Source organism: Ideonella alba (genome assembly GCF_018069845.1).
GTDB lineage: Bacteria > Pseudomonadota > Gammaproteobacteria > Burkholderiales > Burkholderiaceae_C > Ideonella > Ideonella alba.
On sequence record NZ_JAGQDD010000002.1, the window covers coordinates 221,861 to 276,749 of the forward strand.

At 71.7% G+C, this 54,889-nt stretch carries 55 protein-coding genes (2 of these 55 cut by a window edge); 10 read left to right on the top strand and 45 right to left on the bottom strand.

The features are described from left to right. The 38 genes from KAK03_RS04720 to KAK03_RS04905 all read right to left on the bottom strand — a co-directional run. On the bottom strand, positions 1-4,112 hold the 5' portion of the coding sequence (locus tag KAK03_RS04720; RefSeq protein WP_210852031.1) for an autotransporter-associated beta strand repeat-containing protein. The gene continues 2,932 nt to the left of window position 1, outside the view; 4,112 of the gene's 7,044 nt are visible here — the first part of the coding sequence; it begins with the start codon at positions 4,110-4,112; its stop codon lies off the left edge, out of view. Positions 4,113-4,215: 103 nt separating this feature from the next. Beyond that, positions 4,216-5,379, bottom strand: a complete 1,164-nt coding sequence (locus KAK03_RS04725) for an MFS transporter (RefSeq protein ID WP_210852032.1) — start codon at positions 5,377-5,379, stop codon at positions 4,216-4,218. Between the two features lie 12 nt (positions 5,380-5,391). Then, positions 5,392-6,114 carry an alpha/beta fold hydrolase gene (locus KAK03_RS04730; RefSeq protein ID WP_210852033.1) on the bottom strand — a complete coding sequence of 241 codons (723 nt, stop codon included), beginning with the start codon at positions 6,112-6,114 and terminating at the stop codon, positions 5,392-5,394. 55 nt (positions 6,115-6,169) lie between these two features. After that, positions 6,170-7,720, bottom strand: a complete 1,551-nt coding sequence (locus KAK03_RS04735) for a methyl-accepting chemotaxis protein (protein ID WP_210852034.1) — start codon at positions 7,718-7,720, stop codon at positions 6,170-6,172. Between the two features lie 166 nt (positions 7,721-7,886). After that, entirely contained in the window at positions 7,887-8,246 is a 360-nt protein-coding gene (locus tag KAK03_RS04740) for a CZB domain-containing protein (protein ID WP_210852035.1), read from the bottom strand. A gap of 64 nt (positions 8,247-8,310) precedes the next feature. Continuing rightward, complete coding sequence (locus tag KAK03_RS04745; protein WP_210852036.1) at positions 8,311-9,624, bottom strand: sensor histidine kinase; 1,314 nt, start codon at positions 9,622-9,624, stop codon at positions 8,311-8,313. After that, complete coding sequence (locus KAK03_RS04750) at positions 9,621-10,301, bottom strand: response regulator transcription factor (RefSeq protein ID WP_210852037.1); 681 nt, start codon at positions 10,299-10,301, stop codon at positions 9,621-9,623. Before KAK03_RS04750 ends, KAK03_RS04745 begins: the two co-directional genes overlap by 4 nt. Next, entirely contained in the window at positions 10,279-10,566 is a 288-nt protein-coding gene (locus tag KAK03_RS04755) for a hypothetical protein (RefSeq protein ID WP_210852038.1), read from the bottom strand. Before KAK03_RS04755 ends, KAK03_RS04750 begins: the two co-directional genes overlap by 23 nt. After that, positions 10,559-11,023: a Spy/CpxP family protein refolding chaperone gene (locus KAK03_RS04760; RefSeq protein WP_210852039.1), complete on the bottom strand. Its 465-nt coding sequence runs from the start codon at positions 11,021-11,023 to the stop codon at positions 10,559-10,561. Before KAK03_RS04760 ends, KAK03_RS04755 begins: the two co-directional genes overlap by 8 nt. A gap of 114 nt (positions 11,024-11,137) precedes the next feature. Then, positions 11,138-11,821, bottom strand: coding sequence for a hypothetical protein (locus tag KAK03_RS04765; protein ID WP_210852040.1), 684 nt, complete (start codon positions 11,819-11,821; stop codon positions 11,138-11,140). 138 nt (positions 11,822-11,959) lie between these two features. Next, a complete protein-coding gene (locus tag KAK03_RS04770) occupies positions 11,960-14,908 on the bottom strand; it encodes a serine/threonine-protein kinase (protein WP_210852041.1) in 2,949 nt (982 codons plus the stop codon). A gap of 39 nt (positions 14,909-14,947) precedes the next feature. Then, positions 14,948-15,901 (bottom strand): Bug family tripartite tricarboxylate transporter substrate binding protein, encoded by a 954-nt coding sequence (locus KAK03_RS04775; RefSeq protein ID WP_210852042.1) that lies wholly within the window; start codon positions 15,899-15,901, stop codon positions 14,948-14,950. Positions 15,902-15,922: 21 nt separating this feature from the next. Continuing rightward, on the bottom strand, positions 15,923-17,218 hold the full coding sequence (gene fahA / locus KAK03_RS04780) for a fumarylacetoacetase (RefSeq protein WP_210852043.1): 1,296 nt from the start codon (positions 17,216-17,218) through the stop codon (positions 15,923-15,925). Positions 17,219-17,232: 14 nt separating this feature from the next. Then, positions 17,233-18,351, bottom strand: a complete 1,119-nt coding sequence (locus KAK03_RS04785; RefSeq protein WP_210852044.1) for a porin — start codon at positions 18,349-18,351, stop codon at positions 17,233-17,235. Between the two features lie 96 nt (positions 18,352-18,447). After that, a complete protein-coding gene (locus KAK03_RS04790; protein ID WP_210852045.1) occupies positions 18,448-19,257 on the bottom strand; it encodes a cyclase family protein in 810 nt (269 codons plus the stop codon). Positions 19,258-19,270: 13 nt separating this feature from the next. Further along, positions 19,271-20,038, bottom strand: coding sequence for an ABC transporter permease (locus tag KAK03_RS04795; protein WP_210852046.1), 768 nt, complete (start codon positions 20,036-20,038; stop codon positions 19,271-19,273). Then, the gene (locus KAK03_RS04800; RefSeq protein ID WP_247660929.1) at positions 20,035-20,805 is read right to left on the bottom strand and encodes an ABC transporter permease; all 771 of its coding nucleotides are present in this window, start codon (positions 20,803-20,805) and stop codon (positions 20,035-20,037) included. The genes KAK03_RS04795 and KAK03_RS04800 overlap by 4 nt, the downstream gene beginning before the upstream one ends. Beyond that, entirely contained in the window at positions 20,792-21,616 is an 825-nt protein-coding gene (locus KAK03_RS04805) for an ABC transporter ATP-binding protein (protein WP_210852047.1), read from the bottom strand. The genes KAK03_RS04800 and KAK03_RS04805 overlap by 14 nt, the downstream gene beginning before the upstream one ends. Positions 21,617-21,629: 13 nt before the next feature. Continuing rightward, positions 21,630-22,577 carry an ABC transporter substrate-binding protein gene (locus KAK03_RS04810; protein WP_210852048.1) on the bottom strand — a complete coding sequence of 316 codons (948 nt, stop codon included), beginning with the start codon at positions 22,575-22,577 and terminating at the stop codon, positions 21,630-21,632. A gap of 146 nt (positions 22,578-22,723) precedes the next feature. Then, the gene (locus tag KAK03_RS04815; protein WP_210852049.1) at positions 22,724-23,455 is read right to left on the bottom strand and encodes a TetR/AcrR family transcriptional regulator; all 732 of its coding nucleotides are present in this window, start codon (positions 23,453-23,455) and stop codon (positions 22,724-22,726) included. A gap of 67 nt (positions 23,456-23,522) precedes the next feature. Continuing rightward, positions 23,523-24,524, bottom strand: coding sequence for an aldo/keto reductase (locus KAK03_RS04820; protein ID WP_210852050.1), 1,002 nt, complete (start codon positions 24,522-24,524; stop codon positions 23,523-23,525). An 8-nt stretch (positions 24,525-24,532) separates the two neighbouring features. Beyond that, on the bottom strand, positions 24,533-25,204 hold the full coding sequence (locus KAK03_RS04825; RefSeq protein WP_210852051.1) for an HAD family hydrolase: 672 nt from the start codon (positions 25,202-25,204) through the stop codon (positions 24,533-24,535). A gap of 7 nt (positions 25,205-25,211) precedes the next feature. Next, positions 25,212-26,168, bottom strand: coding sequence for a Gfo/Idh/MocA family oxidoreductase (locus tag KAK03_RS04830; protein WP_210852052.1), 957 nt, complete (start codon positions 26,166-26,168; stop codon positions 25,212-25,214). A 19-nt stretch (positions 26,169-26,187) separates the two neighbouring features. Continuing rightward, a complete protein-coding gene (locus tag KAK03_RS04835; protein ID WP_210852053.1) occupies positions 26,188-27,057 on the bottom strand; it encodes a class III extradiol dioxygenase subunit beta in 870 nt (289 codons plus the stop codon). Between the two features lie 4 nt (positions 27,058-27,061). Continuing rightward, entirely contained in the window at positions 27,062-27,451 is a 390-nt protein-coding gene (gene ligA / locus KAK03_RS04840; RefSeq protein ID WP_210852054.1) for a protocatechuate 4,5-dioxygenase subunit alpha, read from the bottom strand. 178 nt (positions 27,452-27,629) lie between these two features. Further along, on the bottom strand, positions 27,630-29,291 hold the full coding sequence (locus tag KAK03_RS04845; RefSeq protein WP_210852055.1) for a tannase/feruloyl esterase family alpha/beta hydrolase: 1,662 nt from the start codon (positions 29,289-29,291) through the stop codon (positions 27,630-27,632). A gap of 36 nt (positions 29,292-29,327) precedes the next feature. Further along, the gene (locus KAK03_RS04850; protein WP_310738477.1) at positions 29,328-30,260 is read right to left on the bottom strand and encodes an amidohydrolase family protein; all 933 of its coding nucleotides are present in this window, start codon (positions 30,258-30,260) and stop codon (positions 29,328-29,330) included. After that, a complete protein-coding gene (locus KAK03_RS04855) occupies positions 30,257-31,189 on the bottom strand; it encodes an NAD(P)-dependent oxidoreductase (protein WP_210852056.1) in 933 nt (310 codons plus the stop codon). Before KAK03_RS04855 ends, KAK03_RS04850 begins: the two co-directional genes overlap by 4 nt. Before the next feature lie 9 nt (positions 31,190-31,198). Continuing rightward, on the bottom strand, positions 31,199-31,882 hold the full coding sequence (gene ligK, locus KAK03_RS04860) for a 4-carboxy-4-hydroxy-2-oxoadipate aldolase/oxaloacetate decarboxylase (protein WP_210852057.1): 684 nt from the start codon (positions 31,880-31,882) through the stop codon (positions 31,199-31,201). 17 nt (positions 31,883-31,899) lie between these two features. Next, positions 31,900-32,928, bottom strand: coding sequence for an amidohydrolase family protein (locus KAK03_RS04865; protein ID WP_210852248.1), 1,029 nt, complete (start codon positions 32,926-32,928; stop codon positions 31,900-31,902). Between the two features lie 46 nt (positions 32,929-32,974). Beyond that, entirely contained in the window at positions 32,975-33,634 is a 660-nt protein-coding gene (locus tag KAK03_RS04870; RefSeq protein WP_210852250.1) for a substrate-binding domain-containing protein, read from the bottom strand. A 98-nt stretch (positions 33,635-33,732) separates the two neighbouring features. After that, positions 33,733-34,695, bottom strand: coding sequence for a vWA domain-containing protein (locus KAK03_RS04875; protein WP_210852058.1), 963 nt, complete (start codon positions 34,693-34,695; stop codon positions 33,733-33,735). Continuing rightward, entirely contained in the window at positions 34,692-35,255 is a 564-nt protein-coding gene (locus KAK03_RS04880; protein WP_210852059.1) for an MxaK protein, read from the bottom strand. The genes KAK03_RS04875 and KAK03_RS04880 overlap by 4 nt, the downstream gene beginning before the upstream one ends. Then, positions 35,246-36,301 (bottom strand): vWA domain-containing protein, encoded by a 1,056-nt coding sequence (locus KAK03_RS04885; RefSeq protein ID WP_210852060.1) that lies wholly within the window; start codon positions 36,299-36,301, stop codon positions 35,246-35,248. The genes KAK03_RS04880 and KAK03_RS04885 overlap by 10 nt, the downstream gene beginning before the upstream one ends. Next, positions 36,298-37,173: a hypothetical protein gene (locus KAK03_RS04890; protein WP_210852061.1), complete on the bottom strand. Its 876-nt coding sequence runs from the start codon at positions 37,171-37,173 to the stop codon at positions 36,298-36,300. The genes KAK03_RS04885 and KAK03_RS04890 overlap by 4 nt, the downstream gene beginning before the upstream one ends. A gap of 16 nt (positions 37,174-37,189) precedes the next feature. Next, positions 37,190-38,047, bottom strand: a complete 858-nt coding sequence (locus KAK03_RS04895; RefSeq protein WP_210852062.1) for a DUF58 domain-containing protein — start codon at positions 38,045-38,047, stop codon at positions 37,190-37,192. Then, entirely contained in the window at positions 38,047-39,069 is a 1,023-nt protein-coding gene (locus tag KAK03_RS04900; RefSeq protein WP_210852253.1) for an AAA family ATPase, read from the bottom strand. Before KAK03_RS04900 ends, KAK03_RS04895 begins: the two co-directional genes overlap by 1 nt. A gap of 235 nt (positions 39,070-39,304) precedes the next feature. Beyond that, entirely contained in the window at positions 39,305-39,853 is a 549-nt protein-coding gene (locus KAK03_RS04905) for a pyridoxamine 5'-phosphate oxidase family protein (protein ID WP_210852063.1), read from the bottom strand. A gap of 307 nt (positions 39,854-40,160) precedes the next feature. Between KAK03_RS04905 and plsY the strand changes: the two genes are divergently transcribed. The 3 genes from plsY (at position 40,161) to KAK03_RS25360 (ending at position 41,617) form a co-directional block, all read left to right on the top strand. Continuing rightward, the gene (plsY, locus tag KAK03_RS04910) at positions 40,161-40,853 is read left to right on the top strand and encodes a glycerol-3-phosphate 1-O-acyltransferase PlsY (protein WP_210852064.1); all 693 of its coding nucleotides are present in this window, start codon (positions 40,161-40,163) and stop codon (positions 40,851-40,853) included. Positions 40,854-40,855: 2 nt separating this feature from the next. Further along, positions 40,856-41,200, top strand: coding sequence for a RidA family protein (locus KAK03_RS04915; RefSeq protein ID WP_210852065.1), 345 nt, complete (start codon positions 40,856-40,858; stop codon positions 41,198-41,200). 69 nt (positions 41,201-41,269) lie between these two features. After that, the gene (locus KAK03_RS25360; protein WP_210852066.1) at positions 41,270-41,617 is read left to right on the top strand and encodes a glutaredoxin family protein; all 348 of its coding nucleotides are present in this window, start codon (positions 41,270-41,272) and stop codon (positions 41,615-41,617) included. Here the strand turns inward: KAK03_RS25360 and KAK03_RS04925 are convergent, their stop codons facing one another. The 4 genes from KAK03_RS04925 to KAK03_RS04940 form a co-directional block, all read right to left on the bottom strand. Beyond that, a complete protein-coding gene (locus KAK03_RS04925; RefSeq protein WP_210852067.1) occupies positions 41,618-42,319 on the bottom strand; it encodes a DUF3592 domain-containing protein in 702 nt (233 codons plus the stop codon). A gap of 9 nt (positions 42,320-42,328) precedes the next feature. Further along, positions 42,329-42,952, bottom strand: a complete 624-nt coding sequence (locus KAK03_RS04930) for an L-threonylcarbamoyladenylate synthase (RefSeq protein ID WP_210852068.1) — start codon at positions 42,950-42,952, stop codon at positions 42,329-42,331. 33 nt (positions 42,953-42,985) lie between these two features. Then, entirely contained in the window at positions 42,986-43,141 is a 156-nt protein-coding gene (locus KAK03_RS04935; protein WP_210852069.1) for a hypothetical protein, read from the bottom strand. A gap of 102 nt (positions 43,142-43,243) precedes the next feature. Further along, positions 43,244-44,131, bottom strand: a complete 888-nt coding sequence (locus tag KAK03_RS04940) for a PHP domain-containing protein (protein WP_210852070.1) — start codon at positions 44,129-44,131, stop codon at positions 43,244-43,246. Positions 44,132-44,235: 104 nt separating this feature from the next. Here KAK03_RS04940 and KAK03_RS04945 point away from each other — a divergent pair, with 104 nt between their 5' ends. Beyond that, complete coding sequence (locus KAK03_RS04945) at positions 44,236-45,600, top strand: type I glutamate--ammonia ligase (protein ID WP_210852071.1); 1,365 nt, start codon at positions 44,236-44,238, stop codon at positions 45,598-45,600. Between the two features lie 208 nt (positions 45,601-45,808). Here the strand turns inward: KAK03_RS04945 and KAK03_RS04950 are convergent, their stop codons facing one another. Further along, positions 45,809-46,930, bottom strand: coding sequence for an aromatic ring-hydroxylating oxygenase subunit alpha (locus tag KAK03_RS04950; protein ID WP_210852072.1), 1,122 nt, complete (start codon positions 46,928-46,930; stop codon positions 45,809-45,811). 231 nt (positions 46,931-47,161) lie between these two features. Between KAK03_RS04950 and xseB the strand changes: the two genes are divergently transcribed. The 6 genes from xseB to KAK03_RS04980 all read left to right on the top strand — a co-directional run bounded on the left by xseB (position 47,162) and on the right by KAK03_RS04980 (position 53,128). Then, positions 47,162-47,404, top strand: coding sequence for an exodeoxyribonuclease VII small subunit (gene xseB, locus KAK03_RS04955; protein WP_210852073.1), 243 nt, complete (start codon positions 47,162-47,164; stop codon positions 47,402-47,404). Further along, the gene (locus KAK03_RS04960) at positions 47,401-48,288 is read left to right on the top strand and encodes a polyprenyl synthetase family protein (RefSeq protein ID WP_210852074.1); all 888 of its coding nucleotides are present in this window, start codon (positions 47,401-47,403) and stop codon (positions 48,286-48,288) included. Before xseB ends, KAK03_RS04960 begins: the two co-directional genes overlap by 4 nt. 8 nt (positions 48,289-48,296) lie before the next feature. After that, the gene (gene dxs / locus KAK03_RS04965; protein WP_210852075.1) at positions 48,297-50,222 is read left to right on the top strand and encodes a 1-deoxy-D-xylulose-5-phosphate synthase; all 1,926 of its coding nucleotides are present in this window, start codon (positions 48,297-48,299) and stop codon (positions 50,220-50,222) included. Between the two features lie 89 nt (positions 50,223-50,311). Further along, a complete protein-coding gene (folE2, locus tag KAK03_RS04970) occupies positions 50,312-51,112 on the top strand; it encodes a GTP cyclohydrolase FolE2 (RefSeq protein ID WP_210852076.1) in 801 nt (266 codons plus the stop codon). 93 nt (positions 51,113-51,205) lie between these two features. Next, a complete protein-coding gene (locus tag KAK03_RS04975) occupies positions 51,206-52,069 on the top strand; it encodes an intradiol ring-cleavage dioxygenase (RefSeq protein WP_210852077.1) in 864 nt (287 codons plus the stop codon). A 27-nt stretch (positions 52,070-52,096) separates the two neighbouring features. Further along, entirely contained in the window at positions 52,097-53,128 is a 1,032-nt protein-coding gene (locus KAK03_RS04980) for an NAD(P)H-dependent flavin oxidoreductase (RefSeq protein ID WP_210852078.1), read from the top strand. On the opposite strand, the gene KAK03_RS04985 is transcribed toward KAK03_RS04980, so the two are convergent. Beyond that, on the bottom strand, positions 53,129-54,310 hold the full coding sequence (locus KAK03_RS04985; protein WP_210852079.1) for a CaiB/BaiF CoA transferase family protein: 1,182 nt from the start codon (positions 54,308-54,310) through the stop codon (positions 53,129-53,131). After that, positions 54,307-54,889: the 3' portion of a hydroxymethylglutaryl-CoA lyase gene (locus KAK03_RS04990; RefSeq protein WP_210852080.1), read on the bottom strand. Its footprint extends 368 nt past the window's final position; the window shows 583 of its 951 coding nt (coding positions 369-951); its start codon lies off the right edge, out of view — the gene reads right to left on this strand; the stop codon is at positions 54,307-54,309. The genes KAK03_RS04985 and KAK03_RS04990 overlap by 4 nt, the downstream gene beginning before the upstream one ends.

The following is a 54,889-nucleotide window of genomic DNA, read 5'->3' on the forward strand; positions in this document are numbered from 1 at the left end:
GCCAGCGTGCCGCCGTTGAAGGTGATGCCGTTGGTCAGGTGGATGGTGGCACCCGGGTTGTAGAGCGTGCCGCCGGCATTCAGCGTGACCACCGTGGTGGCCGAGGCGTCGCTCTGGTAGCCCAGGAAGCTGTTGTTGCCGCCTGCCAGTGTGACGTAGCCACCGATGTTGACCGCCGACGCATAGCCCAGGCCGGCCTTGGCCAGGTTCGAAGCGCCGCTGATCACGGTCGGCCCGTTCAGGTTGTAGATGCCCGTGAAGCTGGGTGTGCCCGACAGGGTCAGCGTGCCGGAACCGCTATGGGTCAGCGTGCCGGCGCCGCTGATCGAAGACAGCGTCTGCGCTGCGCTGGAGGCGAACTCGAAGAGGCTGCCGCCGGCCACCGACAGGCCGCTGTAACTGCCGGCGCCCAATCGGCCTGAGCCGGTGAGCCGCAGCGTGCCCTGGGTGACGGTGGTGGACCCGCTGTAGCTGCTGGCGCCCGACAGCGACAGCGTGCCGCTGCCGGCCTGCGTCAGGCTGCCGCTGCCGCTGATCGCGCCCGCCACACTCATCGCGTCCGAGCGGTTGAAGACCAGCGCACCGCTGTTGGCCACCGCGCCGCTGCCCAGCGTGCCTGCGGTGCCACCCTGGCCCACCTGCAGCGTGCCGGCGTTGATCGTGGTGGTGCCAGCGTAGGTATTGGTGCCGGTCAGCGTGAGCGTGCCGGCGCCCGATTTGGTCAGCGTGCCGCTGCCGCCGATATCGGCCCCCACCGTCAGCGCGTCGGAGCGGTTGAACACCAGCGCCGCGTCATTGCTGACGCTGCCCGTGCCCAGCGTGCCGCTCGTGCCCCCAGAACCGACCTGCAGCGTGCCGGCACTGATGGTGGTGGTGCCGGTGTAGCTGTTGCTGCCAGCCAGCGTGATGGTGTTGCTGTTGTTCTTGACGAGGCTGCCGGTGCCGCTGATCGCGTTGGACACGGTCAACGAGACCGTGCGGTCGAAGGCCAGCACGCTGTTGTTGAGCACATTGCCGCTGCCCAGCTTGCCAAAGGAGCCGCCGTCGCCAAACTGCAGGGTGCCGCCGCTGATCGTGGTCAGACCGGTGAAGGTGTTGGTGCCCGACAGCGCCAGCGTGCCACTGCCGGTCTTGGCCAGCGCGAAGGCGGCGCTGCCATCCTGCATCACGCCGGCAAAGGTGGTGCTGGCGTTGTTGCCGCCCATCGTCAGCGTGGCCACCGCTGCGCCGTTGTTGGTGAGCGTGCCCGAGCCGCTCAGCGAGCCCATGCTGTTGTCGTAGCCCGCCAGATCCACCACCACGCCGGACGAGGTGGTGAACGCCGAGGCGGCGCTGAAGGCGCCGGTCGAGCCGGCCTTCACGGTGCCCGAGGTCACCGCGGTGGCGCCGCTGTAGGTGTTGGCGCCGGTCAGCGTCAGCGTGCCGGCGCCTGATTTGGTCAGCGCGCCGGTGCCGCTGATCGCATTGGCCACGGTCAGCGCATTGGAGCGGTTGACGCTCAATGTGCCGTGGTTGATCACGGACCCACTGCCCAGCGTGCCGGTGGTGCTGCCCGCACCCACCTGCAGCGTGCCAGCGTTGATGGTGGTGGTGCCGCTGTAGGTGTTGCTGCCCGTCAGCGTCAGCGTGCCACTGCCCGACTGGGTCAGGCTGCCGCTGCCGGAGATCGCGTTGCCGATCGACACGTTGTCCGATCGGTTGTAGACCAGGGCGGCGTTGTTGACGATGCTGCTGCCGTTCAAGGCGCCGCTGGTTCCGCCAGCGCCCACTTGCAAGGTGCCGGCGCTGATGGTGGTGCTGCCGGTGTAGGTCTGGGCGCCAGTGAGGGTCCAGGTGCCTGTGCCCAGTTTCTTCACCGACGTGGAGTCGCAGCAGTTGCCGATGTTGCCGGAGAAGGTCGTGGACTGGCCGTTGGCGCCGATCTCCAACACCGTGTTGGTCGTGCCGCCGCCTTGGCTGACCGTGCCCGAACCGGCCAAGGAGCCGAGCTGGTACGTGGCCCCGGTCGTCTGTGTCGCGAGAAGCCCGTTGACCACGAAGGCGGCCGTCGCGCTGCCCAGGTTCGTGCTCTCCAGGTTGGCTCGCGCGCCGGTGTCGACCTGGAGGGTGCCGGTCAGCCCGCTCAGGCTGCCGGACATCCGCACCAGTTGCGTGGCCGCAGCGCCGGCCACCTGCAGCGTGCCCGCCCCCGAGATGCTGTTGGACAGCAGGGTGCCGCTGTTGTTGTGGGCGCTGGTGTTGAACAGCAGCGTGGCTCCCGACGACAGGTTGATGCTGCCGCTGCCCAGCTTGCCCGTCCCGGACAGCTGCAGCGTGCCTTCACTGACGCTCGTCAGACCGCTGTAGCTGTTCGTCCCGGTGAGCGACAGGATCCCCGAGCCCGCCTTGGTGACGCTGCCCGTGCCCGAGATCGCCCCTGCGTAGCTGCTGTTGGCCGCGGCGTTGTGCTGGTTGAAGCTCAGCGATCCGCTGTTGGCCAGCGCGCCCGTGCCCGTGATGCCCGCGCTGCCGGCGGCCTGCAGGGTCAGGCCGCTGCCGGCCCCCGTGTTGGTGATGGCGGCGTTGACCGCCACGCCGGCGGCGGCGTCCAGCGTCAGCGTGGTGTTGGCGCTCCAGTTCAGCGCGCTGGCCACGGTGATCTGGCCGCTTTGCGTGCCGCCGCTGCCGGTGCTGACGGTGACGTTGGCGGTGGCCAGCGCGTTCTGCAGCGTGGTGGTGTTGATGACCGTGTCGTTGGCCGAGGCGCTGAAGCCCGCGCCGCTGTCGGCGGCTGAGGAAATGGTGACGTCGTAGGGGTCCAGCAGCAGCGTGCCGGTGCGGCCACTGCGGGCATCGTCGGCGGCGCGCAGGTCGGTCTGGCCGACGTAGCGCAGCTGGGTGCGGCCGGAGACCTCGGCGTCGCCGCCGTGGCCGCTGGCACCTGCGCCGCGCGCGCTGATGCGGCCGGCGAAGTCGGTGCGGCCGTCCGCCCAGACCACCACCTCGCCGCCGTTGCCCTGGGTGCGCGCATCGGCGTTCAGGGTGGTGGCGGAATCCACCGTGGTGTTCTGCGCCCGTGGCAGCGTGCCCCCGCCCTGGCGTTCGCCGCCCACCCGGATGCGGCCGCCGCCGTGGGCGCCCGACGCGTCGAGCGTGGCGCCCTGCAGCGCGATCTCGCGCCCGGTGACGGTGATCTGGCCACCCTGCTGGCTGGGGCCGCTGGCATCCAGGCGACCGCCCACCCAGACCGCGCCGTCGCCGCCGCCCAGCTCGATCGCGCCGGCGCGGCCCGAGACCGTGCGCGCCTCGACCACGCCGCTGAGGTTCACCGCCTGCCGTGCGGCCTCGCGCGCCGCGGCCGCCTGCATCTGGACCAGGCCGCCGTCGGCGCTGATCTGTCCGCTGTGCTCGATCAAGGCGGCACCCAGCGCCGAGCGGCTGGGCACCGCCACCTGCAGGAAGCCATTGCCGCCCAGGTCCAGCGTGAGGTGCTCGCCCGCGCCCAGGCCGACGCGGCCCATCGGCACCTGGATCTGGCCGCTGTTGCTGACACGCCCGCCCAGCAGCGCCGCGAAGCCGCCGGGGGCGACCTGGATCTGGCCCGCCTGGGTCACCGTGGCCGAGTCGCCCAGGCCGCGGAAGACCAGCCGGTTGGCCAGGAAATCGGTGTCGCTGATGTCCAGTGTCGACAGCACCAGGCCAGTGGCCTGCAGCCGGCCGCCCGGGCTGACACTGATCCCGTTGGGGTTGACCAGGAAGACCTGGCCATCGGCCTGCAGCCGGCCCGCCAGCGTGCTGGGGGTGTCGCCGGTGACCCGGTTGAGCAGCGCGGCGCCCGCGCCGGGCTGAACGATGCGCACTTGCTGATCGGCGCCGATGTCGAACTGCAACCAGTTGACGATCGCGCGGTCGCTGGTCTGCTGAAGGGTCAGCGTGCCGGCCTGTGCCGTGCCCACCTGCACCTGACCCGCCACGACCCGGGCCCCGGTGGGCAGCGGCGCCGCCTGCGCGGGCTGCAGCGCGCCGGCCAGCAGCCAGGCGGCGGCCCAGGCCGTCGGCCGCAGTCGCGGGGTGGTGCCTGCCGAGCCGTGGCTGGCTCGGGCAGCAGAAGCAGGGCGGTGGTGGTGGCGCATGGCGTCATCCGTCGGGGCAGGGACCCTCGGGTCTTCGGCATGTGCGCAGGCGGCTTGAGGGCAGCCGGTGCGCGCGCCGGCCGCATCCTCCGCAAAGGGTGGCTTACGGGCTCACCCCGCGCCCCGGGTGGGTGCGCGCGATCAGCAGCGCCGCCAGCGCCCACAGACCGGCGGGCAGCCAGGGCAGCCAGGCCTGTACCGTGGGTTGCTGCGGCCATTGCGCGGCGACCGCGGCGATGCGCAGCAAGGCGGCCAGCGCCAGCAGGGCCGACAGGGCGGCGCTGCTGAGCCCCTCCCGCCCGCTGCGGCCGACCTGCACCGCCGCTGTCCAGGCGCTGACCAGCACCGCGCCCCAGGCCGCACCACTGAGGGCCTGACCGATGGCCAGCAGCGGCAAGCCGGTGGCCAGCGCCGCCAGCGCCGACCCCAGCGCGGCCAGCGCGGCGCCGGCGGCCAGCACGGGCACCGCCCCGACGCGCCGCGTGGCCTCGCCAGCCGGCCACAGCGCCAGCCCCACGGCCACCCAGAACAGGGACAGCCAGGCCGGCAGCTCGGCCGCTGCGGCGAAGCGCAGGTATTGGGGTGCGGCGTTGAGCTGTGCGTGGCCCTGAAAGCCCAGGCCCAGCGCCACCGCCGCCAGCAGGAACCACGCCAGCGGCCGGCTCCACCGGGCCGCTTCAGCGGGGTAGGTGGGGACCGGCGGCGGCCACTGGCGCTCCACCCGCAGCAGCGCCGCCGTGGCCGCCAGCAGCGCCAGGCTGGCGAGCACGAAGGGCAGACGCGCATCGCTGCCGCGCAGCTGCACCGTCAGCCATGGGCCCAGCGCCCCGGCCAGCGCCAGCCCCAGCGTCCACCAGGCCACCCAGCGCGGCAGCGTGGGCCTGGCCGCACGCCGGCCCAGCAGCGCCGCCACCGGGGCACGCAGCGCTGCTGAGCTGATCGCCCACACCACGGTGGCGGCCAGCATCCACGGCGCCGCGCCCGCGCCGGCCAGGACAGGCAGGGCCAGGAAGGCCACGGTCGACACCGCCGTGGCCGCCAGCAGTGCCGGCCCCAGACGACGCAGCGCGGCGGCGCTGCGGTCGGCCGCCACCCCGGCCGCCAGATCGGCCAGCACGAACACCGCCTGGTCGGCCATCAGCAGCCAGGGCAGCCAGCTCGGCGCCAGCCCGGCCTGGGTGAGCAAGGCCGGCAGAAAGACGACGTAGACGGTCCAGCTCAGCGCGAGGCTGAACTGCAGCGCGGCCAGGGTGAGACCGGTGGACATCCGCCGCCCGGATCAGAGCCTGGCCAGCCAGTCGGCCAGCGCCGCATTCACCGTCTCGGGCGCTTCCATCGGCGCCATGTGGCCGCAATGCGGCACATCGACCCGGGTGACCGGCCCGGCCACCATCGCGGCCATCTCGTCGTGGCGGGCAGGGGGACTCCAGCCGTCCTGCTCGCCGGTCAGCAGCAGCGTGGGCACGCTGACGCTGCGCAGCGCGGTGCTGGCGTCGGGGCGGTTCAGCAGGGCCTGGATCTGGGCGGCCTGGTGAGCGGGCGTGCGGCGCGCCAGCATGGCCACCACGGCCTCGGCCAGCGGGGTGCCCAGGCGGTCGGGGTGGACCATGCCCTGCACCCAGTCACGGGCCATCGCGGTCATGCCCTGGTGGCGGGATACCTCCAGCAGGCGCAGGCGGCCGGCGCGCTCGGCGGCACCGGCCTCGCCGGCCGGCAACGGGTGCCAGGCGGTGTCCATCAGGGCCAGGCCGCGCACGCGTTGAGGGGCCTGGCGCCACAGCTGCATCGCCACGCGGCCGCCCATCGAATGGCCGACCACGGCCAGCGGCCCCAGCCCGGCGGCGTCGGCCTGCTGCAGTGCCAGCGTGGCCATGGTGTCGAGGTCATCGCTCAGGCCGTACTCGACCACGAGGTGGGCGTGCGGCCCCGCGGTGGTCTGGGCGGCCCAGACCTCGGCGTCACACAGCAGGCCGGGCAGGAAGAGCAGGGCAGGAGGCGGCATCGCAGGGTCCAGCAGGCGCGGCGCGGCGCCGCGGGCCCACTGTAGCCCCAACGTATCAGGCCGGCGCGTCGGACAGGCGGAAGACCTGGATCGCCTCGACCAGCTGGACCGCCTGCTGGCGCAGGCTGTCGGCGGCGGCGGCGCTCTGCTCGACCAGGGCGGCGTTCTGCTGGGTGGCGTCGTCCAGGCGCTGCACCGAATCGCCGACCTGGGTCACCCCGTGGGCCTGCTCGGCGCTGGCGCTGCTGATCTCGGCCACCACCTGCCCGACCCGCTGGATCGAGGCCACCACCGCCTGCATCGCGGCCGCGGCCTGCGAGGCCTGGGCGGTGCCGGTGGCCACCTGCTCCACCGAGGCGCCGATCAGGCCCTTGATCTCGCGCGCCGCCTCGGCGCTGCGCTGCGCCAGGCTGCGCACCTCGCCCGCGACGACGGCAAAGCCGCGGCCCTGCTCGCCGGCGCGAGCGGCTTCCACGGCCGCGTTGAGGGCCAGGATGTTGGTCTGGAAGGCGATGCCGTCGATGGTGCCGATGATGTCGGCGATGCGCCGGCTGCCGCCGTCGATGTCGCGCATCGTGCTGACCAGCTGGTGCACGCTGGCACCGCCCTGGTCGGCCACCTCGGTGGCTTCGCGTGCCAGCTGGTGGGCCAGGCGGGCGTTGTCGGCGTTCTGGCGGACGGTGCCGCCCAGCTGGGCCATGGTCGATGCCGTCTGCTGCAGGGCTCCGGCCTGTTGCTCGGTGCGGCTGGACAGGTCCTGGTTGCCCTGGGCGATCTCGGTGCTGGCGCTGGCCACCTGACCGGCGCCGGCGCGCACCCGCATCACCGTGGTCTGCAGCATCGCCACCATCCGGCCCAGCGCCTGGGCCAGGCTGCCGTCGCGGCTGTCGCGGGCCAGGGCCAGGCCGTTGAGTTCGCCCGCGGCGATGCGCTGCGCGATGGCGGCGGCCACGCGCGGCTCCATGCCCAGCTCGGCCACGATGCTGCGGCCCACCGCCCAGGCCAGCGTGCCCACCAGCAGCATGCCCACGGCGGCCATGCCCAGCAGGATCAGGCGCAGGTCCCGGGCCCGGCTGTCGAAGGCCTGGTCGTCCTGGGCCGCGGCCTCCAGCATGCTGGTGGCGGCCTGGTTCAGCGCCTCGTCAAAACGCGTCACCTGCTCATCGACCCGTCCGTCGATCTCGGCGATCTCTTCGGGTGCCGCGTTGCGGCGAATGGCAGGCAGGTAGTCGCGCTCAAAGATCGTGCGGATGGCCTGCGCGGCGTCGCTGCCGGTGGCCACCGCGCGGCGTTCCTCGTCGGTGTGGACAACCTGGGCGGCCTGCCTGAGGTCGGCGGCGGTGCGCTCGTTGAGCTGCTTCCACTCGTCGGCGTGCTGATCGAATTCGCGGTTGATGTAGGCATCGGCCACGATCCGGTAGAGGTCGGCACCGCGGCCGCTGAGCTCTTGCAGCAGCGCCGCATCGCGCGAGCGGGTGTAGCCGCCGTCCTGCATCTGGTGCAGCGAGTGCAGCGACAGCCAGGTGATCCCGGCCAGCGCCGCCATGGCCAGCGCGGCGACGCCGGCCAGCAACTGCAGGCGCCTTGAGACAGTCCAGTGCGTCATCGTCGTCCTCATCGCGAAACGGCGCCCGTGCGTCTGGCCGGGTGGCCGAGGCGCATGCGTGCCCAGTGGTCATCCTGCGCGCAGCGACTGGCTTGCGAAGACGCAAACAAGGGGTCGATCTCCCGGCATCTGCCGGGTCATGGCCGACGCGGTGCCGGCCCGGGGCTCAGACCGTGGAGCCCACTTCCTTCTTCAGACCCAGGATGGCCGAGCCGACGGCGCTGGTGGCGTTGGCATAGGGCGTGCCGGCGCCCAGCATGCCTTCGGCCTTGCTGTACAGGCCCTGGTTGATGGCGGCGGCGACGGCGCCGGCCTCGCGGTGGAAGCTGGCATGCTTGGTGACGACATCGCGGTAGGCCGGCAGCTGGCTCCAGCGGGTCTTGGCCTCGCCATGCAGCCACTGGCCCAGCGGGCAGCAGTTGTCGGCGCTGACGGTGCGCACGTCCAGCTGATCCTTCTTCGCGATGGCCATGCGCAGCTTGACTTTCCACTCGGCATGCGCCTGGGCGGCCTGGTTCAGATCCATGGGTGTCCTCGTTGTGGTTCAGCGGCGCTCATCGTCCGCCGGGACGCCCTGTTGAGCCGCGGCCTCAGCCGAGCGTGAACTCTGCCTCGGCCCGCAGGCCCGGGTGGGCCTGGGACAGGCGCAACTGGCCGCCGTGGGCTTCGGCCACCAGCCGGCACAGCGTCAGGCCCAGACCGACGCCGCCGGCGGCGCGGGTGCGGGCGCTGTCGGGCCGGTAGAAGGGCTCGGACAGGCGCTGCAGGTGGGCGTCGTCCACCCCCGGGCCGTGGTCGCGCACCGCGATCAGCAGCTTGTCGCCCTCCCGGCGCAGGTGCAGCTCGGGGGGCTGTGCCGCGTCGCTGGCGTGGCGCAGCGCGTTGTCCAGCAGGTTGCGCAGCAGCAGCCGCAGGCGCGCGGGGTCCACCGCCACCGCCCCCAGGTCGCCCTGGCTGTCGATGGGCACCTGCGCCGCGGCCGCATGCCGCGACGACAGCTCCTGCAGCACGCCCTGGGCCAGCGCCGGCAGGTCGGTGGGCTCGCGCTGCAGCGCGGCGTGGCGGCCGGCCAGGCGCTCGCTCTCCAGCAGGTCGGTGATCAGGCCGGCCATCTCCTGCAGATCGCGCAGCAGCGCGTTGCGCTGGACGCCGCCCTCGCCGTCCTCGGGCAGCAGCTCCGCGTTCAGGCGGGCGCGGGTGAGCGGACTGCGCAGCTCGTGGCTGATCGCCAGCAGCAGCGCGCGCTTGGCCTCGAGCATGCGATGGATGTCCTGGCCCATGGTGTTGATCGTCTGCGCCAGCGTGCCCAGTTCGTCGGGTGCATGGGCGTGGCGCACGGGGATGGGCTGGCTGAAATCACCGCTGCCGAAGCGGCGCGCACCGGCGCCGATGTCGTCCAGCGGCCGCAGCAGCCGGCGCAGCACCCACCAGGCCAGCAGCACCGCGCCCAGCAGCGCCAGCAGCAGGCCACCGAAGAAGCGCGGCCGGCGCTCGATGCTGCCGGTGTCCAGGCCGAAGCGCAGCACATGGCCATCGGCGGTGGTGGCGCTGAGCGCCGGGCTGCCGCCCTCGCGCACCGCCGGAGCACCGGGGTGGGAACTCCAGTGCAGGCGGGGGCCGTCGATGCGCAGCGTCAGCGGCAGCCGGGCCACCAGCGCCTGGGCGCGCGCCAGGTCGGGCGTGTCGGTGCCGCCGGTGACGTCGCGCGCCAGGTGCTCGACATAGTCGTTGAGCAGCGGCCGCGCGGCCTCGCGCCAGCCCACCGCGAAGGCGCGCTGGGCACCGAAGGCGAACATGCCGGCCACCGCGGTGCCCAGCAGCAGGAAGACCACCACGATGCGCCACTTCAGCGAGTGCGCCAGGTGGCGCTGCGCGCGCCGGTGCCAGCGCGCGCCGGTCGTCATGCGCCCACCTTGGGCAGGGCCAGCGCGTAGCCGGCGTTGCGCAGCGTCTTGATCGCGTCCAGCGGCTCCAGCTTGCGGCGCAGACGGCTGATGACGATGTCTACCGCGCGGGTGTAGAGATCGGCCTCGTGGCCGCGCAGCGCGTTGAGGATGTCATCGCGGCTGAACACCCGGCCGGGCGCGCGGGCCAGCAGCAGCAGCAACTCATACTCGCTGCCGGTCAGCTCGACCGTTTCGCCCTGGCGCTGCACGGCGCGGCGGGCGGTGTCGATCACCAGGCCGTCGAAGCGCAGCGTCGGCTCGGCGGGCGGCCTGGCCACGTGCCGGCGCAGCACGGTCTGCACGCGGGCCACCAGTTCGCGCGGCTCGAAGGGTTTGGGCAGGTAGTCGTCGGCGCCCAGCTCCAGCCCCACGACGCGGTCCATCACGTCGCCACGGGCGGTGAGCATGATGATCGGCAGGTCCGAGTCCTGGCGGATCGTGCGACACAGCGCGAAGCCGTCCATCTCGGGCAGCATCACATCCAGGATGGCGGCGTCGAAGCCGCCGGCCTTGAGCCGCGCCAGGCCGGCGCTGGGACGCAGCGCCTGCTCCAGGTCCAGCTCGTAGCGGCGGAAGTAGGCGGCCAGCGGCGGGCCCAGCTGCTCGTCGTCGTCAATCAGCAGGATGCGGGGCATGGGCCATTCTATGGACGCGGTGGCGCACGATCAGCCGGCGCAGGCGCTGGCGCGCCGGCGCGGCCAGCGCATCGAAGCGCTCGCCGGCCGACAGCAGCACGGCGGCGTCCAGGCCCGGCCGCGTGGCGGCCAGGTCCAGCGCCGCCGCGCGGTCGAAGCGCGGGCCCCACAGCAGGTCCAGCCAGTCGACGTGCGGGTCGGCGCTGGCGGCCAGCAGCGCCAGCGCCGGCTCGGCCTTCAGCCGCGGGGCCAGTCGCTCAGCCACGGCCCCACCAGCCGCCATGGCGGCGCTCGCTCATGAATTGGCGCACCTGGGCCTGCTGCGCGGGGGTCAGGCTGTCGTAGAAGTCGCCCAGCGCGGCGATCACCTTGGGGCTGCCGCTCTGCACGGCCTGCGTCTTCTGGTCCAGCCAGGCCTGGGCCTTGCTGCGGTCCAGCGTGGGGCCGGCGATCAGCGACTGCAGCTCGGCCTTGGGTTCGGCACTGCCGCGCATCGCCTGGCGCTGGGCGATCAGTTCATCGGCCAGCACGCCCAGTTTGGCCTTCTGGGCCTCGGTCAGGTCGAGCTTGCCGGCGATGCGGTCGACCGCCTTGCCGCGCATCGCGGTGATCTGCTCGTCGCTCATCGGGCCGTGCGGGCGGTGGCCGCAGGCGGCCAGGCCGCCCAGCGTGACCACGCCAATGAAGGCGCCGATGACGGTGCGCTTGATCCAGGGTTTCATCTCAGGGCTCCTATCGAGGGGGTTGTCGATGGAGCCCATGGTGCCGACGCCCACCCCGCGGCGGGTGTCGCCGCGGTCGCGGTGTTTGTCGGTTTGTTTCAGGCCGCGCGCCGGTCAGGGCACGTAGGGGTTGTAGACCTTGATCAGCGGCGACACGCTGCCGTCCTGGGCCTCGAACTGCACGTAGCCGTCCTTCAGGATCTGATTGGCCTGGAACACCAGTGTCAGTGGCTTGGTCGTCTGGCCTGGGCCGGCGCAGCCGTCCAGCACGAAGCGGATGTTGCGGCCCTTGCTGGGGGATCGCGCCACGGTGACGCTCTTCACCTGGCCCTTGGGCTGGCCATCTGTGCGGTAGGCGCCGTAGAGCGGCGCGGTCTTCGGGTAGATGAAATTGATGATCCGGATGGCGCACAGCCCGGTCAAGGGCGCCGAGCCGCTCTGAACCTCGCCCTGGTAGGACGTGCTGCAGACCGCCGTGCTGGTGGCGCTGTCCGAGACACGGTGGCGCAGACGTACCGAGATGGACCCGGCCGTCGTGCTCCAGCTGACGGTCTTGTTGACGCCGACGCCGGTCAGTCCGTCCAGGTCGGTGTTGGTGGCCGCGCTGGTGCCCGGCGTGAGCTGGGTGGTGCCAGGCGCCAGCTGGACAAAGCTCATGGCCTCCGGCGACAGGTCGCTGCGGGTCACGCTGTCAGGGCAGTTGCCGCCGGGACCGCGGGCCGTACTGGCCGCCGGGGTGCCGGCCAGTACGGCGAGCGCGATCAGACCTGGCAAAGTGGTGCGAATGGGGATGGTCATGGTGCTCTCCTGGTGTCGTCGTGTTCCGGCGGCTGGCCATGGCGCGCAGCCCTGGTCTTTCAGACAACGCAGTGAGCGGCGCCAACCGGACAACCCCGAACATGGTGACCTGCCGGTCAGGATGTGGCAATCGTCGGCCTAGGGGTTCAGCAGGACCTGTTGTCTGGCGCGCTCCAGGGTGCGCCGCAGATGCCGGCCCAGCCCGGCATGGGCCGACCAGGCGGCCTCGGCGGCCTGGAGCTGGTGCCGGGCCTCGGCGCCCGGGCCCAGACACAGGGCGTAACGGGCCCGGGCATCGATCAGCGCCGGGTGGGTGGGCACGTCCCTGGCCAGCAGTGCAATCGCCTGGTCGAACAGCAGGCGCGCCTCGTCCTGCCGGGCCTGCAGACAGCGCAGGCGCGCCGTCAGCACAGTCAGCTCGAAGAGGCGCAGACGGTACTGCTCCGCCCGAGGCGTGTCCTGGGCCAGGCGATGCTGCGCGTCAATCACGGGCGCGGCGGCAGCGGTGTCCCCGCGCTCCAGCCACAGGGCGGCCCGTGCCAGCTGGGCCCGGTGCTTGGGTGAACCAAAGCTGGCCTCGCGGCTGTCCTGGCTGGTCAGCGCACGCTCGATGCGCGCCTGGGCGTCGTCCCAGCGGCCCTCGGCCATGTCCACGTTGACGATGCGCAGCAGCCGGTCCGCCACCGAGGGGTGCTGCTCACCCAGGCGCGCCACAGTCTGGGTGAGCTGGCGTTGAAGCACCGCCCGGGCCTGATCGTAGCGTCCCAGTTCGGTCATCAGCCAGGCCCAGGACTGGTCCAGCGTCGCGTCACCGGCTGTGCGTTCCTCGCCCAGCTGGTCACGCAGGCGCAGCGCGACGCTCAGCTCGGGTTCGGCACGCTCGGGCTGACCGTCCACCAGCAGCAGGTTGCCCAGGGCCACATGGGCGTCGAACTGGTCGACCAGCGGCAGATCGGCCCCCTTGGCCAGCAGGCGTTGCACCGCCTCCTCCAGCATCGCCATGCCGCCGCCGTCCAGTCCGATGTAGGCGGTCAGGCGGCCCAGGTCGCGCTGGATGCGCAGCGACATCAAGTGGTCTTCGCCCAGCGTGCGCCGGCTGATGTCGAGGGCCGCGCGCAGCTCCTGCTGGGCCTCGACGTGGTGGCGCATGACCCACAGGCTGCGTGCCAGCTGGTAGCGCGGAAAGATCAGGCGCACCGAGTGTTCACCCAGAAGCCGGCGCCGAATGTCCATGCTCTCGCGCATCAGGCTCAGTGCCGGCTCCTGGCGGTTGCGCGCCAGCTCGATGTTGCCCGAGAGCTCCAGCGCACGCGCCAGTTCAGCGCTGCCCGGGGCGACCGTGCGCAGCCGCGTTGTCACCGGACCCGCGAGCGCCAGCGCGGTGTCCAGACGCCGGGCGTCGAATTCGATCTGCCCCAGGTCGGTCTGGATGCCCAGGCATTCCGGCAGGTCCGGGGTGGGCGCACACAGCCTGGCCGCCTGCGCCAGGGTCTGACGTGCGCTCGGGATGTCGTCCTTCCAGGACTGGGTCTGGGCCAGTGCACGCAAGGCTTCAGCGCGCAGTGCGGCGGGTGCGCCCTGGGCCGCCAGCGCCTGCACCCGCTCGCTGCGCACCCGCAGGGCACTGTCGGTCAGCTCCAGGTCGTTCAGCAACTGGCCCACCAGCTTCTGCAACTCGTCGCGCACCTCGGGGTGATCGGCCAGGCCACTGCCCAGCGTGCGGGCACTGTGCTCCAGCAGGTCCTGCACGCTCTGGCCGCGCTTGCGCAGCGCGTCGGACTGGTCGACGTCGTTGGTCTCGAACAGCGACACCAGGTAGTCCTTGATGCCGTTGGCCTTGGCGGCCTCCAGCCGGGCCTGTTCGCGCTGCCACAGCGCCACCCCCAGGGCCACCGCCAGCGCGGCCACGGCGGCCGTGCCCAGGCCCACGCCCAGGCGGTTGCGCTGCACGAACTTGCGAACGCGGTAGGCCAGGCGGTCGGGCTGGGCGCTGACCGGGCGCTGGCGCAGCCAGCGCTGCAGGTCGTCGGCGAACTGGTCGACCGTGCGGTAGCGCTGGTCGGGATCGGTCTTCAGCGCCTTGAGCAGCACGGTGTCGAGGTCGCCGCGCAGTTGCGCGGCCCAGGCCGTGGTGGCCACCGCCGAAGCGCGCTGCACGCGACCCTCGGTGATGGCCTGCTCCAGCGCCAGCCGTGTTTCGCGCTTGAGCGCATAGGGCCGCTGGTCGGTGAGCAGCTCGAAGGCCACCACGCCCAGCGCGTAGACATCGCTGGCGGTGCCGATCGGCTGGCCGTGGACCTGCTCGGGCGAGGCGTACCAGGGGGTCATCACGCGGCCGAGCTGCTGGGTGAGCGCCAGGCCCTCGCCGGCCTCGTCGTCGAGCAGCTTGCCGATGCCGAAGTCGAGCAGCCGCACCTCACCCTCGGACGTGACCAGGATGTTGCCGGGCTTCAGGTCCCGGTGCACCACCAGGCGCGCATGCGCATGCGCCACCGCGCCGGCCACCTGCAGCAGCAGGGCGATGCGCTCGCGCAGACCCAGGCTGCGAGCGGCCACGTACTCATCGATCGGCTGGCCTTCGACAAAGGCCAGCGCCAGCCAGGGCTGACCTTCGGGGGTGACGCCAGCGTCCAGGATGGGGGCGATGTGCGGGTGGTCCAGCCGCGCCAGGATGTCGCGCTCGCGCGCCATGCGCTCGGCCAGACCCGCCTGGCGCCAGGCGCCGCGCGGCAGCTTCAGCGCAGCGGGGCGCTTGAGCAGACCATCGACCCGCTCGGCCAGCCAGACCGTGCCCATGCCGCCTTCGCCCAGCAGGCGTGAGGGGCGCCAGGGGCCGATGTCGCCGGGCAGCTCCGGGGCGGTCGCGGTGTCCGTGGCGGCGATGGGGGGCAGGGTCTGGAAGGACGTGCCGCTGTCGGCGTCGGCCTCGGCCAGCAGGCGCGCCAGGCGCTCACGCAGCGGCTGCTGGGCGGCGGGCAGCGCCGCCAGCCAGGCGGCGCGCTCGGCGCCAGGCAGGTCCAGCCCCTCGTCGAGCAGGCGGCGCAACTCGGCAAAGGCGGCGGGGTCGAGGTCGGACAGTCCGCTCATACAGCCCGGCGATGGTAAGCCGCCGGGCCATGCCTTGGCTCACTCCGGCTCGATCTTCGCGGCGCGCACGACGCCGCCCCAGTGGCGGATTTCGGCGGCGAGCAAGGCCTGCAACTCGGCCGGTGTGCCACCGCGTGGCGTCACGCCCTGGGCCAGCAGCGTGCGCTGCACCGCGGGCTGGGCCAGCGCGGCCAGCGCGGCCTGGCGCAGGCGCTCGATGGCGGCGGCCGGTGTGCCCCGGGCCACGGCCAGCGCGTTCCAGCTGTCCACCTCGTAGTCGGCGACCCCTTGCTCGCGCACCGTGGGCACCTCGGGCAACGCGGCAAAGCGCCGCGCGCCGGTGACGGCCAGCAGACGCAGGCTGCCGGCCTGCACCTGCGGCACCAGGGGGCTGAGCACCTCGACGCCGAGGTCGATCTCGCCGGCGCGCAAGGCCTGCAGCACGGCAGGCGAGCCCTTGTAGGGCACGACCACCGCGTCCAGGCCGCTGCGCGACTTGAACAGCTCGGCCGCCAGGTGCTGGGTGCTGCCCACGGCGATCGTGCCGATCGTCAGCTTCCCCGGGTTCGCGCGACCGAAGCCCAGCAGCTCCTGCAGAGACTTGAAACGAGACTCGGCGGCCACCGCCAAGCCCAGCTCGAAAAAGCCCAGCGTGGTCACCGGCGCCAGGTCCTGCTGCACATCGAAGGGCAGCTTCTTCACCAGGTGCACGCTGACCGCGGTGGCGTTGCTCATCAGCAGCAGCGTCTGGCCGTCGGCCGGGCGCTGCAGCACGGCCTGGGTGGCGACGATGCCGCCGGCCCCGGGCCGGTTGTCCACCACCACCGGCTGACCCAGCGTGGCGGCCATTGCCTGGCCCACGGTGCGGGCGGTGAGGTCGGCCACGCCACCGGGGGCGAAGGGCACGACCAGGGTGATCGGGGTGGCCGCGGCGCGCACGCCGGCAGGCAGCAGCAGCGCGGCAGTGGCGTTGAGCAGGTGGCGACGGTGCATGGCGTCACCATAGCAGGCGGCTCAGGGGGCGGGTTGCACCGTGCCCCGACACTCGCCAAAGCCGATGCGCGCCGCACCCGCCCGCTCACACCAGGCACGCAGCACCAGCGTGTCGCCGTCCTCCAGGTAGCGGCGCTGTCCACCACCGGGCAGGGGCAGCGCTTGCTGCCCGCCACGGGTCAACTCCAGCAGACAGCCCTGCTCGCCTTCGGTCGGTCCGGACTGGGTGCCGGTGCCCAGCAGGTCGCCCGGGCGCAGGGCGCAGCCGCCCTCGGTGTGGTGCGCCACCATCTGGGCCAGTGACCAGTAGCCGTGGCGGAAGCTGGTGCGGCTCAGCGTCACGGTGGGCCTGCCCGGTCCCGCTGGCGTCAGCAGCGCCTGCAACTGGATGTCGATGCCGGCCATGCCCGGGTCGGGGGGCGCCAGGTGGGGCAGGTGCGGCGGGTCGTCGGTGCCGCGCGGCAGCGCACAGCGGTAGGGCGCCAGGGCCTCCAGCGTGACCACCCAGGGGGACACGGTGGTCAGGAAGTTCTTGGCCAGGAAGGGGCCCAGCGGCATCGCCTCGAAGGCCTGTACGTCGCGCGCCGACCAGTCGTTGAGCAGGCTCAGCCCGAACAGGTGGGCCTCGGCCCCGCCCACCGGCACGGGCTGACCGCGCCGGGTGCCGGGACCCACCCAGGCGCCCAGCTCCAGCTCATAGTCCAGCCGCTCCACCGGTGCCAGACGGGGCGCGTCGCTGCCCGCCAGCCGGGTGATGCCTTGTGGCCGCCAGACCGGCGCGCCGCTGACCTCGACCGTGGAGGCCCGGCCGTGGTAGGCGATCGGCAGCCAGCGGAAGTGGGGCAGCGGCGGCGCATCGGGCTGGAAGATGCGGCCGGCATTGCGCATGTGGTGCCAGGAAGTGAAGAAGTCGGTGTAGTCGCCGATGCGGGCGGGCAGGGTGAATTCGGCCTGGTCCTGGGGCCACAGGCAGCTGGCCAGCGCCTGCTGCTCGACGGCGTCCTCGCGCAGCAGGCGCGAGAGCTCGCTGCGCAGCGCCCGCCAGGCCGTGGGTCCCAGAGCCATCAGCTCGTTGAGGCTGTCAGCCTGTGCCGCCCGCAGCGCGGCCAGCACCTCGGGCCGGGCGAGGCCGCTGCCCATCAGGCGCGAGAGATCCAGGATCTGGTCGCCGATCGCGACCCCGCCGCGCCAGCGTTCGCTGCTGCCGCGCGGACGGAAGACCCCATGCGGCAGGTTCTGGATCGGGAAGTCGCCGCCCTCGGCCTGGGCTGAGGCCACCCAGCTGCGCAGGGCTGGATCATGGGTGTGGTTGAGCATGGCGCTGCGGTGGGTCAGAAGCGGTGGCGGATGCCCAGGCCCAGCGTGCTGCCACTGGCCGAGACGATGCGGGGCGGCGCGCCCAGCGTGCGGGTGTCGGTCTGGTCGCGCAGCAGCATCGCGTAGGCGTCGGTTCGCTTGGACAGCGTGTGGTCGTAGCCCACCGTCAACACGCTGCGCTTGACGTTGCCGCCGGCCGCGGTGGCAGGCACCGGCGAGGGCGTGTCGCTGGTCTTGCGCAGCGCCCAGCCCGCCAGAACGCGGCCGTTGCCCAGCGGCACGGCGGCGCTGAGCTCGGTCAGGCGGTAGCTGACGTTCTGCGGAGTCGCTTCGGTGCCGTCGTTCTGCAGGCGGCCCAGGTGCGCGTAGACGGTGAGCATCGAGAAGGCATACGAGCCGCCCAGCATCCAGGTCGACACATTGTTGGCGGTGGTGCCGTCGGCAAAGCTGACCGGGTTGCGCTTGACCGACTGCCAGGCCAGAGAGGCCGCGGCCGGCCCGCTGCGCCAGGCCAGCCGAGCGCCCAGGTTGCGGCCGCTGGCGTTGGCATCGGTGACGGCCAGGCTCAGGCCGACGCCGGCCATCTGCGGGCTGTCGTAGACCACGCTTGAGGACCAGCCGGTGCCGCCGGCCTGTGGTCCGCCGATGTGCGTCACCAGGTTCAGCGGGCTGAAGACCGTGGAGTCGCCGAAGGCATTCGAGGTGATCGAGTTGACAAACAGCGGGGTGGTGAGGTTGCCCACGCGCAGCCTGCCCAGGCTGGCGTTGCCGATGCCCACCCAGGCAGCGCGCGACCAGAACGGATCGGCGGCCACGTTGACCGGTGCGCCGATCGCATCATTGCGGCCGCTGGCGCCGGTGGCATTGCGGATGAAGCTGGAGAGGTCGAACTCGGCCGTCCAGCCGCTGCCCAGGTCTTCACTGCCGCGCAGGCCGATGTGGCTGGTGGACATCCCGCCGGCGTCCACACGTCGATCGGTGGTGTCGATGGCCTTGACGCCGGTGGCTGCGCCCTTGCCCTGGACGACGGCGGCATCGAGCAGGCCGTAGACGGTGACGCTGGACTGGGCCAGCGCGGCGGGGCCGCAGGCGACCAGTGCACAGCTGGCCAGGAGGGTGCGGGTGGGGTTCATCGGTGTCTCCAAGGATCGTTGGTGGGCGAGGCTCCGCCCAGGCCGGTCCCAGGGAGGACCGGTCCCGAACAGACGGTGGAAAGGGTCAGCGCCGCGTCATGGCGCGCTGGTGCGCAGGGTCTCGTCGAAGATGGCCACCGCGCGGGTCCAGCCCGCCGAGGCGCCGCGGATCTTGTGCGGGAAGCACGAGATGAAGAAGCCGTCGGCCGGCAGGGCTTCGAGGTTGTGCAGCTTTTCGAGGTGGCAGTAGCCGATGTCGCGCCCGGCCTTGTGGCCTTCCCAGATCAGGCCGGCGTTGTGCGTCTCGCCATACTTGCGGGCGGTGTGCACGAAGGGTGCATCCCAGCTCCAGGCGTCGGTGCCGGTCAGGCGGATGCCGCGCTCGAGCAGGTACATCGTGGCTTCGTAGCCCATGCCTGCGCCGGCGCTGACATAGTCCTTCTCGCCGTAGCTCGCACCGGCGCGCGTGTTGACGACCACGATCTCCAGCGGCTGCAGCGTGTGGCCGATGCGGGCCAGCTCGGCCTCCACCTCGGCGGCGCTGACCACATGGCCGTCGGGCAGGTGGCGGAAGTCCAGCTTGACACCGGGCTGGAAGCACCACTCCAGCGGCACCTGGTCGATGGCGATCGAGGGCCGGCGCTCGCCCAGTGCGGCGTCCATGGTGCTGTGGAAGTGCCAGGGTGCGTCCAGGTGGGTGCCGTTGTGGGTGGTCAGCTGCACCCGCTCGACCGCCCAGCCCTCGCCATCGGGCAGGTCCTCGCGGCGCAGGCCGGGGAAGAAGGGCGCGATCTGCTCGTAGGTGTGCTCGTGGGTGAAGTAGCTGATCTGCGGCTCCAGCCCGGGCGGGTCGGAGGCCACATCGTTTTCCAGGTAGATCGACAGGTCGACAAAGCGGCGGGTCATGGTGCGGATGGGGTCAGGAACGGTGGGGTTGCTGCCAGCGCAGCAGGTGGCGTTCAGCCAGCGCCAGGGCGCCATTGCTGATCAGGCCGATGGCGCCCAGCAGCATCACGCCGGCAAACAGCTCGGCCGACTGGAAAGAGCGCGCGGCCATCAGCACTGCCTGGCCCAGGCCGGGCTGCGAGGCCACCATCTCGCCCACCACCGAGACGATCAGCGACACGGTCAGCGCCAGCCGCATGCCGGCCAGGATGTCGGGCATGGCGTGCGGCAGCGCGATGGTCCACAGGAAACGGGTGCGGCTCAGTTGCAGCGCGGCACCCACTTCGGGCAGGCGCGGGTGCAGGGCGCTGACACCATGGATCGTGCCCAGCAGTACCGGCCACATCGCGCCCAGCGCCACCACCGACAGCACCATGCCCGGCGACAGCCAGAACACGGCCACGGCCAGCGGGATCAGCGCCGAGGCGGGCAGCGGGCGGATGAACTCCAGCGAGGGCTGCAGCCAGGCGCGGGCCGTGGCCGAGCGGCCGACCAGCGCGCCCAGCGCCACGCCCAGCAGCGAGGCCAGGCCCCAGCCCAGCACCATGCGGCCCAGTGTGGCCAGGCTGTGGCGGGCCAGGTCGCCCTCGACCAGGCCGTCGCGCAGGCTGGCCAGCGCCGCCGTGGGCTCGGGCAGGAAGACCCGGCTGACCCAGCCCTGGGCGGTGGCCAGCCACCACAGCGCCAGCAGTGTGCCCAGCACCGCCAGTGAGCCGGCGCGTTCGCTCCAGCGGGCGCTCATGACACCGCTCCCATGCGGCGCGCCACCGCCTGCTGCAAGCCCTCGGCCGCCGCGTTGATGGCGTAGCCGATGACACCGATCCAGGCCTGCCAGGCCATCATCAGCGCCGGGTCCAGGCTTTGCTGCGCGATCATCAGCGCATAGCCCATGCCGCTGGGGTTGGCCGCAATCTCCACGGTCACCGCCACCACCAGCGCCACCGCCACGCCCAGGCGCAGCGCCACGAACAGGCGTGGCAGCACCGCGGGCAGCACGATCAGGCGAAGGCGCTGCAGGGCGCTCAGCTGCAGCGCCGCGGCCACTTCCAGCAGCCGCGGATGCAACTGCCGCACGGCGGACTGGGCCAGCAGCAGCATCGGCCAGAAGGTGGCGAAGGCGATCACGCTGACCTCCATCGACAGGCCGAAGCCGAACACCAGCATCGCGATCGGGATCAGCGCCACCGAGGGCACCGGGCGCAGCAGCTCGATCGACAGGAAACCCATCGCCGCCGCACGGCGCGACAGGCCCAGCAGCGTGCCCAGGCTGATGCCGCCAGCCATGCCCAGGCCCAGGCCCAGCGCGGCGCTGCTCAGCGTGAAGCCGGTGGCCGCCCACAGCGAGCCGTCCAGCGCCGCGCGCCACCAGGCCAGGACCGCCAGGCTGGGCGGCGCCAGCGCATCGCTGTGCTGGCCCAGGGTGCGGGCAAAGGCCTCCAGCGCCAGCGTCACCGCCAGCGGCAGGGTCAAGGCGCGGGCCAGCGCGCGCAAGCGCTCAGGCATGGCCATGGCCCAGGTAGCCGTACAGCTCGCGGCGCAGGCGCAGGAACTCGGGGTGTTCCTTGGTGGCCAGTTGCTCGCGTGGGCGCGGCAGGGTGACATCGATCACGCGGGCCAGGCTGGGGCGCTCTGCCGTGGGATTGGCGCGCAGCGCGACGACCCGGTCGGCGAGGTAGATTGCTTCCTCCAGGTCATGGGTGACGAAGAGCACGGTCAGGCCGGTCTCGCGCACCAGGCGCGCCAGCTCGTCCTGCAGGCCTTCGCGGGTCATCGCGTCCAGGGCGCCGAAGGGCTCGTCCATCATCATCAGCTCGGGCTGCTGGGCCAGGCAACGGGCGATCTGCACCCGCTGCTGCATGCCGCCCGAGAGCTGCGCCGGGAACTTGGCGGCATGGGCGGCCAGGCCCACGGTCTGCAGCACCTGCAGCGCCCGCGGGGCGCGCTCGGCTGCCGGTACCTGGGCAGCCTCCAGCGCCAGCTCGACATTGCCCTGCACCGTACGCCAGGGCAGCAGCGCATGGGCATAGTCCTGGAACACGAAGGCCACCTCGCGCGACGGGCCACTGACCAGCCGGCCCTGCCGCAGCACCGCGCCGCCCTCGGGCCGCACGAAGCCGGCGGCCGCGCGCAGCAGCGTGGTCTTGCCGCAGCCCGACGGGCCGATGATGGTGATGAACTCGCCGCGGCCGATCGTCAGACTGGTGGGCGAGAGGATCTGGCGGCCGCCCAGCTGCACGGCGACCTGGTCGAATTCCAGGACGGTCTCGCGCAGCACCGGAGCGGCGCCAGTGTGGATGTCGATCACGGGCAGGGCGCTCATGTCAGCGGCGCATTCAGGCGATCAGCCCGGCATAGCTGGGCTCGGTCTTCAGGTAGCCCTGCTCGCGCATCAGGCCGCCCCACCATTGCAGCTGGGCCGTGGTGACCACCGGCCCCGGCGGCGAGATCTGCATGGCCTGGGCCACCGGCGCCGGCACCTTCAGGTGCTTGCCCAGCGCGGCGCGCACTGCGGCCTCGTTGGCCGGCTTGGCCATGAAGGCCGCGGCCTCGCCGATCGCGCTGCGGAAGCCGCGCACGGCGCCAGGGTTCTTCTGCGCCCACTCCCGCGTGGCGGTGTGCAGCACGGTGGGCTGGCCTTCGGGCAGAAAGGTGGTGTAGTAGGCCGCCACGCGGCCTTCGCCGCTGGAGAGGATGCGCGACATGAAGGGCCCGGCGGTGACCACCGCATCCACCGTGCCGCCGCGCAGCAGGTCGGCATGCTGCGGGAACGGGGCTTCGACGAAGACCACCTTGGACTGGTCCACCCCATTGAGCTTGAGCCACTGGCGGAAGGTGATGTGCAGCAGCGCGCCCAGGCCCGGCACGCCGATCTTGCGGCCTACACAGTCGGCTGGCGTGCGCAGGCTGTTGCCGGCGGCGGTGACCAGGCCCACCTCGGTGAAACGCTTGGACAGCACGCCGCCGCCGCCGATCACCACATGGTCCATGCCGCCCGAGACCGCCTGCAGGTACGCGGTGGGCGTGGGGCCGCCCATCTGCAGCGAGCCGGACTGGATGGCGGGCACGATGGTCGGGTTGATCGGGATGAAGCGCAGCTCGATGTCGATGCCGTTCTTCGCGAACAGGCCTTGCTCGGCGGCGACGAAGACGGTGGCGTAGTCGGTGACGGCCGAATAGCCGTAGGCCACCTTCACCGCCGACTGAGCGCGCAGCACGCCAGGAAAGGACAGACCGCCCGCGGTGGCGGCGATCAGTTGGCGACGGGTCAGGGCAGGGCGCATGGTCGGTTGTCTCCGTGTGGCGATGCAGGGCAGGCCCCGCACCAGGGTGCATGGACGTGACTGTGCCGCAGTTTGTACGATCGTACAAATTGGGGTTTGCCCTGGGCGTCTAGGGCCGCTGCGCACCGCAGCCAGGCGGGTGGAGGTCAGCGCTTGCGGGGGCGCGAGGGGCTGCCGGGCGCGCCCAGCACAGCGCGGAAGCCACCCAGCAGGAAGGCCAGCAGCCGCTCCTTGGCGGCCGGGTCGGCGGCGCGGTTCTCGCCGCGCGAGAGACGCTCGACGCGGCGGTCAGAGAGGAAGTGCAGCAAGGCGCCGAGCATGAACTGGTAGCACCAGGCGACCTGGCCGCGGCTGGCGCCGGGGGCGGTGCTCATCAGCGCATCGATGAAGGCGTGCGCCAGCGGGTCGAAGAACTCGCGGTTGCTGCGCTCGGATTCTTCGGTCGGCGCGGCCAGGTCGCGGGCCGCCATCAGCGCGTAGTACTGCCCCTCCGGGTGCTGGTGCAGCGCGATCAGCGGGCTGACGAATGTGTCGACGACGCGCTCCAGGCGCAGCGCCAGGTCGGGCTCCTGCATCACCGCGTCCAGCGCCTGCAGGCGGCCGGCGATGGCCGGGCTCCAGGTCTCGAAGATCGCGTGGTAAAGCTCGTGTTTGGCACCGAAGTAGTAGCCCACCAGTGCCAGTGGCACACCGGCTTCGGCGGCGATGTCGCGGATCGACACCGCGTGGTAGCCGCGCAGCGCGAACAGCTTCTCGGCGGCGAGCAGGATGTTGGTGCGGCGGTCGGGCTGGTCCTCGCGCGGCGCGCCGCGGCCGCTGGCTGGCCGCTTCGGGCGCGGGCTGGGCTCGGCGGGCGTGGGGTCGGACGAGGGGGCCATGGGATCGGACGAGGTCGGCGGGACGCCGACTATACGATCGTCCAAGATGGCGTCGAGCAGCCAGCCCTCAGACGCTGAACTCCTCGGTGTCGATCTCGGCCTGGGTGGCGCTGTTGTAGCGCGTGCCCTGCACCGTGCGCTGGTTGATCGCGCCGTCGAGCAGCGCCATCTCGTCGGCCGACAGCGCCAGATCGGCCGCTGCGAGGTTGTCCTCCAGGTGCGCCACCGAGGTGGTGCCGGGGATCGGGATGATGTGCTCGCCGCGGTGCAGCAGCCAGGCCAGCGCCAGTTGCGCCACCGTCACGCCGCGCCCATCGGCCAGGGCTTGCACCGGGGTCAGCAGTGCCCGATTGGCAGCGTAGTTGCCCGGCGTGAAGCGCGGCATCGAGCGCCGGATGTCCTTGGCATCGAAGCCGCTGACATCGCTGAGCGTGCCCAGGAAACCACGCGCCACCGGGCTGAAGGCGACGAAGGCCACGCCCAGTTCGCGGCAGGTGTCCAGCACCGCGATCTCGGGGTTGCGGGTCCACAGCGAATACTCGGTCTGCAACGCGGTGATCGGGTGCACCGCATGGGCGCGGCGCAGCGTGGCGGCGGACACTTCGGACAGGCCCAGCGTGCGGACCTTGCCTTCGGCCACCAGGCGGCTCATCTCGCCCACCGACTCCTCGATCGGCACCTGCTTGTCCCAGCGGTGCAGGTAGTACAGGTCGATCACGTCGGTGCCCAGGCGGCGCAGGCTGTCCTCGCAGTTGCGGCGGATGGCCTCGGGGCGGCCATCGATGACGCGCTTGACGCCGTCCGGGAACTGCACGCCGGCCATGCCGCCCTTGGAGCACAGCGTGATCCTCGAGCGATGGGCTTGGAGGACCGGCCCGACCAGTTCCTCGTTGGCCCCGAAGCCGTAGAGCGCGGCGGTGTCGAATAGCGTGCAGCCCAGGTCCAGCGCGCGCGCCAGCAGTTCGCGGCCGGCTTCGGCCGAGGGTGGCTGGCCATAGGCATGGCTGAGGTTCATGCAGCCCAGGCCGATGGCGCTGACCTGGAAGGGGCCGAGGGGGCGTGTGTGCATCGTGTTTCTCAGGAAACGGGAAGGGCTCGGCGGCGGATCCAGTCCAGCGCATCGGCCGGCCGGCGACCGCTCTCGCGGGCATCAAGGTGAAAGGTCGCCATTCCCAGGGCCTGGGCGGGGGCGATGTCGGCCTCGGCGTTGTCGCCGATCATGGCCGCCTCGGCGGGGGCCACGCCCAACAGGTCCAGGGCCTGGCGGAACATCCGTGGATCAGGCTTGCGGGTGCCACTGCGCTGGGGCGTCAGCACCACATCGAAGTGGGCGTGGATGCCGGTGTGTTCCAGCTTGCGCAGCGCTTGGGGCTCATGGCCGTTGGTGACCGCTGCGCGCGGCAGGTGGGCCGTGGCCTGCAGCAGGTCCAGCGCGCCGGGCAGCAGGCGCCAACTCCGGGCGTAGGCCTCCAGGTAGTCGGCCACCAGGGCGTCGGCGTCGTTGTCGGACAGACCGGCGTCGAAGACGCGTCGCATGCGTTCACGGCGTTGGCCGTTCAGGTCCAGCTCGCCCCGCTCCATGCGCCGCCACAGGTCGCGACCCACGCGGTCCCAATGCTCGGCCAGGACATCGTCAGCAATATCCGGCGCCAGGCGATGGCGCTGCCGCAGCAGGAGCACGGCATCGGCCATTGCGCCGCGGTCGTCGAGCAGCGTGTCGTCGAGATCGAACAGCAGGGCGCGGACCATGCGCCGATTATCCGGCCAGCTGCTGCTCCAGCTGATGCAGCACCTGGTAGCAGGCCAGCACGCCGGCCACGCTGCTGTTGGGCTGGCGGCCTTCGCGGATCGCGGCGAAGAACTCGCGGTCCTGCAGCTCGATGCCATTCATCGACACGTCCACCTTGGAGACATCGATCTTCTCGTCCTTGCCGTTGAACAGGTCGTCGTAGCGGGCGATGTAGGTCGCGGTGTCGCCGATGTAGCGGAAGAAGGTGCCCAGCGGGCCGTCGTTGTTGAAGGACAGGCTCAGCGTGCAGATGGCGCCGTTGGCGGCCTTCAGCTGGATGCTCATGTCCATCGCGATGCCCAGCGTCGGGTGGATCGGGCCCTGGATGGCGTTGGCCTTCACGATGGGGCTGCCGCACTGGTAGGCAAACAGGTCCACGGTGTGGGCCGCGTGGTGCCACAGCAGGTGGTCAGTCCAGCTGCGCGGCTGGCCCAGCGCGTTCATGTTGGTGCGGCGGAAGAAGTAGGTCTGGACATCCATCTGCTGGATGTTGAACTCGCCCGCCTGGATCTTGCGGTGCACGTACTGGTGGCTGGGGTTGAAGCGGCGGGTGTGGCCGCACATGGCGACCAGGCCGCTGGCCTCGGCCACGCGCACCACCTCCTCGCCCTCGGCCAGCACGTCACACAGCGGGATCTCGACCTGCACATGCTTGCCGGCCTGCAGGCAGGCCAGGGTCTGGCTGGCGTGCATCTGCGTGGGGGTGCACAGGATGACGGCGTCCAGCTCGGGCAGGGCCAGGCTGTCGGCCAGCTCGGTGGTGACGTGAGGGATGCCGTACTTCTGCGCCACCTCGCGGGTCTTGTCCAGGTCGCGGCTGATCAGCGAGACCACCTCGACGCCGTCGATGTTCCGGATGCCGTCCAGGTGCTTGATGCCAAAGGCACCGGCGCCGGCCAGCGCCACCTTGATCGTCTTGCTCATGTTGTCCGTCCTTGGAGAGTCAGCGGTTGTTCTGCAGAATCAGGTGCCCGACCGCGGTGTTGCTGGCGGGCACATGGTAGAAGCGGTGCTTCACGGTGGGGGCCGGGCCGCCGGCCACGTCGGCCATTGCGCCGCGGGCGATCAGCCACATGACCAGCTCGATGCCCTCGCTGCCGGCCTCGCGCACGTAGTCGATGTGCGGGGTGGCGGCGCAGGCGGCGGGGTCAGCGATCAGCTGATCGAGCCAGGCGTTGTCCCAGACCCGGTTGATCAGGCCGGCGCGCGGGCCCTGCAACTGGTGGCTCATGCCGCCGGTGCCCCAGATCTGCACCTTCAGCGGCTCGTCGTAGCTTTCGATGGCGCGGCGGATCGCCTGACCCAGCATGAAGCAGCGGCGGCCCGAGGGCACCGGGTACTGCACCACGTTCACCGCGAAGGGGATGACTGGGCAGGGCCAGGCGCCATGCACCGGGTCGCGCTGGCCGAACATCAGGCTCAGCGGCACGGTCAGCCCGTGGTCGACGTCCATCTTGTTGACGATGGTGAGGTCGAAGTCGTCCTGGATCACGCTCTGCGCGATGTGTGCGGCCAGCTCGGGGTGGCCCTTGACCACCGGCACCGGGCGCGGGCCCCAGCCCTCGTCGGCGGGCTTGAATTCGGCGGCGCAGCCAATCGCGAAGGTGGGAATCAGCTCCAGGCTGAAGGCGGTGGCGTGGTCGTTGTAGACCAGGAAGATGACGTCGGGCTGGTCTTCCTCGATCCATTGCTTCGAGTACTGGTAGCCCTGGAAGACCGGCTGCCAATAGGGCTCGGCGCTCTTGCCCAGATCCAGGGCGGCACCGATGGCGGGCACATGCGAGGTGTAGACGCTGGCGGAGAGGTGGGCCATGGCTTTACTTCTTCTCGTGGGTGTAGCGGTTGCCATCGGGGCTGCGGCCACCGGCCAGCATCATCGCGGCGTACTCGTCCTGGGTCATGCCGGTCATGCTGGCGGCCATGTACTGGAAGCTCTTGCCGTCGGTGGCGCCGATCTTGGCCAGGAAATAGATGTTGCCGCCAGCGGCGATGCAGCGGTTCAGGTCGCGCGTGAGCACACCCTGCTTCTGCTCCTCGGTCATCGGCCACTGGTCCAGGTAGGCGCGCTCGTCGGCCTTGAAGCGCTCGCGGTTCTCGGCCTTCATCAGGCTCATGCAGAACTGGTTCAGCCAGTAGCCCTTGCGCGACTGATCGGCGTCGAAGATGGTCGTGCCGGGCACGTCCTGGTAGGGTTTGTCGAGGGCCATTGGGGACTCCTTCGGTTCAGAGGCTGAGAGTTTTTCGATCGTGCCCGACAGGCGCCTGCAAACGCTGCCGATTGAGGCGCAAAGCACAGCCATAGCTCGGGCTATGGCGAGCATTTGCAACGACGAGCGGGGGTGTTTTCAGGTGCAGGGTGGGCATGAGTGAAAGACTCTCAGCCTCTCAGGGCGCCTCGCAGCGGAAGCTGCTGGCAGATTCAGCCGGGCCGCCGCTGTAGCGGGCGACCTGCGGGTGCGGGCACAGCAGCCGGCTGCGGTCCTTGGACCAGTCGGCCGGCAGCTCCTTGTTGGCCGGGTTGACGCGCGCCAGCAGCGCCTGCGGCGCGCGGCCCTGCTCGACCCAGTCGACCAGCGCGCCCAGCGCATCGAACTGGTCGGTGGCCGGGCCGCCGCTGCAATGGGCCATGCCGGGCACGCCGTAGAAGCGCACCGTGTCGGCGCCTCCATTGGCCACCAGCTTGTCGACCCAGCGCCGGGTGTCGTTGACCGAGAAGACCGCGTCGCTGTGGCCGTGGTAGACCAGCAGCTTGCCGCCATGGGCGCGGAAGGCCGTGAGCTGGGGATTGTCGACATCCGGCGGCGTCATGAAGGCCATCGCCGATTCGCTGAAGGCGCCGCTGGTGGCGCGGATCTTCGGCGCGTCGCGGTCGAAGTCGAAGCGCGTCAGGAAGGCCAGCAATTCGGCCGGCGTGCCGGCGGTGGCGGTGGGCGGCGTGGTGAAGATATAGCTCAGCGAGCCGGCGCCCATGGTGGCGATCAGCGGCAGCCTGTCCCAGGGCGGGATCTGGCTTTCGAGCTTCCAGAAGCGCCAGTTGCCGGCGCCCAGGCCGGCGTCCCAGGACCAGTCGCTGTAGAGCAGCTCGCCGGCACTGTTGCGTGGCCCCGCCAGCGAGCGCTTCAGGGCGCGCACCTGCGGCTCGCTGAGGCATTCGGCGGTCTTGGCACCAGGGCATTGCAGCGTGGCGATGTCCACCTTCGGCTGGCAGGCGGCGAGGTCACCGACGATGCCATCGGCCAGGCCGTCGAGTGCATCACAGCGCGCCAGCACGTGGCGCGCCACCAGCTGCATATCGGTCGGGCTGAAGGCCTGGCGGATGTCGGCGTTGGCCAGCTGCCAGCTCTGCACGTCCCAGGCGTGCTGCACCGCGGCCTTGGGCAGGTTGAAGCCGGGCGCGCCGGCCAGGATGCCGTCGTAGCGCTCGCCGTAGCGGCTGGCGGCGACCAGGCCATGGCGGCCGCCGTTGGAGCAGCCGACCATGTAGTTGCGCTCGGGCGCGCGGCCGTAGCGATGGCGCATCAGCGCCTGCGCCACGGTGAACATGGTGTCATTGGCGCTGTAGCCGTAGTCGCGCCGCGCCTGCGGGTCCTGGCCGAAGACATTGCCCTTGGCCAGGCCGGCGGCGGCGTTGGCGGGGGCGTCCTCGCTGTGGCCCGAGTCGGAACTGATGACCGCAAAGCCGCGTTGCAGCGCGTTCGTGGGCAGCACACCCAGGGCGCCCAGGGCTGGCACCACCTTGCCGTCGTTGCCGCCGTTGACCTGGTGCACAAAGCGCCGGTTCCAGTCCACCGGCAGGCGCATCTCGAAGCCGATCGCATAGGGCCGACCGTCAAGGCCCGTGCGCTCATTGGCCACGCCCTGCACCTGGCAGTGCGCCGGCGTGCCCTTGTCGTCCGCCGGCACCTCCTTGGCGCTGGTCAGTCGACCGGCCTTCAGTGCGCCGAGCGCCGCGGGCAGGTCGGTGCAGGCCACCGGCGCCGGGGCCGTCGTGGCGCAACTCGTCAGCGCAGCGGCGCTGGCCAGCAGGGCAGGGGTCAGCAGGCGCATGCTTGTCTCCGGTGTGGTGCTTTGGCGAGCGGGTCGTCAGGCCTCTTCGGGCCAGTACAGACGCATGGGGTTGGTGACCAGCAGTTTCTGCTGCAGCTCGGCCGTCGTGGCGATCTGCGGGATGAAGTCGACCAGCAGGCCGTCGTCGGGCATGTGGTCCTTCAGGTTGGGGTGCGGCCAGTCGGTGCCCCACAGCACGCGGTCGGGGAACTCTTCGACCACGCGGCGGGCGAAGGGCACCACGTCCTGGTAGGCAGCCTGCTCGCCATTCAGCGCCTTCGGGCCGGTGACCGACAGGCGCTCCGGGCAGCTGACCTTGCTCCACACGTTGGGGTGTTCGCGCATGAACTTCAGGAAGAGCGCGAACTCGGGGCCGTCGATCGGCTTGCTCACATCGGGGCGGCCCATGTGGTCGACCACCACGGTGGTGGGCAGCGCGGTGAAGAAGTCCCACAGCTCGGGCAGGTCCACCGCCTCGAAGTAGATCACCACGTGCCAGCCCAGCTTCGCAATGCGGCCGGCAATCTCCATCAGCTCATCCTTGGGCGTGAAGTCCACCAGGCGCTTGACGAAGTTGAAGCGCACGCCGCGCACACCGGCCTCGTGCAGGGCCTGCAGCTCGGCATCGCTGATGCTGCGCCGCACGGTGGCCACGCCGCGCGCCTTGCCGTCGCTGGAGAGGCAGGCGTCGACCATCGCGCGGTTGTCGGCGCCGTGGCAGGTGGCCTGCACCACCACGTTGCGGGCGAAGCCCAGGTGGTCGCGCAGCGCGTAGAGCTGCTGCTTGCTGGCGTCGCAGGGCGTGTACTTGCGCTCGGGGGCGTAGGGAAACTCGGCGCCGGGGCCGAAGACGTGGCAGTGCGCGTCGACCGCGCCGGCCGGCAGCTGGAAACGGGGTTTGGACGGGCCGGTGTACCAGTCCATCCAGCCGGCGGTCTTGGTGAAGTCGCCGCTCGTGGGTTTGCTCATGTCTTGTCCTTGTGAAGGTGGTGCAGCAGGCGGTCGGACTCGGTGCGCCAATCCGGGCTGCGGGCGAACTCCGGGGTGGCGCGCGGGCCGAACAGACCGGTGTCGGCCAGGTCGGCCATCCAGGCCTGGCGCTGGGCGGTGCCGGCGGCACTGAAGGGCTCCAGGCCGGCCTCGCGCACGGTGGCCGCCACCTCGCGCACTTCCTCGGCGCGGCGGCGGCCATGCTCGATGACGCGCTGGAAGAAGTAGGCGGCCTGCTTCTCCCAGTCGATGCCGGGGAAGGTCTCGTGCAGGCTGGCGATCACCGCGTCCTCAACGCCAAAGTGGCGGGCGGCGGTGAAGCTCTCGATGACCATGGCCTCGAGGCCCTTGATCATCACGCTGCGGCACATCTTGGTGGCGCTGGCCACGCCCAGCCGGTCACTGTGGGCGCGCGCGCCGTCGAAGCCCAGCGCCTGCAGCAGTGGCGCCAGCAGGGCGGCGTGGGCACCGCCCAGCAGCAGCGGCACGCGGCTGCGGTGGGGCGGCACGCTGGTCATCACCGCGCCTTCAACGTAGCGGCCGCCGGCGGCGTCGACCCGGTCGGCCGCGCGCTGCTTGGCGCCGGGCGAGGCCGAGTTCAGGTCCAGCACGAAGGCCCCCGGCCGCAGTGCCGGCGCGCAGGCGGCCGCCACCGGCACGGCCTGGCTGGCGGTGACGGCGCTGATCACCAGGTCGGCGTCGCGCGCCAGATCGGCGTGGTCGTCGGCCAGGGCCACGCCGTGGTCCAGCGCGTGGGCACGCAGCGCGGGCGCGGTGTCGGGCTGCAGCAGCTTCAGGTCGAAGGTGCTGACGGTGATGCCGCGCGCACGCAGGTCCTCGGCGATGATGCGGCCGACCTCGCCGTACCCGACGATGCCGACATGCCAGTGCGCGGGATCAGCGTGCATCGCGGCCGATCAATCGATGTACTTCAGGCCGGCCTTGGCCAGCGGCTCGCGCATCTGGTACATGTCCAGGCCCAGCACGCCCGATGCCAGCTTGTCGCGCTTCTCGCCCTCGAAGCTCTCGCGTTTGGCAGCGGCGGCCAGTGTGTCCAGCGCACGGGCGGCGGGCACGCAGACCACGCCGTCGTCATCCGCCACGATCACGTCACCCGGGGTGACCCAGGCGCCGGCGCAGACGATGGGGATGTTGACCGAACCCAGCGTGGCCTTGATCGTGCCCTTGGACGACACATAGCGGCTCCACACCGGAAAGCCCATCTCGCGCAGCACCTTGGTGTCGCGCACGCCGGCCTCGATGATCAGCGCGCGCGCGCCACGGGCCATGAAGCTGGTGGCCAGCAGGTCGCCGAAGTAGCCATCGCTGCACTCGGCGGTGACAGTGGCCACGACGATGTCGCCCGGCTGGATCTGCTCAGCCGCGACATGCATCATCCAGTTGTCGCCAGGCTGCAGCAGCACGGTCACCGCGGTGCCCGAGACCTGCACGTCCTGCTGGATCGGTCGCATGTAGGGCTTCATCAGGCCGACGCGGCCCATGGCCTCGTGCACGGTGGCCGAGCCCAGCGCGGCCAGGCCGTCGGCGGCTTCGCGCGGGGCGCGGGTGATGTGGCGGTAGCAGACGCCGAGTTCGTACATGGGGTGCTCCTGGGGGGTCAGAGGCCCTTGGCCTTCAGGCGGGTGTCAAGGCGGCTGAACACGCGGCGCGCGTTGCCTTCGAACACCTGGTAGCGCTGCTCGTCCGTCAGGTTGGCGGTGGCGTTGACGTAGCGCTTGGTGTCGTCGTAGTAGTGGCCGGTGCGCGGGTCGATGCCCCGCACCGCGCCGATCATTTCGCTGGCGAACAGGATGTTCTTGACCGGGATCACCTCGGTCAGCAGGTTGATGCCCGGCTGGTGGTAGACGCAGGTGTCGAAGAAGATGTTGTTCAGCAGGTGCTCTTCCAGGATCGGCTTCTTCAGCTCCTGCGCCAGACCGCGGAAACGCCCCCAGTGGTAGGGCACCGCGCCGCCGCCGTGCGGGATCAGGAATTTCAGCGTCGGGAAGTCCTTGAACAGGTCGCTGGTCAGGCATTGCATGAAGGCCGTGGTGTCGGCGTTCAGGTAGTGCGAGCCGGTGGTGTGGAAGCAGGCGTTGCAGCTGGTGCTGACGTGGATCATCGCCGGGATGTCGTACTCGACCATCTTTTCGTAGATGGGGTACCAGTGGCGGTCGGACAGCGGCGGGCTGGTCCAGTGGCCGCCCGACGGATCGGGGTTCAGGTTGATGCCCACATTGCCGTACTGCTCCACGCACTTGACCAGTTCGGGAATGCAGGTGGCCGGGTCCACGCCCGGGCTCTGCGGCAGCATCGCGGCGGGCACGAAATGATCTGGGAACAGCTGGCTGACGCGGTAGCACAGCTCGTTGCAGATCGCGGCCCAGGTGCTGGAGGTCTCGAAGTCGCCGATGTGGTGCGCCATGAAGCTGGCGCGCGGGCTGAAGATGGTGATGTCGGAGCCGCGCTCGGTCATCAGCTTGAGCTGGTTGGTCTCGATGGTCTCGCGGATCTGGTCGTCGCTGATCCGCAGGTCGGCGGCCGAGGGCTTCTGCGACGGGTCCTTCAGCGCGGCGATCTGCAGGTCGCGCCAGGCGCCCAGCGCGGCCGGGGCGGTGGTGTAGTGGCCGTGGACGTCGATGATCAGCGGCTGGGCAAGGCTCATGGGTGGGTTCCTGTGGATCGCAAGAGGGTCAGGCGGGCGTCATGCCCTGGCGCTGCTTGGCATCGGCGGCCACCGGCGAGGCCATGAAGGCCAGCAGGTTGCGCACCGTGGCGGGCTGGGTGCAGGTGGTGCAGACGGCGCCGGAGAACACGGTGTCGATCTGGATGGCGTCGGGCAGCGGGCCGGCGATGGTGATGCCGGGGACATGAATCAGTTCGGACAACTGCTGGAAGCCCAGCGCCACCTGGCCCGAGGCCACCAGCGTGCCCACCGGCACGCCGGGCGGCGGGGTCACGATGCGGGCACGGATCTCGTCCATCACGCCCCAGCGTTCAAACAGCGCGGCCAGGGCCACGCCGCTGGGGCCGGTGGAGTAGCTCAGCGTGGGCGCGGCCAGCACCGCGGCGCGCAGTGCGGCCTCGCTGGACAGGTCCGGCAGCGGCGCGCCACTGCGCACCGCGACGGCCACGCCCGAATGCACCAGGTCGACCCGGCTGCCGGCCAGCGCATGGCCGCTGGCGATCAGGCGCTCGATCGCGTCGGCGGCCAGCACCACCAGGTCGAAGGCCTCACCGGCGGCCACCCGGCGGGCGGCGTCCACGCCGCCGACCGATTCGATCTGCACCGGCGCGCCACCACGCGCCTGCCAGGCCTGCAGCAACTCGGCCAGCAGCAGCCGGGTGGCCATCGATGAGATGCCTTGGATCACGGTGGCAGACTCCGCCGAGGTTGTGAAGTGGGCGGATTCTGGTCAGGCCCAGTCATGCCGGCTAGGCAACGCCGGCTCTATCTGATATTTCTGAACGGCATGGCCAGCCCGGCGGGTCGGCGCCAGACCGGCACCAGCAGAACCAGCCACAGCCCGGCGGCCAGCAGGGTGGCGGGGCCGCGCAGCGACACCGGACCGGGCACGGCGTGCGCCAGCGCCGGGTCGAGCAGGGCCTCGCGCAGGCCCCGGGCGTCGCGCAGGCGCAGGTAGGACAGCCCGGTCTGCCGGGCCAGGGCCTGCAGGTGGTGCTCGCGCAGGCTGCTCAGATGTTCACGGCCCGGTGTGGCGTCGGGCATCGCCGGGACCACCTCGTTGGCGGCAGCGGGGTCGTTCGGGTTGTGCACGCGGCCGGCGGTCTGCAGCACATCGGCGGCGCCCCAGGTGCCGATCGGCCGGCCCTGTGGGTCATGGCGCGGGATCGGCACCGGGCTGTCGCCACCCACGCCCACCACCACGCCGGCCACCGCGCCGCTGGCGCCGTTCCAGGGCGGCGGTGCACGCGGGTCCAGGGGTGGCGATTCGTGGCCGTCGGTGATGAAGACCAGCGCCGGCGGGCGGGGCAGCGCGGCCAGGGTCTGCAGCGCGCCGTACAGGCCCTTGGCCAGTTCGCTGTTGCCGCTCCAGGCCATGGCCGAGTCGATCGAGGCCAGCGTGCCGCGCAGCTCGGTGAAGTGCTCGCAGACCTCGACCGGCGCCAGCAGCACCAGGCTGCGGTACTCGGTGAACACGCCCAGGCCCACGCGGCTGCCGCAGGGCAGTTGCTGCAGCGTCTCCAGCAGCAGCGCGCGGCTGCGCGCCAGGCGGCTGTGGGGCTGCGGGTCGTCGCCCACCGGCATGTCCTCGGCGTCCATGCTCTGGGTGATGTCCAGCACCACCAGCGCGTCCAGCTGCGCCTGCTCACCGGGCCAGGCCGGATTCCACCAGGCCAGGGCCAGCAGCAGCGCGATCGCGCCCAGCAGGGCCACGCGGCGGCGGATCATGGCAGGCCCTGGCTGATCGCGCGCATCGTGGTGGCGGCGCGCTCGCCGCGGGCCGGGCCGGCGGTCGACAGGTCGGGCGCGTCCTCCTCGGGGTTCAGGCGCAGGGCCCGCTCCAGGTTGTAGCGCGCAGCGTCATCGCCCGGATCGCGGCGCAGCAGTTCGCGGTAGCCCTCCTTGGCCAGCTCGACCATCGGGTAGGCGGCATCGGCCTGCCCACCGTCGCGCAGCGCCACGGCCTGGCGCATCAGCGCGTTGGCGCCGTTGAAACGGGCGGCCGGACCCAGCAGCGGGTCGTCCTGCAGCGCGCGGTACAGGCCCAGGGCCTGGTCCAGCTGGCCATCGGCCGCCAGGCGTTGCGCGCGGGCGAAGCGCTGCGCCGGCGGCGCGCCGGCGGGCACCGCCGAGGCGGCTGCCGGCGCGGCCAGCTCGGCCTGCACGACCTGGCGCAGCGCCTGCCGCTGGCGGGCCTGCCAGGCGGACTGGGCCAGCAACGCCGCGGCCAGCAGCAGCAGCGCCCAGGGGGCGAGACGCCGGGTGCGCGTGCGAGGGGTCAGGCCCATGCCGGCAGCTCCTTGCGCGCTGCCCAGCCCAGCGCCAGTGCGCAGACCAGGGCCAGCCCCAGGCAGGCGCCAGTCAGGTCGCGGCGGGGCACGGTGTCGGTGGTGGTGATGGGCAGGTTCTCCAGGCGCTCGACGTCGGCGATCGCCTGCTGCAGCGCCTCGGGCGAGCCGGCCTCGTAGGCCTTGTAGGGCGTTTTCAGCGAGCGGAAGAAGCGGTGCAGGAAGACCTCGGGCACGGTGTTGGCCGCCTCGGCGTCGCTGCCGGGCTCGACCTCCAGACCGGGACTTTGCGGTGCCCGCAGGTAGATCCAGACCAGGCGCACGCGGTGACGGGCCAGGGCCTGGGCGATGGCGTCGCGGGTCTCGACCTCCAGGTGGTCCCCACCGTCCGACACCAGCATCAGCACGCGCGAGCCGGTGTAGGCGCGCTGCTCGAACAGCGACAGCCCGCCCAGCACGGCCGCGCCGATGTCGGTGTTGCCGATGCCGCGGCCGATCGCACCGGCCTCGATCGCCGCCTGGATCGCCGCCGGTTTCTCGGTGAATCCCAGGACCTTCAGCGGCCGGCTGCTGAAGACCATCATCGCGAAGCGGTCCTGCGGGCGTCGGGCCACGAAGGCCGACAGTTCGCGCCGCGCCAGCTGGGCCTTGGTCAGCCGCTCCTCGGCCGAATGGCGCGCAGTGACCCCGTAGGTGGGGGTGTAGCCGGCCATCGGGCCGGTGCTGCCCATCGGTGACTGGTCCATGCTGCGGCTGCGGTCGAGCAGCAGCACGATCTCGGCGCCGCGGCCCTCGCGCTGCACCTCGTAGGCCGGGCGGTAGGGCTGGGCCAGGGCCAGCAGCATCGCGGCCAGTCCCAGGCTGGATGCGGCGCGCAGCGCCAGCGCCAGTGCGCGCGAGGCGGCGTCGGCCGGCCACAGCGCCAGGTGGGCAAAGCGCAGCGGGCGCAGCACCGCGGCGCCGGGCACGCCCCAGGGCAGCAGCGCCAGCGGCAGCGCCCACAGCCAGCCGGGGTGGACAAAGCCCAGCCAGTCGAGTGCGCTCATGCCCTGGCCTCCGCCTGCGCCAGCTGGCGCAGCAGGGTGCGCAGGCGCGCGGCCAGGGCCGTGTGGTCGGCGGCGGCGGCCGGTGCGAAGAAGTGCGCGGCTGAGGCCTCCAGCAGCGCGTGCAGGTCAGCGGCCAGTGGCGCGTAAGCCGGACGGCTGGCCAGCCAGGCGGCCAGGTCCTCGGTCTGCACGGCGCGGCCGGCGTCCTCGTCGATCGCGCGGTGCAGGTGGCGCAACTGGGCGTCCAGACTGCCGTGGCTGCTGCGCAGCGCACGCCAGGCGCGGGCAAAGGGTCGCTGGCGGCGCCACCACAGCGGGCGGCCCAGGTGACGCCAGCCCAGCCAGGACAGCGCCAGCAACGCCAGCAGAGCGCCAAGCTGGGCCTGCTGGCGGATCGGGGCGATGGGTGGGGCGGGCGGTGGTCGGTCCGGCTGCAGCGGGCCCAGGCCGGTGCGCTCGGGGGGCTGCGGCGGCGTCAGCGGGCTCACCACCAGCGGCCAGGCCTCGGCGCGCAGCACTGTCTCGCGGCGCGTGCCACCGGCGGGCAGCGTGACGCGCAGCGTGAGCGTCGGCAGCTCGATCACCGCCGGCTGCTCGGGCGAGCGCATCACCTGGTAGCGCAGGCGCAGGGTCTGCTCAGATGCGTCGGCCGCGCCGCTGTGCTGCAACTCGCGCAGCTCCACCGCGCCCTGGGTGCCGGGCACCGGCAGGCTGGACGCTTCCAGCCGCGCGCCCGGTGGCAGGCGCAGGTGCAGCTGGCGCTCGACCACATCGCCCAGCCGATGACCGTAGGCGACGGGTTCGGTGGTGACCAGCGTGGGCGCCTCGACCGCCGCCCAGGCCGCGGCGCCGTGCAGGGCCAGGCCCAGCAACAGGGCGGCCTGCCGCTCAGGCCTGGAAATGCACCGCGAACGCATCGGGGTCGAAGCCATCGATCTGGAACACCGGCTGGCGCTGCCAGTGGCGCAGCCGCTCGGTCAGCGCCTGACGGGCCTGGGCCAGGCGGTCGGCGTGACGCTGGCGCAGCGCCGGCCGCACCCACACCAGGTGGGCGCCGTGGCCTTCGGCATCCCGGAGCCAGGCCAGGCCGTCGCGCGCCGGCAGCTCGAAGTCGCGGCGCTGCCACAACACCACCGGCACCACGTCATGGGGTGCGAGCGCGTCCATCACCGCGTGCAAGGCATCGGGTGGCCAGTGGAAGTCGGAGGCCAGGAAGACCAGGCAGCGCTGGCGCGGCAGCTCGGCCACCGCGGCCAGCAGGCCGTCGATGCCAGCGGCGCGCGGGCCGCTGCGCTGGTGGGATTGCAGCGCCTGCGCCAGCACCGGGCCGCTGCCGCGCTGGCGCGTGGGCGGCCAGGGCCCCAGGCGATGCAGCACGCGGTCGGCGCCCAGGCAACCGAAGGCATCGCCCAGGCGCTGGGCCGACCAGGCCAGGCTGTCGGCCAGCGCGGCCAGCGCCTGCACCCGTGGCGGCGGCGTGTCGTCGTCCATCGAGGCCGACAGGTCGGCCAGCAGCACCACCGTGACGGCGCGCCGCTCGGCCAGCGTGCGCACCCACCACTGGCCCAGCGGGTCGCGCAGGCTGGCGTGGATGTCCAGGCGGCGCGGATCGCCGCCATCGACCAGGCGGCGGTGGCCGCGGAAGGCCAGGCCGGCATCGCCCTGGCGGCTGCGGTGGGCGCCGGGGCGGTGACCGCCGGCGTCCCAGCGCAGGCGGTAGGGGATCTCGCGCGGCCCGTCCGTCATCAGGGGGCCCCGACGCGCGCCAGCAGCTGCTCGATCAGGGGCGGCAGCAGCGCCTCGCGGCGCAACTCGTAGGCTGGCTGCAGGCACAGGCGGTGGGCGATGCAGGGGCCGAAGACCGCGCGCACGTCGACCGGGCGCAGGTGGTCGCGGCCGTCGAGCCAGGCGTTGACGCGCGCGGCGCGCAGCAGCAGGCTCATGCCGCGCGGGCTGGCGCCGGCCAGCACCAGGGCCGCGCTGTCCACGCCGGGCAGCTCCACCCCCACGCGCTGGGGGGCGGCGGTGGCCTCCCACAGCCGCAGCGCGTAGTCCTGCAGCGCCTCGGAGGCGTGCACGGCGCGCTGGATCGCCTGCGACAGCACTGGCAGCGCGGCGATCGGCGCGATGCCTTCGGGCACCTCGGCAACCAGGCTGTCGGTGTCGTGAAAGCGCGGGTCGAAGGCCAGGGCGCGCCGCAGCGCCAGGTCGGTGGGCGCGTCCACCGCGATCTCCATCATGAAGCGGTCGCGCGCGGCGCTGGCGATCTCGAAGGTCTCCTCGCGCTCCAACCGGTTGCGGTCGGCGAAGACCTGCAGCAGCGGCAGCTGCACCTCGCGGTTGAAGGCCTGCACGCTGCGCTCGGCCATGGCGCGCAGCAGCAGCGCATGCACCTGCGGGCGGGCGCGGTTGATCTCGTTGAAGAAGAAGATCGCCAGCGAGGTGCCCTCGCGGGTCAGCGGGCCGGGCTCGATGGCCGGCCGGCCGGATTCGTCGACATAGGCGTGGTACAGCAGGTCATTGGGCATCAGGTCGACGCTGCCCTCGATGCGCGCGAAGCCGCCGCCCAGGCCGCGCGCCACCGCGCGCAGCAAGGTGGTCTTGCCCACGCCCACATCGCCCTGCAGCAGCACATGGCCGCGGGCGAAGACCGCGGTCACCAGCTGGCGCACTGCGGTGGCCTGGCCCACCACGACCGCGTTGACCTGGTCTTCCAGTTGGCGGGCGCGTGCCCGGCCGTCGGCAAGTGCGCCGTCCTCGTTGGCCATGGGGTCCTTCGTCTGCTGGCGATGGCGCAGGGGTTGCAAGTCATGCGCCATGCCGGTGCGTTGCGGAAACGGCCGCCCGCCGGCACAGTGTGTCACCGCGACGGGGCAACCCGGCGCCGAGGCCGGCTCAGGGTTTGCCTGGGGCCCCTCCCAAGGCAACGCCGGGCCGCCCCAAGTGTCCTGGTTTCCCGCGGGGGCGGGCTGGGCGCAGCCCGGCCCTGGGGGGCTCAGCGGGTCAAGGCGCCAGCCAGCTGGCCGTGCCGGGCCCGGGGCCGAAGCGCGCGCGGCGCTGGCCGTTGGTGTTCAGGTCGAGCCAGTCGATCGTCTGCACGCGGGCGCAGATGACCCCGAAGTGCTCGCGGTCGCCGCGCTCAGCCGAGGGGCGCTCCAGCGGGCTGCCCGGCGGCACCGGGCTGAGGTAGTCGAACACGGCGGGCGTCATCTTCAACCGGGTCCAGTGCGACAGCACGGCCAGGCCGCTGTCAAGCACCTCCAGCTGCACACCCAGGCGCAGCTGCCAGCCCAGCTCGGCCGACCACATCACCAGCACGCCCTGGGGCTGGCGGGCGATCTGCGCCACCTTGGGTGAACGGGTGTCGGTGAAGAAGCACAGCTCGCGCTCGGCCGGATCGACCTGGCGCAGCACCACGCTGCGCGCATCGGGCAGGCCCTCCGGCGTGACCGTGGCCAGGGTGCACAGGCGCCAGGGGTGGCCGCGCTGCGGTGCGCGGACCAGCTCCTGCCACAGGCGCTCCTCGATCGAGTGCAGCGTGTCGTCTCCCATCCCGCGATCTTGCCTGCAGCCGGGTGGCCAGCCCAGCGGGCATCCCCGCAGCCGTCTTGACCGCGATCAGACTGTCAACGTTTGCAGGCGCCCAGATGTGTCAATGTGTGTGGTCATGCGGCTGGAGCGCCTGCTCCGAGGCGGGCCGGTGGCAGGTGCGACCGGCCCGGATGGACCCGCTGCGGGCGTCCGGCGCCAGTCACCACCACCCGGCCGGGCGGGCGCGTCGGGTCAAGCCACGGGCAGGGTGCCCGGTCGGGGGGCTTACACTCCACGCCCGGTTCATCCGGCCCCGCGCCCCCTGCCCATGTCCTTGTTGTCCACCCTGGCGGCCACGCTCGTGGCCTACCTGATCGGCTCGCTGTCGTTCGCGGTCATCGTCAGCCGCACGATGGGCCTGGCTGACCCGCGCAGCTACGGCTCGGGCAATCCCGGCGCCACCAATGTGCTGCGTTCGGGCAGCAAGAAGGCGGCGATCCTGACGCTGCTGCTGGACGCGCTCAAGGGGGTGGTGCCGGTGCTGCTGGCGCAGTGGCTGGCGCCGCGCTTCGGCTGGGGCGAGGGCACGCTGGGCCTGGTCGGCCTGGCCGCCTTCCTGGGCCACCTGTGGCCGGTGTTCTTCCGCTTCCAGGGCGGCAAGGGCGTGGCCACCGCGGTGGGGGTGCTGCTGGCTCTGGTGCCGGTGACCGGCCTGGCCTGCACGGGGCTGTGGCTGGCGGTGGCCTACTTCACGCGCTATTCCTCGCTGGCCTCCATCCTGGCTGCCGTGGCCGCGCCGGTGATCCAGCTGCTGGCCTTCGGCGTGTCGACGATGGTCGGGGCGATTGCCGTGATGAGCGCGCTGCTGGTGTGGCGCCACGCCGCCAACATCCGCAAGCTGCTGGCGGGCACCGAATCGAAGATCGGCCAGAAGGCCGCTGCCGCCGCTGCGCCGGCGCACGAACCCCATCCCTCCCATCACACGCGCCACACGCGCAAGACTTCCCAAGGAAAGCACTGATCATGATCCAGCGATTCGACGTCGGCCCCCGCATGTCCGAGATGGCCGTCCACAACGGCACCGTGTACCTCGCCGGCCAGGTGGCCGCCGATGGCAGCCAGGACATCCAGGGCCAGACGCGCCAGGTGCTGGACGCGATCGACGCCCTGCTGGCCCGTGCCGGCAGCGACAAGACCAAGATCCTGCGCGCGCAGATCTTCCTGGCTGACCTGGCCGATTTCGCGGCGATGAACAGCGTCTGGGAAGCCTGGGTCGTGGCCGGCCACACGCCGCCGCGCGCCACCGTGCAGGCGGCGCTGGCCAAGCCCGAGTGGAAGATCGAGATCGTCGTCACCGCCGCGGTCTGACGTGCCTGCGGGCTCGCCACGCCGGTCCTGGCCCGAGGCGCGCGCGCTCCCGGGCAGCGCGTCGTGGCGGTGAGCCGTCGAGACCAGCTCGCCCTGGGCCTGATCGCCGGGCTGGCCCTGGTCGGCTGGCCAGCCTTCCAGGCCTGGCGTGACGGCCAGGTGGGTGAGGAGATCGCCCGGCTGGCGAAGCCGGGCGACATCCTGATGGTCTCCAGCGAGACCTGCCTGTTCTGCACCGCCGCGCGGCGCTGGATGACGGCGCAACAGGTGCCCTTCGACGAGTGCCTGGTCGAGCGTGACGGCGCCTGCATGGCCCGCTTCCAGGCCCAGGGCGCGCCGGGCACCCCGCTGCTGTTCGTGCGTGGCCAGCCGCAGCTGGGTTTCAGCCCCGAGCGGGTGCGCGACGCGCTGCGCTGATCAGCCGGGGTGCACCCGGCCGTGCCGGCTGCCCAGGATCAGCACGAAGGCGCCGCCCCAGAACACCAGGGCGAAGGCCAGCCCCGGCAGGCCCGGGTCCTGCAGGAACCAGAAGCCGGCCATCGGCGCCGTGATGCCGATCCACAGGCCGGCGAAGCCCCAGACGCCGCGCTGGCGTGTCCAGTCGTCACCGCGCCAGGCTGGTCCCAATGCCCGGTAGGCCATCCCGGCCAGCGACAGCAGCACCAGGGCGATCACGCCGCGCCAGAGCAGCGGCTTGATCCGGAGCTGGCGGTCCAGCACCGCGCGGTGAGGCGCCCGAGGATCGGCCCAGCCCGGCAGCGTGAAACCGTCCTGCTGCGCGCGCTGCAGGCGTTGCGTCCAGTCGGCATGCCAACGATCAAAGCCATCGTAGGCCAGTGGTGCCACGCCGATGCGATCGGCCACATAGGAGCGCCCGTCGACGCTGTAGCGGTAGGTGGCCAGCGGCAGTGGCGGGTCGTCCGGGTCCGGCATCGCCTGCTCGATCACCGTGACCTCCACCGGGATCCAGTGGCGGGTCTGCCAGGCGGTCCACAGCGTGCTCACCACGGGCCTCAGGCCCAAGGCCACGCCGACCACGCACATCGCCAGGGCCCAGGCAGCGAACAGGGCCGCGGTGAACACGCGACGCTCCGGGGTGTCCGGCGCCAGGGGCTGCATCCCGCCCGTCTACAGCCCCAGCAGCGCCGGGTCACCCCGCCCGCGGCGCAGCAGCTCGGGCTCGTCGCCGGTCAGGTCGACGATGGTGGTGGACTCGAAGGGGCAGGCGCCTGCATCCACCACCGCCTGCAACTGCTTCTCGAAGCGGTCGCGGATCTCGTGCGGATCGTTCAGCGCCTCGGTCTCGCCGGGTGGAATCAGCGTGGTGGCCAGCAGCGGCTGGCCCAGCTCCTCCAGCAGCGCCTGCAGCACGCGGTGCTCGGGCACGCGCAGGCCGATGGTGCGGCGCGAAGGATGCGACAGCCGCCGCGGCACCTCCTTGGTGGCTTCCAGGATGAAGGTGAACGGCCCCGGCGTGCCCAGCTTGAGCAGGCGGAACTGGCGGTTGTCGACGCGCGCGTAACTGGCCAGCTCCGACAGGTCGCGGCACAGCAGCGTCAGGTGGTGCTTGTCGTCGACCTGGCGGATCTTGCGCAGGCGCTCGGCAGCGGTCTTGTCGTCCAGGTGGCAGACCAGCGCGTAGCTGGAGTCGGTGGGCACCGCGGCCACGCCGCCGGCATGCAGGATCTGCGCCGCCTGCTTGAGCAGGCGGACCTGGGGGTTGTCGGGATGAACCTCGAAATACTGGGCCATGGTGGCCCGATTGTCGCGCCTGCCGCGGGTGGGTCAGGTCATGTGCTGGGCGTGCAGCGCCGGGGGCTCGCCGGGATGTCGCTCGAGCGCCACCGGCAGGCTGATGAAGGCGGTGAACACCACCGGCACCAGGGCCAGGGCGACAGTTCCCAGCCAGCGCTGGATGAAGAGGCGAAGTTCGGGGTGCATGGTCAGGCTCCTTGCGGGCACCGTGCCCGTGAACGCCATGGTGCGGCGCCGGCATGAAGGCTGGCTGAGCAGCGGCTGAAGACCGGCTGAAGGCGCCAGGGGTCAGGCCAGTTCGGCGGCCGGGCGCAGGTGCTGCAGCCGGTCGGCCCAGCGGGTCCAGACCGCGGTGCAGCGGGCAGGCAGGTCGGGCAGTTCGCCCGGCGCCACCCGGCTTTCGCCCGGGGCATGGAAGTCCGACCCGCGCGAGGCCAGCAGGCCGAATTCCTCCGCGGTGGCGGCGTAGCGGGTGGCCTCGTCGGGAAAGTGCGCGCCGCAGGTGACTTCGACACCCACGCCGCCGTGGCCGACGAACTCATGGAACAGCGCCCACTCCTCGGTGGGCGAGAAGCGGTAGCGCGCCGGATGCGCCAGCACCGGCAGGCCGCCGGCATCGCGGATCCATTGCATCGCTTCGCCCAGCGCCGCCCAGTGGTGCGGCACGAAGCCGGGCAGGCCTTCCTTCAGGTATCGCTGGAAAACCTCGTGGACGCTGGCGCAGTGGCCGTGCTCCACCAGGAAGCGGGCGAAATGGGTGCGCGAGACCAGATCCGGGTTGCCGGCATAGCGCCGGGCGCCCTCGTAGGCGCCGTGAATGCCTACGCGGGCCAGGCTCTCGCCCATCTCGCGGGCCCGATGTTCGCGGCCGGCGCGCAAGCGCGCCAGGCCCGCATTCAGCCCCGGGTGGTCGGGGTCCACGTCCAGGCCCAGCACATGGACGGTTTCGCCCAGGAAGCTGATCGAGACCTCGACACCGCAGACATAGGCCATGCCCAGCGCCTCGGCGGCCGCCCGGGCGGCATGCTGGCCGGCCAGCTCGTCGTGGTCGGTGAGCGACCACAGCTGCACGCCACCGGCATGGGCCAGGCGGGCCAGTTCATCGGGGGGCAGGCTGCCGTCGGAATGCACCGAGTGGCAGTGCAGATCGGCGTTCAGCAGGTGCACAGCCGCCATTCTAGGAACCCGGCCGTGCCGACAAGCGGCCGGGGACATCGGCCTTCCCGGCGCTGTTCCGGCGACCGCCTATCATCCGGGCCCCCGCCACCCCGGCCCGACCGATGTCTCCGATCCTGCCCCTGCCACTGCCCGACGCCGACACCCTGCGCGATGCGCTGGATGTCTACCCCGACACCCGACGCGTGGAATGCGCCACCGGCGACTTCAGCTCGGTGGCGCGCGGCAAGCATGTGGCGCGCGCTGATTTCGAGGGCCAGGTGGGCTGCAAGCTGCCTTCGGTGGTGCTGGGCCTGACGCTCACCGGCGGCGAGCCAGCCGACGTCATCGGCCCGGTGCTGCCGGCCAGCTATGCCGATGTGCACCTGGTGCCTGACCTGTCGACGCTGGCGCCGCGCCCCGGCCGGCCGGGCGAGCTGTGCGTGGTGTGCGAGCCCAGCGGCGCGCTGCGCCCGGACCTGGATGCCTCGGCGCTGTCACCACGCGCAGCGCTGCGTGCGGCGCTGGTGCGGCTGAAGGCGGCGGGCCTGCGCGCCACCGTGGCGCCCGAGCTGGAATTCTTCCTGCTGGAGCGCGGCGCCGAGGGTGAGCTGCTGGCCGCCCGCGCCCATCCCGATGCGCCGGCCCGCGAGCGCGCCTGCGAGGCCTATTCGCTGGAACGCGCCGGCCACTTCGATGGCTTCTTCGACGCGCTCTACGAGGCCTGCGCCACGCAGCGCATCCCGGTCAGCGGCCATGCGCACGAGTCGGCACTGTCGCAGTACGAGGTCAATTTCCTGCCCGGCGAGCCGCTGGCCCAGGCCGATGCGGTGTGGCGATTCAAGCGCCTGGCGCGCGAGCTGGCCGCGCGGCGCGGCTTCCTGGCCAGCTTCGCGGCCAAGCCCTTCCTGGACCAGCCAGGCACCGGCATGCACTGGCACCTGAGCCTGCAGCACACCGACGGCCGCGCCTGGCCGCACGCCTTCAGCCCGCCCGGCGGCGAGCCGGTGCTGCCGCACTTCATCGCCGGCCTGCAGGCCGGGGCTGCAGCCGCCATGGCTTTCTGCGCGCCCTTCGACATGTCCTATGACCGCATCCGCCTGAGCGACGCTGCCCCTTCGCACGCCAGCTGGGGCGAGGACAGCCGCTCACTGGCCTTCCGCATCCCGGCCTCCAGCCCGGCGGCCCGCCGCGTCGAGAACCGCCTGCCCGGCGGCGATGCCAACCCCTACCTGATCCTGGCCTCGATGATCGGCCTGGGCCTGGACGGCCTGCAGGCCGTGCGCCTGCCGGGCGAGGGCCAGGCGCTGCCGACATCGCTGTCCGCGGCACTGGACGCGCTGCAATCCAGCAGCCCGCTGCGGGCGCAGCTGGGCGCGCCGCTGGTGGACGCGTATGTCGGCATCAAGCGCCACGAAAGTGCCGAACGCCAGCGCCACGCGGATCCTCGGCAGCAATGGGACCTATGGCATCTGGTGGAGTTGGCGTAAAGGCTGAAAACTGCCTGTGGCAGTCATTGCCCGCAGATGTGGTTGAGGCGAGGTGGGGGACATGAGGACAAGCGAACTCCCCCTCGGCCGCCGCGCCACACCGTCGCAGTCAACCCAACGGCCGGTCAGGGCAGCTTGCTGTTGATGTGGTGAACACAACGCCGTGGAAGATCGTCCGCGGCCTGGTGGCGCCAGGGCTGTGTAGGCCTTACCAGGACGAACGACCCATGCCCATGACGCGGCGGTACCACTCGTGGAAGTGCTTCATGCCGGTTTCCATCGGGGCCTGGTAGGGGCCGACCTCGTCGTCGCCGCGCTCGAACAGGGCCTTGCGGCCGGCGTCCATGCGCTCGCCGATCTCGTCGTCCTCGAGGCAGGTCTCCATGTAGGCGGCGCGTTGGGCCTGGCAGAACTCGGGCTCGAAGGCGGCGATTTCCTCGGGGTAGTAGAACTCCACCACGTTGAGGGTGCGGTCCACACTGACCGGGTACAGCGTGGAGACCGTCAGCACCTTCGGGTACCACTCGATCATGATGTTCGGGTAGTAGGTCAGCCAGATCGCGCCCTGGTCGGGCAGCTGGCCCTCGTGCACGCGCAGCACCTCGTCGCGCCAGCGGGTGTAGGCCGGCGAGCCGGCCTGGCGCAGGCGGTCGTGCAGGCCGACGGTCTGCACCGAGTGGTGGCTGCCGAACTCCCAGCGCAGGTCGCTGCAGGTGACGAACTGACCCAGACCGGGGTGGAAGGGGCCGACGTGGTAGTCCTCGAGGTAGACCTCGATGAAGGTCTTCCAGTTGTAACGGCATTCGTGCATCTCGACGTGGTCGAGCACGTAACCCGAGAAATCCAGCGCGGCACGCGGGCCCAGGCCGGCCAGGTCAGCGGCGATGTCGCGGCCGTTGTCCTCGAAGACCATGCCGTTCCAGGTGCGCACCTTGTAGTTGTTCAGGTGCAGGCAGGGGTCGTGGTCGAAGTGCGGCGCGCCGATCAGCTGGCCGTGCAGGTCGTAGGTCCAGCGGTGCAGCGGGCATACCACGCTGTTGCGGGTGTTGCCGCGTCCCTTGAGCATGATGGCCTGGCGGTGGCGGCAGACGTTGGACACCAGCTCCACGCCCTTGGGCGTGCGCACCAGCATCCGGCCTTCGCCTTCCTGCGGCAGGGCGTAGTAGTCGCCCACATTCGGCACCGCCAGCTCATGGCTGAGGTACCGAGGACCGTGCTGAAAGATCAGCGCTTGTTCGCGGCGGAACAGGTCCTCATCAAAATAGGTGAAAACAGAGAGTTGAGAGCGCGTGCGCTCCAGAGCTTCCAGCGTGATGCTCAGGTCCGACATGATCCCCAGGATCTCCAAAAAACATGTCTGCGAACCCCCCGCCCGGTGGCCCCGCGGGCGGGATTGTCGAAGGTGATTGAAAGGGTGAAAGCCGCCGGCACTGCCCGCGGGGGCGCCGATTCTACCCGCGGGGTGTGAACCGGTCTGCAGGGTCTGTTGCGCTGCAGCGCCGTGTCAGCGCCGTGTGGCGTCCGCCCAACTACAATCGCGGTTTGCACTGCTCTTGACTCCATGCCGCGTTCCAGCCCCAAGGCCGACCCGGGACAGCCCGCCAGCTACGAGGAAGCCCTGGCCGAACTCGACGGACTGATCGCGGCCATGGAAGGTGGACAGCTGCCACTGGACCGGCTGCTGGGCAGCTACCAGCGTGCCGCGGTGCTGCTGGAGTTCTGCCGCGGCCGCCTGGACGCTGTGGAACAGCAGGTCAAGGTCCTGGAGGACGGGCAGCTCAAGCCCTGGACGAACAACACATGAAGATCGACGACTGCGAGGCCTGGGCTCGCCACCAGCTGGCGGAGGTCGAGGCTGCCCTGGAGGGCCTGGTGCCGGCCACGGCGCCGGCCGGCCTGGGCCTGGCCATGCGCTACGCCGTGCTGGATGGCGGCAAGCGCCTGCGCCCGCTGCTGGTGCTGGCGGCGGCCGAGGCTGTCCAGGGCGAGGCCCTGGCCGCGATGCGCTCGGCGGTGGCGGTGGAGCTGATCCACGCCTACTCGCTGGTCCACGACGACATGCCCTGCATGGACGACGACGCCCTGCGTCGCGGCAAGCCCACCACGCACGTGGCCTACGGCGAGGCCCAGGCCATGCTGGCGGGCGATGCGATGCAGGCGCTGGCCTTCGAAGTCCTCACGCCGGACGAGGGCATCGAGCCCGCGCTGCAGGCCCGCCTGGTGCGGCTGCTGGCGCGCGCGTCGGGCTCGGCCGGCATGGCCGGCGGTCAGGCGATCGACCTGGCCAGCGTCGGCAAGCCGCTGGACGAATCGCAGCTGCGCGACATGCACCGCCGCAAGACCGGCGCCCTGCTGCAGGCCAGCGTGCTGATGGGTGCCGCCTGCGGCCAGACCAGCGCCGACGCCTGGGAGGCGCTGGCCGAGTACGGCGACGCGATCGGCCTGGCCTTCCAGGTGGTCGACGACATCCTCGACTGCACCCAGGACTCCGAGGTGCTGGGCAAGACCGCCGGCAAGGACCAGGACGCCAACAAGCCGACCTATGTGTCAACGCTGGGCCTGGAGCAGGCCCAGGCCTACGCCATCGCCCTGCGTGACCAGGCCCAGGCCGCGCTGCGCCGCGCCGGGCTGCCGGCACCGGCCCGCCTGGCCTGGCTGGCCGACCGCCTGGTCGAGCGCAACAACTGAACCGCACCATGCCCCAACCGCCTGTTCCCGCCGCGCTGCTGGCCAGCATCGACAGTCCGGCCGACCTGCGCCGGCTTGGCCGTTCGCAGCTGGGCACGCTGGCCGACGAACTCCGCCAGTTCGTGCTCGACAGCGTCAGCCGCACCGGCGGCCACCTGTCGTCCAACCTGGGCACGGTGGAGCTGTCGATCGCGCTGCACTACGTCTACAGCACGCCGCACGACCGCATCGTCTGGGACGTGGGGCACCAGAGCTACCCGCACAAGATCCTCACCGGCCGCCGTGAGGCCATGGCCACGCTCAAGCAGCTGGGCGGCATCAGCGGCTTCCCGCGCCGGGTGGAGAGCGAGTACGACACCTTCGGCACCGGCCACTCGTCGACCAGCATCTCGGCGGCGCTGGGCATGGCCCATGCGGCCCGGCTGAAGGGCGAGCAGCGCCGCTGCGTGGCGGTGATCGGCGACGGCGCGCTGACTGGCGGCATGGCCTTCGAGGCCCTGAACCACGGCGGTTTCGCCGGTGGCGCCGGCCTGCCCGACGTGCTGGTCATCCTGAACGACAACGACATGTCGATCTCGCCGCCGGTGGGCGCGCTCAACCGCTACCTGGCGCGCCTGATGAGCGGCAAGTTCTACGCCGCTGCCCGCGAGGGCGCCAAGAGCGTGCTCAAGCACACGCCGCTGTACGAATTCGCCAAGCGCTTCGAGGAGCACACCAAGGGCATGGTCGTGCCGGGCACGATCTTCGAGGAGTTCGGCTTCAACTACGTGGGTCCGATCGACGGCCACGACCTCGATTCGCTGATCCCCACGCTCGAGAACCTGCGCGACGCCAAGGGCCCGCAGTTCCTGCACATCGTCACCAAGAAGGGCTGCGGCTACGAGCTGGCCGAGGCCGACCCGATCAACTACCACGGCCCGGGCAAGTTCGACCCCAAGATCGGCCTGCAAAAGCCCGCCACGCCGCCCAAGCCCACCTTCACCCAGGTCTTCGGCCAGTGGCTGTGCGACATGGCGGCGGCCGACACGCGCCTGGTGGGCATCACCCCGGCGATGCGCGAGGGCTCGGGCATGGTCGAGTTCGAGCGGCGCTTCCCCACCCGCTACCACGATGTGGGCATCGCCGAGCAGCACGCGGTCACCTTTGCCGCCGGCCTGGCCTGCGAGGGCCTGAAGCCGGTGGTGGCGATCTACTCCACCTTCCTGCAGCGCGGCTATGACCAGCTGATCCACGACGTGGCGCTGCAGAAGCTGCCGGTGGTCTTCGCGCTGGACCGCGCCGGCCTGGTGGGGGCCGACGGCGCCACCCACGCCGGGGCCTATGACATCGCCTACCTGCGCTGCGTGCCGAACATGAGCGTGCTGACGCCGGCCGACGAACGCGAATGCCGCCGCGCGCTGACCACCGCCTTCCACCAGGACCACCCGGTGGCGGTGCGCTACCCGCGCGGCAGCGGCGCCGGCGTGGCGATCGAGCCGCAACTCGATCAGCTGCCCTGGGGCCGGGGCGAGTTGCGCCGCGAAGGGCGCCGCATCGCCATCCTGGCGTTTGGCACGCTGCTCTACCCGGCGCTGGAAGCGGCCGACAAGCTGGACGCCAGCGTGGCCAACATGCGCTTCGTCAAGCCGCTGGACCGCGAACTGGTGCTGCAGCTGGCGCGCAGCCACGATGCCCTCGTCACGGTCGAGGAGGGCTGTGTGGCTGGCGGCGCCGGTGCAGCGGTGCTGGAAGCGCTGGCCGCCGAGGGCCTGGCCGTGCCGGTGCTGAACCTGGGCCTGCCCGACGAATTCATCGAACACGGCGATCCGGCCAAGCTGCTGTCGCTGTGCGGCCTGGATGCCGCCGGCATCGAGCGGGCCATCGTGCAGCGCTTTGGTGCCACTCCGCTGGCGCTGGTCAAGCCGGCTGAAACCGAGCGCACGGCCGCGGCCTGACGCATTTTTTCGAACGCGGCGATCAACCCTTTCAACCGCAACGGGGCCGCTGAAGTGGCATGCTGCATGCCTGCCGACCCCGACTGTCCATGAATCAGCTGACCGACGCCCTGCACATCCCCGACACCCAGAGTGAGCGCGACGAGCGCCATCTGGCGATCCAGCGCGTGGGCGTGAAGGATGTGCGCTACCCGCTGAGCCTGCGCGTGGCGGGCCAGGTGCAGCAGACCGCGGCGCTGTGGAACCTCGATGTGGCCCTGCCTGCCGAGCAGAAGGGCACGCACATGTCGCGCTTCGTGGCCTGGCTGGAGGAACAGCAGGCGCCGCTGGACGCTGCCACGCTGAAGCTGCAGCTCGATGCCATGCTCGACAAGCTGCACGCGCAGGAAGGCCGGGTCGAAGCGCGCTTCTCCTTTTTCCTGCGCAAGCGTGCGCCGGTGTCCGGTGTGCAGAGCCTGCTGGATTACGCCGGCGCCTGGATGGCCGAGCGCCGCGGCGGCCACACGGCGATCTGGGCCGAGGTGGGCGTGCCGGTCAAGAGCCTGTGCCCGTGCTCCAAGGAGATCTCCGACTACGGCGCGCACAACCAGCGCTCGCTGGTCACCATCCGGGTCGAGCTGCTGGACCCGCAGGCCCGGCCCATCGAGTGGCATCAGCTGGTGCGCTTCGCCGAGGAGTCGGCGTCGTCCGAGATCTGGCCGATGCTCAAGCGAGCCGACGAGAAGTGGATCACCGAGCGGGCCTACGAGAACCCGAAGTTCGTCGAGGACCTGGTGCGCGACGTGGCCTTGCGACTGAATGCCGACGACCGCATCGGCCGCTACCGGGTGGACGTCGAGAACTTCGAGTCCATCCACAACCACTCGGCCTGGGCACGCATCGAGCGCTGAGCCGCGGCTTTGCAGGGCGGAAGCCCTGCGCAACAGGCGCGAAACCTGGCGCGCGCAGCATGAGGTCACCCACACCTCATCCCCTGCCGCACCATGCCCACACCGTTTGACCACCTCCTGTCCAGCCAGGCTGCGCGCCGCCGCGCGCTGGGCCTCATCGCTTCGGCCGGCGTGATGCCACTGTCGCTGCTGGGGTGCGGCGGCGGGGACAGCAGCAGCAGCAGCGTCGCTGAAGACACCAGCACGAGCGGGAGCACGAGTGGCAGCACGAGTGGCAGCACCGACACCGGTTCGACCACCGGCACCTGCAGCACGATTCCCAGCGAGACCGCCGGCCCCTACCCGGGCGATGGCACCAACAGCAACAGCAGCGGCGTGGCCAATGCGCTGCTGCTCAGCGGCATCGTGCGCAGCGACATCCGCACCAGCGTGGACACCGCCAGCGGCACCGCCGAGGGTGTGCCGTTGACGGTCACGCTGACGCTGGTCGACAGCGGCAACAGCTGCGCCGTGCTGGCCGGCTACGCGGTCTACCTGTGGCACGCCACGCGCGATGGTGAGTATTCGATGTACTCCAGCGCGGTGGTGGGCGAGAACTACCTGCGCGGTGTGCAGGTCAGCGATGCCAACGGCCAGGTCAGCTTCACCACCATCTTCCCCGGCTGCTACAGCGGGCGCTGGCCGCACATCCACTTCGAGGTCTACCCCAGCCTAGCCTCGGCCACCAGCGGCGCCAACGATGTGAAGACCTCGCAGCTGGCGCTGCCGGCCTCGGCCTGCGCCCAGGTCTATGCCAATGCCAGCGGCTATGCCAGCAGCGCCACCAACTTCGGCAACATCTCGTTGGCCAGCGACAACGTGTTCGGCAACGACAGTGGCGTGTTGCAACTGGCCACGGTGACCGGCAGCGTCAGCGCCGGCTTCGCGGCCACGCTGCAGGTGGGCGTCGCCGTCTGAGTGCGGGGGCATGGCAGGATGCGGGGCATGACGCCGCTGCATCCGCTCGCCCGACTGCCCCTGATCCAGGCCCCGATGGCGGGCTCGCAAGGCCTGCGCCTGGCCCGTGCCGTGGCCGCCACCGGGGCCGTGGGCAGCCTGCCGGCCGGCATGCTCGATGCCGCCGCCCTGGCGCGCGCGCTGGGCGAGTGGGCCGCTGATGGCACGGGGGTGCTCAACGTCAACTTCTTCTGCCACCGGCCGCCGCCGGACGATCCACCGCGCATCGCGCGCTGGCATGCCCGGCTGGCGCCCTACACGGCCGAGGCCGGCCTGCCGGCGCCCCAGGGGGTGCCGCGGCCGACGCGCCACCCTTTCGACACCGCGATGGCCGAGGCCCTGGCCACCGCACCGCCGCCGATCGTCAGCTTCCACTTCGGCCTGCCCGAGGCGGCCCTGCTGGCGCGCGTGCGCGCGCTGGGCTGCCGGGTCTGGAGCAGCGCCACCACCGTGGACGAGGCGCGTTGGCTGCTGGACCAGGGGGTCGATGCGCTGATCCTGCAGGGCCTGGAGGCCGGCGGCCACCGCGGCCACTTCCTGCGCGAGGACCTGGACCTGAGCGCCCAGGCGGGTTGGCGTGATCTGCTCGCTGCGGTGCGGCCGCTCGCCGGTGCGACGCCATTGATCGCTGCCGGCGGCATCGCCGACGCGGCCACGGTGCGCGAGGCGCTGAGCGCCGGTGCCGCCGCCGTGCAGGTGGGCACGGCCTTTCTGCGCTGCCCCGAGGCGGACACCGGCGCGGTCCACCGCGCCGCGCTGGCGGCCGGTGGCGAGACGGCGCTGACCAACCTCTTCTCCGGCCGCCCGGCGCGCGGGCTGGTGAACCGCCTGATGCGCGAGGCCGGCCCGATCAGCGCCGACGCGCCGGCCTTTCCGCTGGCCAGTGCCGACCTGGCGCCGCTGCGGGCCTGGGCCGAGGGCCAGGGCCGAGGCGACTTCTCGCCCTTGTGGGCCGGCACCGCGCACGCGCTGGCGCGAGAAGAGCCGGCGGCCGCCGTGGTGGCGCGCCTGCTGGCCTGATCAGCCCAGCACGCCGGCGGCGCGCAGATCGGCGATTTCGCCGTCGCGGTAACCCAGCTGGCGCAGCAGTGTGTCACCGTGTTCGCCGATGCCCGGCGGGTTCGAACGCAGCGGCGGGCGCTGGCCGTCCAGCGTGATCGGCAGCAGCGGTGTCAGGGTCTGGCGGCCATCGGGCAGCGTCACCGGCACCAGGCCGCCGCTGGCCAGCAGGTGCGGGTCCTGCATCAGCTGCTCGGGCCGGCTGATCGGCGCAAAGGGCAGGCCCTCGCGCTCGAAGACCGCCGCCAGCGCCGACGCCCGCCAGCCCGCCAGCGCCTCGCGCAGCGCCGGCATCAGCCAGTCGCGTGACTGCACGCGGCCGTTGTTGGTGGCCAGTCGCGGGTCGTCGGCCCAGTCGGCAAAGCCGAAGGCGGTGCAGAAGCTGCGCCACTGGCCGTCGCTGACCACGGCCAGGAAGATCTGCTCGCCGTCCTTGACGGTGAACACGTCGTAGATGCCCCAGGCGCTGATGCGCTGCGGCATCGGCCGCGGTGCCTGGCCGGTCACCGCGTACTGCATCATGTGCTGGGCCACCAGCAGGATGTTGTTCTCGAACAGCGCGCTTTGCACCTGCTGGCCGCGGCCGGTGGTCTCGCGCGCCTTGAGTGCGGCCATCGCGCCCAGCGCGCCGAACAGGCCACCCATGATGTCGTTGACGCTGCTGCCGGCGCGCAGCGGCTGGCCCTCGGGGCCGGTCATGTAGGCCAGGCCGCCCATCATCTGCACCACCTCGTCCAGCGCGGTGCGGTGCTCGTAGGGGCCGGGCAGGAAGCCCTTATGGGTCACATAGACCAGGCGCGGGTTCAGCGCCGACAGCGCCGCCCAGCCCAGGCCCAGCTTGTCCATGGTGCCGCTGCGGAAGTTCTCGCTGAAGACATCGGCGGTGGCCACCAGTTTCAGCACCACCTCCAGACCGCGCGGGTCCTTCACATCCAGCGCCAGGCTCTTCTTGTTGCGGTTGAAGACCGGGAAGAAGCCGGCACCCGAGCCCAGGAGGCGGCGCGTGGCATCGCCCTCCAGCGGCTCGACCTTGATGACCTCGGCACCCAGGTCGGCCAGCACCAGGCCGCAGGTCGGGCCCATGACCATGTGGGTGAACTCGACGACGCGGGTGTCGGCGTAGGGCAGGGTGGGGGCGCTCATGCGGGGATCCGGGTGGCTGGGACGAAGCCCCGCGGCACGCCGGCCTCGGCCAGCATGCCGTACAGCGGCTCACCGGGCAGGCCGGCGGCCAGGGGCGCCCGGGCGGCAATCAGGCGGTCCAGGTCGATGCCGGTGGCCACGCCCATGGCCTCGAACAGGAAGACCAGGTCCTCGGTCACCACGTTGCCGCTGGCGCCGGGGGCATACGGGCAGCCGCCCAGGCCGGCCAGCGAGGCATCGAAGGTGCGCACGCCCACGTCCCAGGCCGCCAGCGCATTGGCCAGGCCCAGGCCGCGGGTGTTGTGCAGGTGGGCGGCGCCGGCCTTGTCGCCGATCGCCGCGCGCAGCCGGGTGAAGAGGCGCCGCACCTGGGCCGGGTGGGCCATGCCGGTGGTGTCGGACAGGCCGACCTCGTCCACGCCCGCTTCGGCCAGGGCCTCGGCCAGCGCGATCACCTCGTCCTCGGGCACGGCGCCCTGCAGCGTGCAGCCGAAGGCGGTGGACAGGCCCACCTCCACCGCCAACTGCGGCGCCTGCTCGGCCCGCCAGGCCAGCACCGCGCGCACCTCGTCCAGCATC

Excerpts from the sequence above, each read along its gene's own strand:
- KAK03_RS04725 (WP_210852032.1), bottom strand. The coding sequence starts at position 5,379 with ATGTCCACCGGTCTCACCCTGGCCGCGCTGCAGTTCAGCCTCGCGCTG.
- KAK03_RS04875 (WP_210852058.1), bottom strand. The coding sequence starts at position 34,695 with ATGATCCGCCGCCGCGTGGCCCTGCTGGGCGCGATCGCGCTGCTGCTG.
- KAK03_RS04905 (WP_210852063.1), bottom strand. The coding sequence starts at position 39,853 with ATGGGAGACGACACGCTGCACTCGATCGAGGAGCGCCTGTGGCAGGAG.
- KAK03_RS04985 (WP_210852079.1), bottom strand. The coding sequence starts at position 54,310 with ATGAGCGCCCCCACCCTGCCCTACGCCGACACCCGCGTCGTCGAGTTC.
- KAK03_RS04835 (WP_210852053.1), bottom strand. The coding sequence starts at position 27,057 with ATGGCCCACCTCTCCGCCAGCGTCTACACCTCGCATGTGCCCGCCATC.
- KAK03_RS04750 (WP_210852037.1), bottom strand. The coding sequence starts at position 10,301 with ATGCCCCGCATCCTGCTGATTGACGACGACGAGCAGCTGGGCCCGCCG.
- dxs (WP_210852075.1), top strand. The coding sequence starts at position 48,297 with ATGCCCCAACCGCCTGTTCCCGCCGCGCTGCTGGCCAGCATCGACAGT.
- KAK03_RS04830 (WP_210852052.1), bottom strand. The coding sequence starts at position 26,168 with ATGAGCAAGACGATCAAGGTGGCGCTGGCCGGCGCCGGTGCCTTTGGC.
- KAK03_RS04960 (WP_210852074.1), top strand. The coding sequence starts at position 47,401 with ATGAAGATCGACGACTGCGAGGCCTGGGCTCGCCACCAGCTGGCGGAG.
- KAK03_RS04770 (WP_210852041.1), bottom strand. The coding sequence starts at position 14,908 with ATGAGCGGACTGTCCGACCTCGACCCCGCCGCCTTTGCCGAGTTGCGC.
- KAK03_RS04820 (WP_210852050.1), bottom strand. The coding sequence starts at position 24,524 with ATGCACACACGCCCCCTCGGCCCCTTCCAGGTCAGCGCCATCGGCCTG.
- KAK03_RS04745 (WP_210852036.1), bottom strand. The coding sequence starts at position 9,624 with ATGACGACCGGCGCGCGCTGGCACCGGCGCGCGCAGCGCCACCTGGCG.
- KAK03_RS04795 (WP_210852046.1), bottom strand. The coding sequence starts at position 20,038 with ATGAGCGCCCGCTGGAGCGAACGCGCCGGCTCACTGGCGGTGCTGGGC.
- KAK03_RS04935 (WP_210852069.1), bottom strand. The coding sequence starts at position 43,141 with ATGCACCCCGAACTTCGCCTCTTCATCCAGCGCTGGCTGGGAACTGTC.
- KAK03_RS04730 (WP_210852033.1), bottom strand. The coding sequence starts at position 6,114 with ATGCCGCCTCCTGCCCTGCTCTTCCTGCCCGGCCTGCTGTGTGACGCC.
- KAK03_RS04805 (WP_210852047.1), bottom strand. The coding sequence starts at position 21,616 with ATGAGCGCCCTGCCCGTGATCGACATCCACACTGGCGCCGCTCCGGTG.
- KAK03_RS04915 (WP_210852065.1), top strand. The coding sequence starts at position 40,856 with ATGATCCAGCGATTCGACGTCGGCCCCCGCATGTCCGAGATGGCCGTC.
- KAK03_RS04930 (WP_210852068.1), bottom strand. The coding sequence starts at position 42,952 with ATGGCCCAGTATTTCGAGGTTCATCCCGACAACCCCCAGGTCCGCCTG.
- KAK03_RS04760 (WP_210852039.1), bottom strand. The coding sequence starts at position 11,023 with ATGAAACCCTGGATCAAGCGCACCGTCATCGGCGCCTTCATTGGCGTG.
- fahA (WP_210852043.1), bottom strand. The coding sequence starts at position 17,218 with ATGCTCAACCACACCCATGATCCAGCCCTGCGCAGCTGGGTGGCCTCA.
- ligK (WP_210852057.1), bottom strand. The coding sequence starts at position 31,882 with ATGTACGAACTCGGCGTCTGCTACCGCCACATCACCCGCGCCCCGCGC.
- KAK03_RS04785 (WP_210852044.1), bottom strand. The coding sequence starts at position 18,351 with ATGAACCCCACCCGCACCCTCCTGGCCAGCTGTGCACTGGTCGCCTGC.
- KAK03_RS04790 (WP_210852045.1), bottom strand. The coding sequence starts at position 19,257 with ATGACCCGCCGCTTTGTCGACCTGTCGATCTACCTGGAAAACGATGTG.
- KAK03_RS04870 (WP_210852250.1), bottom strand. The coding sequence starts at position 33,634 with ATGGCCACCCGGCTGCTGCTGGCCGAGTTGCTGCAGGCCTGGCAGGCG.
- KAK03_RS04975 (WP_210852077.1), top strand. The coding sequence starts at position 51,206 with ATGCCCACACCGTTTGACCACCTCCTGTCCAGCCAGGCTGCGCGCCGC.
- ligA (WP_210852054.1), bottom strand. The coding sequence starts at position 27,451 with ATGGCCCTCGACAAACCCTACCAGGACGTGCCCGGCACGACCATCTTC.
- KAK03_RS04800 (WP_247660929.1), bottom strand. The coding sequence starts at position 20,805 with ATGGCCATGCCTGAGCGCTTGCGCGCGCTGGCCCGCGCCTTGACCCTG.
- xseB (WP_210852073.1), top strand. The coding sequence starts at position 47,162 with ATGCCGCGTTCCAGCCCCAAGGCCGACCCGGGACAGCCCGCCAGCTAC.
- KAK03_RS04900 (WP_210852253.1), bottom strand. The coding sequence starts at position 39,069 with ATGGCCAACGAGGACGGCGCACTTGCCGACGGCCGGGCACGCGCCCGC.
- KAK03_RS04825 (WP_210852051.1), bottom strand. The coding sequence starts at position 25,204 with ATGGTCCGCGCCCTGCTGTTCGATCTCGACGACACGCTGCTCGACGAC.
- KAK03_RS04735 (WP_210852034.1), bottom strand. The coding sequence starts at position 7,720 with ATGACGCACTGGACTGTCTCAAGGCGCCTGCAGTTGCTGGCCGGCGTC.
- plsY (WP_210852064.1), top strand. The coding sequence starts at position 40,161 with ATGTCCTTGTTGTCCACCCTGGCGGCCACGCTCGTGGCCTACCTGATC.
- KAK03_RS04950 (WP_210852072.1), bottom strand. The coding sequence starts at position 46,930 with ATGTCGGACCTGAGCATCACGCTGGAAGCTCTGGAGCGCACGCGCTCT.
- KAK03_RS04740 (WP_210852035.1), bottom strand. The coding sequence starts at position 8,246 with ATGGATCTGAACCAGGCCGCCCAGGCGCATGCCGAGTGGAAAGTCAAG.
- KAK03_RS04845 (WP_210852055.1), bottom strand. The coding sequence starts at position 29,291 with ATGCGCCTGCTGACCCCTGCCCTGCTGGCCAGCGCCGCTGCGCTGACG.
- KAK03_RS04945 (WP_210852071.1), top strand. The coding sequence starts at position 44,236 with ATGTCTCCGATCCTGCCCCTGCCACTGCCCGACGCCGACACCCTGCGC.
- KAK03_RS04815 (WP_210852049.1), bottom strand. The coding sequence starts at position 23,455 with ATGGCCCCCTCGTCCGACCCCACGCCCGCCGAGCCCAGCCCGCGCCCG.
- KAK03_RS04810 (WP_210852048.1), bottom strand. The coding sequence starts at position 22,577 with ATGCGCCCTGCCCTGACCCGTCGCCAACTGATCGCCGCCACCGCGGGC.
- KAK03_RS04940 (WP_210852070.1), bottom strand. The coding sequence starts at position 44,131 with ATGGCGGCTGTGCACCTGCTGAACGCCGATCTGCACTGCCACTCGGTG.
- folE2 (WP_210852076.1), top strand. The coding sequence starts at position 50,312 with ATGAATCAGCTGACCGACGCCCTGCACATCCCCGACACCCAGAGTGAG.
- KAK03_RS04765 (WP_210852040.1), bottom strand. The coding sequence starts at position 11,821 with ATGACCATCCCCATTCGCACCACTTTGCCAGGTCTGATCGCGCTCGCC.
- KAK03_RS04885 (WP_210852060.1), bottom strand. The coding sequence starts at position 36,301 with ATGAGCGCACTCGACTGGCTGGGCTTTGTCCACCCCGGCTGGCTGTGG.
- KAK03_RS04775 (WP_210852042.1), bottom strand. The coding sequence starts at position 15,901 with ATGCACCGTCGCCACCTGCTCAACGCCACTGCCGCGCTGCTGCTGCCT.
- KAK03_RS04925 (WP_210852067.1), bottom strand. The coding sequence starts at position 42,319 with ATGCAGCCCCTGGCGCCGGACACCCCGGAGCGTCGCGTGTTCACCGCG.
- KAK03_RS04880 (WP_210852059.1), bottom strand. The coding sequence starts at position 35,255 with ATGGGCCTGACCCCTCGCACGCGCACCCGGCGTCTCGCCCCCTGGGCG.
- KAK03_RS04895 (WP_210852062.1), bottom strand. The coding sequence starts at position 38,047 with ATGACGGACGGGCCGCGCGAGATCCCCTACCGCCTGCGCTGGGACGCC.
- KAK03_RS04855 (WP_210852056.1), bottom strand. The coding sequence starts at position 31,189 with ATGCACGCTGATCCCGCGCACTGGCATGTCGGCATCGTCGGGTACGGC.
- KAK03_RS04980 (WP_210852078.1), top strand. The coding sequence starts at position 52,097 with ATGACGCCGCTGCATCCGCTCGCCCGACTGCCCCTGATCCAGGCCCCG.
- KAK03_RS04850 (WP_310738477.1), bottom strand. The coding sequence starts at position 30,260 with ATGAGCAAACCCACGAGCGGCGACTTCACCAAGACCGCCGGCTGGATG.